Below are 57671 nucleotides of genomic sequence, written 5' to 3' on the forward strand. Positions count from 1 at the left end.
GGCGTAGTCGAGATGGTCATAGTGATCGTGCGAGATAATCAGCAGATCGATATCCGGCATCTCTTGCGCATGCCACGGATAGTCGCCGGGGAAGGCCTTATTAAGAAACGAAAACGGCGCGGCATAGTTGCTGAACACCGGATCAATCAGAATGCGTTTGCCCGCCAGCTGTAGGTACCAGGAGGAGTGTCCCAGCCAGACCATAGTGTCCTGCCCTAACGGCAGGCTGGCGAGATCGGTTTTCACCAGCGGTAGCGGCTGGGCCGGTCTGGCATTTTCCCGTTTGGTGACTAAAAAATCCCACCATGCAGCCAGCATATTTTTTTGCCCGGTAAACCCGGGCGTGGGCAGTTGATTGTGAAACTGGCCGTCATGATAGTGCGGCGACTGTTCGACCAGGCTGAGCTGTTCGCCCTGCGGTGCCTGACCAAATCCGGCATTTAACACAAACGGCAAAGTTGTTGCTGACGCTAATAACATGATGGCGACCACGCTTAAGATGACACGGTTCATATCCTGACCTGGCGAAATCCTCCTTCCTGGAGGTTTTTGTTATAAGACTTGATTATGAGTGAGTAAGCACTCATTATTAGGAAGAAGCTGAAAGTCGTCAAGACGATTTTCAAATTTTGACAGTCGGCGTTGCAGTGCCCATGCCAGGCATGCTTAGATCAGGTTTTTATAACGTGTGAGGTAAAGTGTAGTGGCTCGTCCTAAGAGTGAAGATAAAAAGCAAGCGTTACTGGAGGCCGCAACCGCCGCCTTTGCCCAATCGGGAATCGCCGCCTCAACCTCCGCCATCGCCCGCAGCGCCGGGGTTGCTGAGGGGACGCTGTTTCGCTATTTTGCCACCAAGGACGATCTGCTCAACGAGCTTTACCTCTCTATCAAATCGGGGTTAGTTCAGGTGATGGTGTCTAGTCTTGTCCCAAACGAAACCCGCCCGAAAGAGAATGCGCGTAATATCTGGAACAGCTATATCGACTGGGGCATGCGCAAGCCGATGGAGCATAAAGCCATCCGCCGCATGGCTCTCAGCGAAAGAATTACCGATGAAACGCGTACTCGGGTCAAAGAAATGTTCCCCGAGTTAAACGAAATATGCCAACTTTCGGTAAAACCCATTTTTCTTAGCGATGCGTATCGTACGTTTGGTGATGCGCTATTTTTGTCACTGGCAGAAACCACTATCGAGTACGCCAGCAACGATCCGCAGCGTGCCAGGGAACTCATTGCATTAGGCTTTGAGGCAATGTGGCAGGCGCTGCATGAGGAAACTATCTGATGGACCACCGCTCGCTGCATGACCACGCGCATCGTATCGCGCTGGAGCTGCCCTTCACCGAACACTGCTGGCCGTTTGGCCCGGAATACGATGTGTTTAAAGTCGGCGGGCGAATTTTTATGCTGAGCATGACGATACGCGGCCGTGCGCTGATCAACCTGAAGTGCGATCCGCAAAAATCGCTGCTGCATCAAGAGATTTACCGCAGCATCGAGCCCGGTTACCACATGAACAAAAAGCACTGGATCACCGTAGTTCCCGGCGAGGATATCAGCGAGGGCCTGCTGGCGGATCTGATTGATGATTCGTGGAACCTGGTAGTCGATAAGCTCAGCAAAAAAGAGCAGCAGCGCCTGCGCCCAGCGTGATTTTCAGCGCAGCGCGATAAGTGTTATCGCATTTTTGCCCCTTATCATTTCCCCAACATCGCTGTACTCTTCCTGCACGAAACGCACCCGCAAGGGGTTGTAAACAGTGAGGAAGAGTATGGATATCGTATCGGTTGCCTTAAAGCGCTACTCCACCAAGGCATTTGACGCTACTAAAAAGCTGACTGCTGAACAGGCGGAAAACCTGAAAACGCTGTTGCAGTACAGCCCGTCAAGCACCAACTCCCAGCCGTGGCACTTTATCGTCGCCAGCAGCGATGAAGGTAAAGCCCGCGTCGCTAAAGCGGCGAGCGGCACCTACGTCTTTAACGAACGTAAAATTCTCGACGCGTCCCACGTGGTCGTTTTCTGCGCGAAAACCGCAATGGATGATGCCTGGCTTGAGCGCGTGGTGAACCAGGAAGAGGCCGATGGCCGCTTTGCTAATGCCGACGCCAAAGCCGCGAACCACAAAGGTCGCACCTTCTTTGCCGATCTGCACCGCAAAGACCTGCACGATGACGACCAGTGGATGGCGAAGCAGGTTTACCTGAACGTCGGCAATTTCCTGCTTGGCGTTGCGGCAATGGGTCTGGATGCGGTGCCGATTGAAGGCGTTGATTTCGCGATTCTTGATGACGAGTTCGACCTGAAGGCCCAGGGCTACACCAGCCTGGTGGTAGTGCCTGTCGGCCATCACAGCGTTGAAGATTTCAACGCCGCCCTGCCGAAATCCCGCCTGCCGCAGGCGACGACGATCACCGAGATTTAATTCTCTGGTTTTCTTTTACGCCAGGATAATCCCCGGATTGCGACTGTCGTCTTATCCGGGCTACAAAACACCTACTGTACTAACCCGTAGCCCGGGCAAGGCGCGTCAAGCGCCGCCCCCGGGTTTTGCAGCCGGGATACCCCCACCTTAACTACCGCTCCCCAGCGTGCCAGATACGCTCCGCATAGCGGCCAATCACCGCCAGCGAAACGGCAAGGATCAGGAAGAACACCACCTTGTGCATCCCGTCCCAGAAAAACTCGAAGAAGCGGGTATAGAGGTTGATGGCCAGGAACGTCAGGCCGAAACCGCGCAGCATGCCATCATCGGTTTTCAGGCTGATATAAATACAGATCCCTGCCGCTACGGCGAACAGCAATCCCCACGGCAGCAGCTGTCTTTGCACCATCCTGGACCAGCTATCGATATCGTAATTGCCGAAAATAGACAGGATCCACAGGGCGATAAACAGATACGTCAGACCCATCGCTTTGCTGACGGTAAACAGCTGGCGCTCGCGTAAATATTTCTGCGCGCCATAACAGAGTGCGAGCAGCGCGCCGCCGAACAGTACAAAGCGAATCGGATAGCTCATGCCCAGCCAGTAGGCTCCCCACCCCGACGCATAGCCCGTTTCTGCACCAAACCAGTTACCCAAAGACAGCAGAAAAAATAGCCACACCAGTCCAGAGCGGGCAAAGAAGCCAATCGCGCCGTAAATCACGCATCCGGCCAGGAACAGCGGCGCGATATGGCCGCTGCCGGTATCCAGGCGCTCACCCAGTTGCCATAGCGCCACGGCGGTAAAGACCACACCAAGAAACAGAATCGCTTCTGTACTGTAGTGCCACTGGGTTTCCCGCCGCTGGCGACGAAATCCCCAACCGTAGCAGGCCGCCGAGAGCAGCGTGGGCAGTATTATCCGCGTCAGCGCCGAGCTGCTGAACAGGCTAAGTAGATACTCAATCAGGTCGCTGTCGGCAAACAGGCTGCCCAGCGCCACCAGCACGCAGGCCAGCGCAGTCCAGAAAGCGTAGCGGCTCAGACGCTGCCAGTCGAAGGGGGAAACGTGCAGCGTTTGTGCTAATCGCTGGCTATCCTCCGGTGTTAACTCACCGCTGTTCTGCCAGGCGTCCAGCGTGCGCTGAATGATGCGTTGCTCTTTACGGGTAATATTCATAGGCATTCCTTGAGACTGGTGACAAACCTGTTTTAGCTATTGTGCTCGTATCTCTGCCGGGTGGCGGCTTGCGCCTTACCCGACCTACGAAAAACCGCAATATCAACCTGTTATGCAATTCTCTGCAGGCCCGCGCAAGCGCAGCGCCGCCGGGCAGTACCCGAAAATTGCACTTTGTCAGCAATCTGTTTCCTTGTGGTTAATGTTTATCCAGCCACGCCAGCGCCTGCTCGCCCGCATCATCCATCGGTAAATAGACCAGCAGGCGTGAGCCATTGCGCGGGGCCGAGTACCAGTACATCTGCTGCAAGCTAAAGCGTCCAAGCTGCGGATGGTTAAAGTTTTTCACCTGATTCTCCACTCCGCGCACTTCATAGCGCTGATACCACAGCGCCTCAAACTCCGCCGAAGCGGCGAAAAAGCGCGCCAGTTTATTCTCCCACAGCGGGTCGCCACGGTGCTCCGCCATCGCCGCGCGAAAGTAAGAGACAAACGTCGCCAGCACATCACGATTTTCGATCCGGCTGCGCCAGGTTTCATTGGTCAGATACAGATAAATGCAGTTGCGATCCTCTTCCGGGATCGTGGCGAAGTCGATACCCATCAGCCGACAAAAGCTGTCGTTCCACGCCACAATATCGAAGCTCGGCTTCTGAATACTGGCGGGCTGCGGCATCAGGCTATCGAGCATCCGCCTGGTCCCGGGGCTGATACCTTCACATACCGTGATCTGAGTGGCCTCCGGCGGAGTCAGCCCGGCCAGAACAAACAGATGCCGGGTCTCCAGCGGGCTGCACTGGAGCGCATTCGCCACCCCCACCAGCACCGCCTCAGACGGATTCACTTCCCGCCCCTGCTCCAGCCAGGTGTACCAGGTGACGCCAACGTCCGCCAGCATCGCCACCTCTTCGCGACGCAAGCCCGGCGTGCGTCGCCGCCCGACGCGCGGCAGCCCCAGACGCTGCGGGTCGAGGCTTTCGCGCCGGGCGCGCAGAAACGCACCGAGCTGTTTACGACCGTCATCTGGCGCCGTGACCGCCGATTCTCGTTGCGGCATCGTCGTCATAAATCCTCCAGCATGGTAGTACCAATACCAGTATAAGCAGGAACTGGTACCCGTTTAAATTATCGATGATGCTACGGCTATCCGCTGAATGACGCAATGGAGAGATCCGATGAATTCGTCTGCTGTTTCACCCGGCCGCGCCGGTTTATTCCTGCTGTTGACCGGCCAAATGCTGCCGTTGATCGACACCTCGATCACCAACGTCGCGCTGGATTCGATCACCCAATCGTTGAACGCCAGCGCCACCCAACTGGAGCTGATTGTCGCGCTGTACGGCGTCGCCTTTGCCGTCTGTCTGGCGATGGGCAGCAAACTTGGCGATAACTATGGCCGCCGCCGTCTGTTTATGTGGGGCGTAGCGATTTTTGGTGTCGCCTCCCTGCTGTGCGGGATGGCAAATTCCATTCATACCCTGCTGGCGGCACGCACCTTACAGGGTGCCGGTGCGGCGCTGATCGTGCCGCAGATCCTCGCCACTTTGCATATCACCCTCAAAGGCACCGCCCACGCTCGGGCCATCAGCCTGTACGGCGGCATTGGCGGTATCGCGTTTATCGTAGGTCAGATGGGCGGTGGTTGGCTGGTATCGGCGGACATCGCCGGTTTAGGCTGGCGAAATGCGTTCTTTATCAACGTGCCGATCTGCCTGCTGGTGCTGGCTTTTAGCCCGCGCTACGTCCCCGAGACCCGGCGCGAAGCGCATTCGCGTATCGACTGGCAGGGCACTTTCAGCCTTGCGCTGATCCTCTGCTGCCTGTTGTTCCCAATGGCGCTGGGGCCGGAACTGCACTGGCCGTGGGCGCTCCAGCTAATGTTAGTCGCCGTGCTGCCGCTGCTGCTGTGGATGCGAGCCAGCGCGCTGGGCAAACAGCAGCGCGGCGAACAACCGTTATTGCCGCCCCGCCTGCTGAAGCTCACCAGCATTCGCTTTGGTATGGCCATTGCCCTGCTCTTTTTCAGCGCCTGGTCCGGGTTTATGTTCTGTATGGCGCTGACCATGCAGGCAGGTTTGGGTATGGCGCCGTGGCAGTCCGGCAACAGCTTTATCGCCCTCGGCGTGGCCTATTTCATCTCTGCGCTGTACGCGCCGAAGTTGATTGCCCGTTACAGCATGGGGCGCATCCTGCTGATTGGCCTGTCGGTGCAGATTGTCGGCCTGCTGCTGCTGAGCGCCACGTTTTATCACCTTGGAACGCAAACCTCTACTCTGGCTCTGGTGCCGTCCACGGCGCTTATCGGCTATGGCCAGGCGTTGATCGTCAATAGCTTTTACCGCATCGGAATGCGCGATATCAGCGCCTGCGACGCCGGGGCCGGGAGCGCGATTCTCAGCACCCTGCAACAGGCAACGCTGGGCCTTGGCCCGGCGATCCTCGGTTCGCTATTCTTAACCCTTGCCCATCGCGGCGGCGGGGACTATCCATTAGCGTTAATCGATTTTCTGGCGGTTGAGGTGGTGATGATGCTGATATTAGGCGCCATCGCGCTATGCCTGCGCCATCATCTGAACGTGCATCCGGCGGTAGCGGCTTCATAATTCACATCTGCGTAACCTGCGATTTGCATAATAGTCATCCAGCGGTCATCATAACCGCTGGATGTAAAGGAGACGTTATGCAGGAATTAATATCGCAAATCGCCGCGTTAGGCATCGAAATAACCCCCACCAGCTCACTCATTATTATCTTCGGCATTATTCTTCTGACGGCAGTTGTCGTTCACCTTATTCTGCACAAAGTGGTGCTGCGTACTTTCGAAAAACGGGCGCAGGCCAGTAGCCATTTGTGGCTGCAAATCATCACGCAGAACAAACTGTTTCACCGCCTGGCCTTTACCCTGCAAGGGATTATCGTCAACGTACAGGCGGTTTTATGGCTGCAAAAAGGCAGCGAGGCTGCGGAAATACTCACCACCTGCGCGCAGCTGTGGGTGATGATATACGCGATGCTGTCCTTCTTCTCACTGCTGGATGTAGTGTTCAATTTATCGCAGAAATTCGCCACCGCCTCTCAGCTTCCGCTTAAGGGGATATTCCAGGGAATAAAGCTGGTTTGCGCGATTATTGTCGGCATTCTGGTTATTTCATTATTGATAGGCCAATCCCCGGCGATTCTGATTAGCGGCCTCGGCGCGATGGCTGCGGTATTAATGCTGGTATTCAAAGACCCGATTCTTGGCCTGGTGGCCGGTATTCAGCTCTCCGCCAACGATATGCTCAAGCTCGGCGACTGGCTGGAAATGCCGAAATACGGCGCTGACGGGGCGGTAATCGACATCGGCCTGACCACGGTGAAGGTGCGCAATTGGGATAACACTATCACCACCATTCCAACTTGGTCGCTGGTGTCCGACTCGTTTAAAAACTGGAGCGGCATGTCCGCTTCCGGCGGTCGACGCATAAAGCGCAGCCTGAATATCGATACCACCAGCATTCATTTTCTCGATGAACAAGAGCAGCAGCGCCTGATTCAGGCCAAACTGTTGAAGCCGTATATGGATTCACGTCACCAGGAAATTAGCGCCTGGAACCAGCAAAATGCGACCGACCAATCGGTGCTGAACCAGCGCAAAATGACCAATATCGGCACCTTCCGCGCTTATTTGCAGGAGTATTTACGCAACCATCCGCGCATCCGTAAGGATATGACCCTGATGGTGCGCCAGCTGGCCCCGGACGCCAGCGGCCTGCCGATTGAGATTTACTGCTTCACCAACACCGTGGTGTGGGCGGAATATGAGAGTATCCAGGCGGATATTTTCGATCACGTGTTTGCAGTCGTTGACGAGTTCGGCCTGCGGATTCACCAGTCCCCCACCGGCAACGATATTCGTTCGCTGGCGGGCGCGGTATCTCAGTAAGGTTCTCAAGCACTGGCTCGGGATATCACGCGCCAGTGCATCATCACCCGCTCAACGGCGGCGTCAGGATTATCGATTCTCTTCATTAATAGCGTCACCGCCGTGCGGCCTATTTCGCGCGATGGCTGTTCTACGGTTGTCAGCTGTGGTGATACGACTTCCGCCAGCTCGGTGCCATCAAACCCAATCAGCGCAATATCTTCCGGCACCCGCAGTCCGGCCTGAGCGATAGCTCGCAGCGCGCCCGCCGCCAATGAGTCAGAAACGGCAAATACCGCATCGGGCTTTTCGTCCAACGCCAACAGCTGTTCCATCGCCTTTTTACCGGCAGCGGCGCTAAGATCGCTGGCGTAGGTCACCTGCTGATAATTCAGTTCGCGAACGTGCAGCACGCTTTTATAGCCGCGCTCGCGCAGGCGCGCGTAACGATAGCTGAGATCGTGGTTGATGAGGGCAATTCGTCGACGCCCGCTGTCGACAAGCCGGGAAACCGCCCCCTGCGCCGCATCAACATCGTTAATACCGACGCAGGAGATGCTGCCGGTATCAGCATATTCCGCGCACTGGACCCACGGCGCATCGCCAATCATGGTGGTGAGTTCCGGCAGGCTGGAGAGCGCGTTCATGGTAATAATGCCGTCAACCATTTTTCCGGAAAGCAGTTGCAGGCCAGAGGTAGAACGCGCCAGGTCTGACCCGGAGTTACACAGCAGGATCCGGTAGCCGTTCTTTTCAGCCTCTTCTTCAATCCCCTTGACCACTTCAGCGCAAAAGGGATTCGCAATGTTAGAGACCATCACCAGAATCATGTAGCTACGAGCCGTTCGCAGCTGACGGGCCAGCAGATTAGGCTGATAGTTACTCTCTTTAATGGCCTGAAGTACGCGCTCGCGATTCTTCTCTTTGACGGTATCGCTGTTATTCAGCACTCGCGATACCGTCGCCACCGAGACGCCCGCCAGGCGAGCGATTTTCTGAATTGACATAGAGACTGCATTTCCTGCAATGGACGTTATATTTCGCAGGCTATCATAATTCTCTGGTTCCTGTGGTCAATTACCCTTTCACCGCCGCCGGAAACGTCTCCACAAGCCATTCAACAAATACGCGCAGCCGGGACGTAACGTGTCGATTCTGCGCATAAACAATGTGAAATGGATAAGAGGCCGGACGCCATTTGCTAAGTATTTCCACCAGTGTTCCGTTCGCCAGCTCATTTCTCAACGAGTAGGAGAAGGTCTGCACAATACCCAGCCCAGCCTCCGCTGCCGCAATATGGGCATTGCTCTCATTTATACCAAGGTGATATTCCGTTTTGATCTCCTGAGTGATGTCGTTGTCCTCAAAGCGAAATGGAAAGGCTCTTCCGCTGGCGGGAGACAAATAGCTGACAAGCCGGTGTCCGTTCTTCAATTCATCAGGATAAGCGGGAATACCGTAGAGCTTGAGGTAGCCCGGCGTGGCGCAGGTAATTATCGTCGCTTCACCGATTTTTCGGGCAATAAGCGTCGAGTCATCCAGCGGCCCTCCTCTTATCGCACAGTCAATGTTGCCGCTGATAAGGTCCATGGGGCTGTCAGCTACCGCCAGATCAATGCGAATATCCGGATAGGTCGCCATAAAGCCAGCCAGCAGAGGGATCAGAACATCGCGGGCGGTTGATCCTCCTACCGAGACGCGCAGATGGCCCTTTGGCTTGTTGCGAGAAGCTCTAAATGAGGCGTCAATCTCGTCCAGATCCTTAAGAATACGTACCGCTTTTTCATAGTACTCGCGCCCTTCCGGCGTGACGGTAATGCGTCGGGTTGTACGTTGCAGCAAGCAAACGCCAAGATGAGATTCAAGCTGTTGAATCGCTTTACTGAGGGTGGCATTGGGCATATTCAACGAGTCTGCGGCCCGGGTAAAGCTGTTTGCTTCGACAACGCGCGTAAAGACTTTGAGGGCTGAAAACCGATCCATTATTCGCTTTTTCCTGATAGCAGTCGGCGATTATTCATAGGTGTGAAGAGTGTTTTTCACATTACTACGTTTTTTGCACCCGTAGCTGACGGTACAGTGACAACCGTACTTAGCCGCCAGGTTATCACTGTAAGTCGATGACTCAATTGGCATATTCATACTTTAGTTAAGGAAGTGCATCATGAGTAAAAAACTTTCGGCAAAAATCGCGTTAGTCACCGGCGGCAGCTCGGGTATCGGCCTTGCGTCTGCACAGGAGCTGGCAAATCAAGGTGCGACGGTGTACATCACCGGCCGCCGCCAGGAGGAGCTTGACGCTGCGGTAGCGTTAATCGGTCCCGCAGCCAGAGGGATCCGTGCCGATGCCTCTATTTTAAGCGATCTGGATGGCGTGTTTTCGACCATTGCCAGCGAATCTGGCCGACTGGACGTGCTTTTTGCCAATGCGGGCGGCGGCGACATGATGCCGCTGGGCGCCATAACAGAAGAGCACTTCGATCGTATTTTCGGCACCAACGTGCGCGGCGTGTTGTTTACCGTTCAGAAGGCCTTGCCGCTATTGACGCAGGGTGCTTCCGTCATCCTTACCGGCTCTACGGCGGCGGTCAAAGGAACTGCGAATTTCAGCGTGTACAGCGCCAGCAAGGCCGCCGTGCGTAATCTGGCCCGTTCATGGGCGCTGGACCTGAAGGATCGCGGTATCCGCGTTAATGTGGTCAGTCCGGGGCCAGTGCGTACACCGGGCCTGGGAGGGCTTGTCGCGCAAGAGCAGCGCCAGGGACTCTTTGATATGCTGGCCGCCGACGTACCGCTGGGGCGCATTGGCGAGCCGGAGGAAGTAGGGAAAACTGTCGCGTTCCTGGCTTCTGACGACGCGAGCTTTATTAACGCATCTGAAATCTACGTTGATGGCGGGCTGGCGCAGATCTAAAAAATACGATACCTGAAGACCCCTGGATAAATGGGTCTTCAGGTGCTACCGTGCTGTTTTTCCTGTACTCAAATTATCCAGAGTGCATATTCTAAATAATTAGGGATGATGTCATCAATGAAACTAAAAATAGCGATTATTGCATTCAGCTGTTCTCTGGCCGCTCTCTCCGGCTGCACCTCCTCAAAATCTTCGCCGGAGCGCCATGCTTACTATTTTGTCTCACACCGCACCGATTTTGTCGGCGGTAATTTCGCGACTAACCGTCAGGAAAATTACCGTTTAAATCTGCCAAACTTTACCGAGATATATGCTCAGGGCCAGAAAGATAAAGCGTCAGGCATGAGCGAAAACGATGCCCGCCGCACCGCTGATTCCATCAAGCAGCAGGCAGCGCAAGGCACAAAGACGCAACACTCTTTCAACGGCAACGCTAACGATAAGTGGGACAACGCAATGGAGGATAAAGACGCCGTGCTGTTCGGCAACGAGCTGTCCGGAGCGTATCTCGATGGCTATCTTGGCGTGAAGTAATTCAGCCGGTGCGCGAAATGCGCACCGCAGTCTCTCTCATGACCTTACCACCTTCACCCAGCGCTGCTGCTGATGGCTTTTCACTATCGCATCAACGATGTACATCACGTCCGCGCCCTCATAAAACGACGCAAAGCGCCGCGACCGCTCTTCCGGCATTTTTCCGGCACGAACCGCCTGATAAAAGCTCAGCATCATATTTTTAAACGCATCGGGCCAGCCTTCGATATGCCCGCCGGGAAAATGAGCGCTGGCGGCGACCTCACCCAGCATCAGGCTTGGGTCGTCGCTCAGCAGTTGGTTTGGCCGATGGCGATGCCCCATCCATAGACGCTGTGGCACTTCCTGATCCCAGGCCAGAGAGCATTGACTGCCGTTGATCTCTACCGTCAGACCATTTTTTCTCCCGGCGCTCACCTGCGAGACGGTGAAGCAGCCTTTGCTGCCATCATCAAAACGGAACAGTACCGACCCCATATCTTCAGTATCGACGGGACGTTCTTCATAACGCACATCGTCACTATACTGGCTAAAAGTGGCATCCCCTGCGACGGGCGCTTTGCGCGTCGGCCAGACGATAGACAGATCAGCCATCACCTCTACGATGCGTCGGCCGGTCATAAACTGCACCGTATCGCACCAGTGGGAGCCGATATCCGCCACTGCCCGCGATGCGCCGCCCTGCGCCGAATCGACCCGCCAGTTATAGTCAGTTTCCAGCAGCATCCAGTCCTGGAGATAGCTGCCGTGTACGCCAAACAGCCTCCCGACATCGCCATTGCGCATCATCGCCGCCGCCTGCTGCACCATGGCAAACTGGCGATAGACAAAGCTGACCCCGTGGACCACCCCGGCATTTTCCGCCAGCGCCACCAGCTCACGCGCCTCTTCCGGCGTCATGCATAGCGGCTTTTCAGAAAAGACGTGCAGCCCGGCGGCCAAAATCTGCCGGTTAATCTGTGCGTGCAGGTGGTTCGGCGTGCAGTTATGCACCACCTGTAGACCCGGATGCGCCAGCATTGCCTCCACGCTATCGTAGGCGTTAGCTACGTTAAGCTGTCGCGCTTTTTGCTGGGCCAGCTCCAGGCTGCCGTCGCACAGCGCGACCACCTCAATATCGCCCACTCTGCGTAGCGCTTCCAGATGTGCCGGGCCAATAAACCCGGAGCCAATAATGCCAACCTGAATCATCCTCAATCCTCCCCGCCCGCAGCAAAATCATCAAACGCCCGCCCGGAAACCGGGATGATATGACGACGGATAAACTCGCTGCCTTCGCGCGCGCCAACCTCTGCGTCCTTCAGGCAGCATTCCCACTCCAGCACCGCCCAGCCGTCAAAATCGTATTCGGTAAGCTTGCTGAAAATCGTTTTGAAATCGATCTGCCCGTCGCCCAGCGAACGAAAACGCCCTGCCCGCTGCTGCCAGTTTTGATAGCCGCCGTAGACCCCACTGCGCCCACTGCGGCGGAATTCCGCGTCTTTGACGTGAAACGCTTTTATTCGTGAGTGATAGATATCGATGTACGCCAGATAGTCTATCTGCTGGAGGTGCAGGTGGCTGGGGTCGTAGAGCATATTGCAGCGCGGGTGGTTATCAAGGCGTTGCAGGAAACGCTCAAAAGTCACGCCATCATGCAGGTCTTCGCCGGGATGAATTTCGTAGCATAAATCCACGCCCTGCTCGTCGAATACATCAAGCAGAGGCCGCCAGCGCCGGGCCAGTTCGTCAAAAGCTTCATCCAGCAGCGGCTGGTTATGCGGCGGCCACGGATAAAAATAAGGCCACGCCAGCGCTCCGGAAAAGGTGGCGTGCGCTTTTAGCCCCAAACGCGCGGAAGCCACCGCTGCCTGACGTACTTTCTCCACCGCCCACTGCTGGCGCGCCTGCGGGTTACCGCGCAGCGCGGCGGGAGCAAAAGCGTCAAAGGCCTCGTCATAAGCCGGATGCACGGCCACCAGTTGCCCTTCGAGGTGTGTTGAAAGCTCGCTGATCGCCAGGCCATATTCTGCCAGTATGCCGCTCACTTCATCGCAGTAGGTTTGGCTTGCCGCCGCCTGCTCGACATCGAAAATTGCCGGATGGTTGCAGGGGATTTGCAACGCCTGATATCCCAAACCAGCGGCCCACTGCGCTATCCCCTCCAGAGTATTAAACGGTGCCTGCGCGCCGATAAACTGCGCCAGAAAAATGCCCGGTCCCTTGATCGTTTTCATACCACCTCCTAAAAAATTAATGCTGCTCTTTATCTTTGTACTGGAAAGAGAAAAGGAAAATCAGTGCGATAACCGCCGCGGCCACCGCCGGGATCCACCAGAACGTGACCCACGCCTGCGGTACCGTTTGTCCCGCGACCAGTTGGTTATATAGCGCGCCGGAAATCTGCGAGCCCAGTAGCATCCCGATGCCGTAGGTGAACATCACGATCATGCTCTGTGCCTGACCTTTGACCTTCTCGCCCGCCACGCGGTCGGTATAGATAAAGCCAACCACGAAGAAAAAGTCGTAGCACACGCCGTGCAGCAGGATGCCAAGATAGAGCAGGAAGCGCCCCTCTTCGCTGACGCCCAGCGCAAAGAAGGCGTAGCGTACGAACCACGCAGCCATGCCGATCAGCAGCATATATTTGACGCCCAGGCGGCGGAACAGCAGCGGGATCACCAGCATAAAGAAGATTTCTGACATCTGACCGAAGGACATGGCGGTGCTGACGTCCGCGACCCCGGCATCCGCCAGATAAGAGGCGGTATAGGCGTAGTAGGTGCCCAGCGGAATAGAGATCAGCGTCGCGCACAAGGAGAAAATCAGGAAGTGGCGCGTTTTCAGCAGCGCGAAAGCGTCAGCGCACAACAGGTCACGAAACTGCACCGGGGTCCCTTTCGCCGGGGCCGGCGTGTGCGGCAGCGTCAGACTATAAACCGCCAGTACCACTGAACACAGCGCCGCGAGGGTGAAAATCCCGGTGGTATCGGAAATACCGGTCACGCCGATGCAGATGCCGGCGATAATCCAGCCGATAGTACCGAAAACGCGGACCACCGGAAAAGTCTTGTCGACGTTCGCCAGGCTGTGGAACGCAATATTGTTAGTCAGCGCCAGCGTCGGCATATAGCACAGGGTGTAGCCGAACAGCAGGCCAATCAGCAGCGCGCCGTTTTGCGCCACCAGCGCCTGCGGCACAAACCACAGAATCACCGCCCCGGCCAGATGCATGACCGCCATCACCTTCTGCGAAGCAAAAAAGCGATCGACCAGCATTCCCAGCACAAACGGTGAGAGAATCGACGCAATCGGCCCGGCGGAGAAAGCATCGCCAATCAGCAATGACATCTCGTAACGAGTCATCACCAGGCCCAGCGTAACCGACCAACTCCCCCAAATAAAGAACTGCATAAACATCATTAACGACAGCCGCGGCACCAGAAAACGGTGCGTTACGCGGGCACTTTCACGACCTTCGGTTGTTGTTGTCATGTTGACCGCCTTTAAAAAGTAATCGATTACAAAATAGATTCAAATGAAAAGTAATCGATTACAAAAAGAAGATCGCGGGAAAAATGCGCTAAGCGCGAAGAAGATCACAATAAAATATGATTATGCCCCGCCGGACGGCGGGGCTGTCACGCACTACGCCGGGCGGCGCAGGGTTTTAAAGGCCACAAACAGGAACAGGATCCACACCGGCAGCAGAATCGCCGACAGACGCATACCGTCGATCGTGCACATCAGCACCAGGATCAGGCCCAGGAAGGCGATGCAAAAATAGTTACTGCCAGGCGACAGCAGCGCTTTAAACTTCGACTCACGCCCCTTGCGCCGCTGGGCAGCACGGAATTTCAGGTGCGCCAGGCAGATCATAATCCAGTTCAGCAGCAGCGTCGCCACCACCAGCGCCATCAACAAGCCGAGCGCGCTCTGCGGCAGGAGGTAGTTAAGCAGCACCACCAGCGAGGTGATAATCCCGGAAAGCATCAGGGAGTTGACCGGTACGCCGCGCTTGCTGACGCGAGCGAGAAACTTCGGCGCGTTGCCCTGCACCGACAGGCCGAACAGCATCCGGCTGTTGGAGTAAACGCCGCTGTTATAGACCGACAGCGAAGCCACCAGAATCACGAAGTTCAGCGCTGAAGCCGCCACATTACTGTCGAGATTATGGAAAATCATCACGAACGGACTACTGTCAGATTTGATTTCCACCCACGGATAAAGAGCTAGCAGAACCACCAGCGAACCGATATAAAACAGCAAAATACGGTACACCACCTGGTTAACCGCTTTCGGAATGCTCTTCTCAGGATTGTGCGCTTCGGCGGCGGTAATGCCGATAAGCTCCAGCCCGCCGAAGGAGAACATGATCACCGCCAGCGACATAATCAGGCCATGCCAGCCGGTGGCAAAGAAGCCGCCGTATTTCCACAGATTATCGATTCCCGCTTTGCTGCCGCCGTGGCCGCCAAACAGCATCCACAGGCCAAAGCCAATCATGCCGATAATCGCCAGCACTTTAATCAGCGCGAACCAGAACTCCGCTTCGCCGTACAGGCGAACGTTAACGAGGTTAACCGCGTTGATAATAATGAAGAAGACGGCGGCCCAAATCCACGTCGGCACGTCCGGTAGCCAGTACTGCATGTAGATCCCGGCAGCGGTCAGCTCTGCCATCCCCACCAGCACGAACATCACCCAGTAGTTCCAGCCGGAAAGAAAGCCTGCGAACGGGCCCCAGTATTTATAGGCAAAGTGGGCAAAGGAGCCAGAAACCGGCTCTTCGACGACCATTTCGCCAAGCTGGCGCATAATCAGAAAAGCAACGATCCCGGCGACGGCGTAGCCGAGCAGTACGGCCGGTCCCGCCATTTGAATCGCTGGTCCAATGCCGAGAAACAGGCCGGTACCGATGGCGCCGCCAAGGGCGATAAGTTGGATATGTCGGTTCTGTAAACCGCGGTGAAGCGTCGGACCGCTTTCCTCTACGGCATCCGACGACGTTGACGCGTCTTTCACGTCGATCCCCTGTGTGTTTATATGAAGGGGCACCTTGTAACACTTATCCCCGTCATACTTCAAGCCGCAGATGCCCTGGCTTTATACGTTCATTGATTTATCACAAGGGGCGAGCTGCCCTGCCCGCCCCAGCGTTTTGCTTAGAACTCGTAGCCGACCGAAACCTTGAACGTCCGCGGCTCACCGCGGAACAAATAGGTTCCACTGTCATCAGCACCGGACCAGTAGTTCTCATCCGTCACGTTATCCACCCCCGCCCGTACCGTCATCTGGTTCTGATTCTCGTTAAGCGCCAGACGATAGCGCACGCCGAGATCCAGGGTGGTGTAGCTATCAATCTTCTTGGTATTCGCCTGATCGGCATACTGCGAACCGGAGTGATTGAGGCGCGCGGTGGCAGTCAGGCCGTCGATAGGCTTAATGTCATACTCTGCGCCAAGCACCGCGTAGAACCCCGGCACACCAATAGCTTCCTTACCATCGTTGATGCCATATTTGGTTTTCGACAGCTCGGCATCCAGCCAGGTGGCGCTGGCGTTAAGACGCAGACCGTACAGCGGTTCGCCGAAGACATTGAACTCAACGCCGCGGTTACGCTGCTCGCCGTTAAGGCCATAATAACCTTGGCTATCAAGGACCGCTGACGGCATTTTAATTTCAAACAGCGCCAGCGAGCCGCCAATACGGCCGAAATCCGCCTTCACCCCCACTTCGTTTTGTTTGGAGTGAATAATCCCGACAGTTGCACCATAGTTTTTGGCCGAATTTGGCGCCCGGCCTCCGGGTTGCAGAGCCTCAGTAGGTTAGCATATAAAGAAATCACGTCCCACGGTTTGTAGACCAGCCCGTAAGTGGGCATCCAGCGGCTGTCATCAAATTTGTCGTCGGTTTGTAATCCGGTGGTTTTGTTGTAGTTACGCACCACCACTTTTTGATGGCGCGCGCCAGCGGTAAACAGCAGCGTATCGTCCAGAACGCCCAGGGTATCGCTCAGCAGCCAGCCCTGCGAACGGGTACGCCCGCTGGTGAGCGGATCGTAATAATTACCATCGGATGAAGAAGTGGCTGGAGGCGCAACCTGCTGAGTATCATAGATATTCACCAGCGGGTTAACCTTAGACATTCTCCACGCCGTTTTATCGTTTTGGGTTTTCGCCGAATAGCCGACGTTCACTTTGTGCGAGACAAAACCGGTAGCGAACTCGCCGCGAATGCCGGCCATGCCGCTGGCGGTATCAATATAGCGGTTGGTATCCAGACGACCCGCCGTGGCGTTGCCTTCTCGATCAATAAGCTTCGAAGCGCTATACAGGCCAATTTCATGGGCGTGCTGAGCGCCCAGCGACGCATAGGCAGTCCATTTATCGACAATGTCGTACTCCATTCTCAGCATACCGAACTCATTTTCGATATCGCTGTAAGCCCATTTTTGCGTGTAGTTATGGGTATTGCCCGGCAGACGCGGAATAAAATCAACGGCTGAAATATTGATCCCCATCGGGCCGCCGTGGAACGTTTTCTTCTGATAGCCAAAATCAAAAGAGCTGCGCAAGCGCTCGCCGCGATAGTCGAGGCCAATAGCGGCCAGAGTGGTTCTGCGCTTGTCATTCTCGACCGCCGCCTCGCCTTCACGATGTACCAGGTTCACCCGCGCGCCGAACTGGTTATCGTCACCAAAGCGACGGCCTAAATCCAGCGAACCGCCGACCTGAGAATCAGAGGTATAGTCCACGCCAACGTTGGCGGTCGGGGTATCTTCCGCACGCTTCGGCTCCAGGTTAATCATCCCGCCGACGCCGGAGCTGGCGGCACCATTGAGCAGGGCGTTCGCGCCTTTAAAAATCTCAACCCGTTCAAGCATGGCGGTATCCATCACCTGACGCGGCACCACGCCGGACAGGCCGCTCAGGGTCATATCATCGCCGTCGAATTTGAGGCCGCGAATGCGGTAGGTCTCGGCATAGTTACCGTAGCCCTGCACCGGCTGAACCCCGGCATCGTTGCTCACCACGTCGGTAATGGTTTTCGCCTGCTGATCCTGAATCAGCTTCGAGGTATAGCCGATGATGCTAAACGGAACGTCCATCGCGTTTTGCTCGCCGAGCATCCCGAGACGACCACCGTTCGCTACCTGCCCATCCAGATAGGCAGGAACGACCAGATCGCCGCCAGATTTAAAATCATTGTCGGAAGCCGCCCGGACGACCATGGTTTCTTCGGTTTTTTTACGTTCGGCGTCGCTTTCCGCCGCCGTTGCCGAGTGAGTGATAGCGCCAATAGTTAACGCCAGCAGCGTTTTCCGTAGCGGGAAAGCCGGATAGTGAGATATACGCATAATGAGTCCCATAGGTGAGGAAAGTAAAACAAAGGGCCCGTTACCGGGCCCGAATTTCTTATTTCGCGGTCAGGTCAATGCGGACAACGCTGTCCGGCCCTTTCGTCGAATGATCTTTATTAAACGGCTGCTTAACGGTGACAAACAGCGTCTGGCCGTCAGCGGAAATAAGCAGGCTGTTAGGGTTAGCCGGAATATCCCACGACTTTTTCAGCGCGTAGCTGGTGCCATCGAGGCTGATAACCTTGCCGGATTCGCGCTGGGAGATATAAATCTCGTTGCGCTTAGGATTGAACTGCACCGCCAGCGAGTCGCCCACGTCCAGTTGCTTAATCACCTTGCCGCTGTGAATATCGAGTACCAGGGTGGTTTTAGCTTTGGAGTTATCAGTGACGAACAGACGACCGGTGGCGCTATCTTCAGCAATGTTCAGCAGCAGCGCCGGTTTATCGCCCAGCGGCTTCCAGCGGTGTTCGATACGGTTATTGCGCGGGTTAATCACCAGGATTTCACCGCCGCCGTTTGCCGCGTACAGCCGTTCGGTTTGTGCGGAATAGTGCAGGCCGGTCATCCATTTACCGGTATTTTTAATCCGCGTTTTCAGCTTCAGGGTGTCGGCATCGACCACCCAGATTTGCGCCGGATCGGCGACTGCGCCAACGTAAAGGGTGTTATTGAGCAGCAGGATTTGACGCGCACCGTACGGGAAACCTTCTTTATTGCGTTCGCTAAACAGCAGGCGTTTTTGGACTTTGCCGTTGGCCGTGTCGATAGCGCTAATGCCGCCATCCAGCGAGTTGGTGACAAACAGCGTACTGCCGTCAGGGCTGAGCTGTACGGCAAAGTTTTTCAGATCGGTGTGGGTCATGCCGATAGTTTTCAGGGTTGCCGGATCCAGCTTATAGACCGCGCCGCCCTGCACTCTTTAAAGCCTTCAGCGCTGGCAACGTACAGTGCATCGCCTTTCGGGCTGAGCGCCATTTCATACAAGCCTTTCGCCAGCTCGCGTTTCAGCGGTTGTACGGCAGTTTCCGCTTTTTGTTCGGCAACAGGTTGAGAAGCAGGAGAGGTGTGAGTGGCGGCGCAGCCGCTTAAGACCGCAGAGATAGCCAGCGCCAACGCCGGGAGAGTGTATTTCATAAGATCAATCCTGAACAAAATCAATGATCCGATGGTGACTCCGCCGCCGATATTCTCTTTTTCGGTCTTGCGTTAGCGAGCCCCACCCTACGCCTTCGAAGTTTCCCTGTGAGCACGCCACTAATGCAGGTTATTCCCTGACAAGCCCGCAAACAAAAAGAAGAATGAGAACTATACGCATTATCCTATCGTAATCAAGCCTGTCTTTTTCCGAATGGAAAAACGTTTCATTTTTCGGTGAAAGGTATTCAGAGCAGTGGTATTGGCTGAGGGTGAGGAAAAATGGAATACAAAACGCTGATGGAAAAGCGCCGGAACTCGACAGGTTCCGGCGTCGAAAACTATGCGCTGGCGGTATCCAGACGCGCCAGCTGTTCAGCGTGGAGGTTCAACGCAGCGGCACGGGCAAAGCTCTCCACCTGAGCGATACTGGTGGCGCTGGCAATCGGGGCCGTTACGCCTTCACGACTCATTAGCCAGGCCAGCGCGACTTCGGCAGGTTTCGCATTCTGTTGTTCCGCCACCTCAACCAGAGTATCGACGATACGCAGCCCGCGCGGATTGAGGTATTTTCCGATGCCGCCGCCGCGCTGGCTTTGCGCCAGATCGGACTGCTGACGGTATTTACCGGTCAGGAAGCCGGATGCCAGGCTGTAGTAGGTCACCACACCGATATCGCGGCTGATGCACAGGTCGCAGAGCGCGCCTTCAAAGGCCGAACGATGATAAAGATTGTATTCCGGTTGCAGCACCTGCCAGGCCGGTAGACCGCTTTTGCGCGAGACTTCCAGGGCGCTCGAAAGCTGCTGTGCATCGAGGTTAGAGGCCCCCATCGCGCGGATTTTTCCCGCCAGCTGTAAGGCATGGAACGCGTCGAGGGTTTCGGCAACCGGGGTTTCCGGGTCCGGCCAGTGGGAAAAGTAGAGGTCGATATAATCGGTGTTCAGGCGGCGCAGCGAATCTTCCACCGCCTGCTGGATCCAGGCTTTTTTCAGTCCTTTATGGCCGGGAAGGCCTAAATCGGAACCAACTTTAGTGAAAATTTTCACCTTATCGCGCATGCCTGGCCGCGCCTGCAGCCAGCGACCGATAATGGCTTCGGACTCGCCGCCCTGGTTACCGTCCGCCCAGCGGGAGTAAACATCCGCCGTATCAATAGCATCAAAGCCGTGGTCTACAAACGCATCAAGAATGGCAAAACTGGTTTTTTCATCGATGGTCCAGCCAAAAACGTTGCCGCCAAACACCAGCGGGGCGATGGAAAATCCGGTTTTGCCCAAGGGACGTGTCATCATGCCGTTCACTCCTTATTTACCCGTCATACTTCACGCAACGCGAATTATATAGGGTAACGCTTATATTCTGTGTCCTTTCAGGAAATACCAAAGGTCAGAAATGATAGTAAGAAAAGGAAGCTTGAAGCGGGCTTTCCGTGCCCGCTGAATGCATAACAACATTATGTCCCGGAATAGACATCAAAGCTAAAATATTTCCCTGCTAGCTTTTTATAGGTGCCGTCGGCGAGAATTTTGGCAATCGCGCCGTTAATTTCCTGACGCAGGGCTTCATCGTCTTTACGCAGACCAATCGCCGCCCCGGCGCCAAACAGCTTGTCGTCCTGCAAATGCCCGCCAACGAAGGCGAAATCTTTTCCCTGCGGCTGCTGCAGGAAGCTGTAGTCGGCCATCATCCCGGAAAGCACCGCGCCATCAATACGCCCGGACTCCAGATCCTGTACCACGCGATCCGCCCCCTGATAGGCGACGATATTGATTCCCGCCGTGCGCCAGTGCTGATTGACGTACGTTTCCTGCGCCGAGCCCTGCTCTACGCCAATGGTTTTGCCCTTCAACTGCTCGACGGTATTCCCGGCCAGCGTGTTTTTACGCGCCACGAGGAACACCGGGCCGTTATACAGCTTATCGCTAAAGCCAATCTGCTCTTTACGCTTCTCGGTCATATACATTCCGGAAAGGATCGCGTCGAACTTGCGCGCCTTCAGCGCCGGAATAATGCCGTCGAAGTTGCTTTCCACCCACACGCACTTCGCCTGGAGCTGCTCGCAAATCGCGTTCCCGAGGTCAATATCAAAACCCGCCAGCTTACCCTGTGGGTCTTTCCATTCAAACGGCGCGAAAGTCGGGTCAACGCCAAAGCGAATTTCCTTATTTTCTGCGGCCAGGGCTGAAGTTGAGGCCATCAGCGCGACCCACAGCAGAAGAGATTTTTTCATTATTTACGGACTCCAGAGATCAACGGCAGTGTGTTTCAACTAACCGGGCGAACAGCGTCGCGCCGGTGGAAATAATGTCATCATTAAAGTCGTAGCCGGGGTTATGCACCATGCAGCTGCCCTTCCCGCCTTTTTCGCCATTGCCCAGCAGGAAGTAGCAGCCGGGACGCTCCCGCAGCATAAAGGCGAAATCTTCGCTGGCGTTCATTGGAGGTATCGATTCCAGAACACCCTCTTCGCCAAACACCTCCAGTGCCAGCGCTTTAGCGAACTCAGTTTCCTCAACGCTGTTGGTCAGCACCGGATAGGAGTCAAAAACATCGACTTCGCTGCTGGCGCCGTAGCTTTTGGCGGTATACTCGGTGAGCTCCTTGATACGTTTGATTAGCAGATCGCGGATTTCCGGTTTCATCGCCCGCACGCTCAGTTCCATCACCACGTTTTCGGGAATTACGTTAGAAGCGATACCGGCCTGGAAAGTCCCCACGCTGACCACTGCGGTTTCGCCCGGCGGTACGTTACGCGCAACAATACTTTGTAGATTCATCACCAGCGCCGCGCCGGTCACGATCGGATCGACGGTGCGCTCAGGGTGTGCGCCATGCCCGCCATAGCCGGTAATGGTGATTTTGACCGTATCCGCCGAGGCCATAAAATTGCCGGCATAGAAGCCGAGTTTCCCCACCGGCAGGCCCGGCATATTGTGCAGACCGAAGATGCGCTCGCAGGGGAAGCGCTCAAACAGGCCGTCTTTAATCATTAAATCCGCGCCGCCAATCGCTTCTTCCGCAGGCTGGAATATCAGGTGTACCGTGCCGTTAAACTGACAGGCCGGAGAGGCGATATATTTCGCCGCCGCCAGCAGAATCGTGGTGTGACCGTCGTGGCCGCAGGCGTGCATTTTTCCGGCAACGGTGCTGGCCCAGGGAAGATCGGTCGCTTCGAAAATCGGCAGTGCGTCCATATCGGCGCGCAGGCCAATGGTGCGCGGAGAGTCGCCCTTGCGCAACGTCCCCACAAGGCCGGTTTTTGCCAGCTCACGAGTTACCGTATAGCCCCACTCGGTCAGTTTCCCGGCCACCAGCTCACTGGTATTAAACTCTTCGAGGCTTAATTCCGGATTGGCATGTAAATAATGACGGATCGCAATCATCTCATCTTCAGTGGCTTTAATTTCAGGAATAACAAAATCGGTCATGCCGGTCTCCGGGATATAAAAATAGATGCTCAGTTTTAATAACTTAACTTGGTAGAGGTTTAATGCAAGCAGCATTTCTTATTACAGAGGCAGGTGGCATCTCATTTATTCATATTGATTTACCTACGAAATTTCTTTCTTTATACCTCAGAGCAAAACAGAGTTATTTCTAATCATCTGGTTATTATTGCTTTATAAGATCAATAATAATAAACCAAATGGAACAATGCAGATAAAGAATCGATAAAATACCTAAATTCCAATATTTTATTCTTTCATAAGATCATCTCCTGTCTGGAAAAAATCGTTATCACGGTCACACAATATTGCTTTTCTTTTTACTTTGTTTCCATTGTTAACTATGTTGGGTTCACTTGCTTAGTCACCAACGTATATCGAGGTTTGAAGATGAAACAACCCCATAATAGAGTTGCCCAGGGAGTCTGGCTGGCGATGGCCGGGCTGCTGGCGTTATCGGCCCCGCTGGCAGTAAACGCCGCGACCGCCATCAGTGAAATGGCCGGTAAGGTTCTGCCGTATCAGGAAAAACCGCGCGTCTTCGTGCTGACCGATATCGGCAACGAGCCTGACGATCAGATGTCGTTAACCCGTTTTTTGCTCTATGCCAACGAAATGAGTGTCGAAGGGCTGGTGGCGACAACCTCCACCTGACAGCGGGAGAAAGTGCATACCGATATGATCGATCTGGTACTCGGTCATTACGGCGAAGTGCAGCCTAACCTGCTTAAGCACGCCACCGGGTTCCCAACGGAAGACCAGCTTAAAGCCGTCGTCGCGCCGGGGCTTGCCAGCTACGGCATGGCAGCGACCGGTGAAGGGAAAAATACCGCCGGTTCCGACCTGCTGGTCAAGGCCATTGAAAAAAGCACCGACGCTAACCACCCACTGTTTATCAACCTGTGGGGCGGCGCGAATACTCTGGCGCAAGCGCTGAAAGACCTGGCGCAAAAACATCCTGCCAGCACCGTTCAGACGCTGACGCGCAACCTGGTGGTCTACTCGATTTCCGATCAGGACGACGCTGGTTTTTGGGTGCGCGAGCACTATCCGGATATCACTTATATCGTCGATCCCTCCAGCCAGAACGGCGAAGATTATGCTCGCGCCACCTGGACCGGCATCAGTGGCGATCAGTACTATCGCAACGCACCGGGGGCAGATTTCACCACCGTGTCCCAACACTGGCTGGATGAAAATATCCGCAACATCGGACCGATGGGCAAAGGCTACCTGCAATACCTGTTTATTATGGAAGGCGATACCCCGGCGTTTCTCGGCCTGATCCGCAACGGCCTGAATAGTGAGCAGAATCCGGGTTGGGGCGGCTGGGGCGGGCGCTATATCGTGCGCCAGCCGCAGCATGAAACGCGCGCCATCTGGAGCAGCGGCGGCGATTTCTATCCCGGCAACCCCAACGCCGCCGATACGGTTACCGGCATCGACGGCAAGCGCTATACCTCAAATCAGGCCACCATCTGGCGCTGGCGTGAGGCATTCCAGCACGATTTTGCCGCCCGCATGGCGTGGGGAGTGAAAGATTACGCCTCCGCTAACCATAATCCACAAGTGGTGGTAAACGGTCAGCAGGGACAGCAAGTGGTGTATCTGGATGCTAAAGCGGGCGACGTGCTCACATTAAGCGCCGCAGGGAGTAAAGATCCCGATGGCAATCAGCTCAGCTATAGCTGGTACCGCTACCCGGAGGCCGGTTCCGCCAGCTCTCAGCCGGTGGCGGTAAACGATGTGCAAGGACGTCGCGGCGAGGATAATTTGCAGGCCCCCGCAATCCTCGAACTGAGCGATAACGGTAAACCAACGGTTGAAGTTAAAGCGCTGCGAAAAGGCACGGAACATATCATTCTGGCGGTGACCGATAACGGCAAACCGTCTCTCACCTCTTATCGACGGATTATTGTTTCGGTCAAATAATCCATCCGGGGCGGCACGCATTGCCGCCCGATGAACGGAATGCAGCGCAATGGTATGATGAACGCTAAAGCAACCCTGCGGGCAGAGGCGAGACGGCGTGGATTACAAACAGCAGATCCTCAATATATTGCATAGCGAAGCGGAATCCCGGGCGGAGATGACCAAACGCCTTGGCGTCACCAAAGCCTATATCACCAAGCTGACGGCACGCCTGCTCGATGAACAATTGATTGAGGAGCGGGAAGTCAAAGATCCGACTTTTGGTCGCCCGCAGCAGCTGTTAGCAGTGAAAAGCGCGAAAGCCTGGAGCGCCAATATCATGCTGCGTAAAGGCAGTTTTCAGGGCACGCTCAATGATTACAATACCCAGTTGCCGCCGTTAGCGGATCTGCATTTTTCCCTACCGGAGACAATGACCCCGGACCAGTTGGTAGCCTTTGTCGCCGATGGTATCGCACGACTATGCGAGCAAGCCAAACTGCCGCGAAGCTCGCTCAGCGTAGCCAGCATCGCGCTACAGGGCGGGATCGAGCATTTCACCGGAGTTGTGCGCTATTGTCCGCTATTTCAGGAACATAATGTCAATCTCCCCGCCCTGCTTGAGCAGAAGCTAAACCTGCCAACCCGCATCTACAATATTGCCCACTGCACTAACTATCTGCTGGCGAAAAGCTCGCCCGGGCAGTCATACGTCGCGTTTATGCCCGGATTTGGCAGCCTCGGCTACGGTTATTGCACCCACGGCGAGCCGGGACTGGGCGAAAACGGCTTCTATCCGGAAATTGTGCATCTCCCCTGGCCCGGAGGGCTGGAACCGGCATTTAACGTCGAGGCGAATAATATATCCGCAGGCATCCTTACCACCGCGCAGGCGCTCTATTTTGCGATTTGCTGTACCGCACCGATTCATAATATTAAGCGAGTTATCGCGACCGGTGAGTTATTCGAAGATTACGGTGAGGATATTTTGCCGCTCGCACAGAAAATGCTTGATGAAAATACCAATTCACATATTCGTGAAATACATATCCGCCATTATAAAACCGGACACAATTATGGCTGGAAGGGATTAGTACAGCTCAGTTCGGACAGTATCACCGGGCTGCTGGTGTAATGTGATTTTCCCCGGTGGCGCGCGACTGTCCCTCAGACAATGCGGAACCTGTAGCCCGGATAAGGCGTTTACGCCGCGATCCGGGGTTTACAGGCTTGAACTTGCGAGGTGCGCGGGTTTTGTAGCCCGGACAGGTGCGCAGCACCGCCTCCGGGGATAAGATCAACGTTAGTGGTTCAGCGCGCCGTTAATCAGGATCGACGTAATAATCCCGGTCGCAGCGGCAATCAGCACATAGTTACCGTCAATATACGACCAGTGTTGCCCACGCGGTGGTGACGGTAACCCCCGATCGTGCCAGTCGTTTACCCGATAGTCATTGCCGCGAAACCGTTCCGGAGCCGGCTGGCCTTTACGGAAATCATGGCCACTCCACGCGAAGTGATCCTGCTCGTGGCGCTCCTGATGGCGATTATCGGACGAATGATTACCACCGCGATCCGGGCCACGATCGCCACCGTTCCCCTGATGATTATTACCTTGCGGCCCATTGCCCGGCGCCTGCTGTCGGTTACCGTCCGGACCGCCGCGGCCGGAATCGTTCTGCCAGACCTGCTGCTGACCGCGATTGTTACCGCCAGGGCCATCAGCCCATGAAACGGATGTAAAAGCACAAGATAAAATAATCGCCAGTGAAAGAATCTTTTTCATAGTACACCTCCTGATATATTTCCTTTTTACCGGGAAAATGTGGAGGAATAGTGAGTAATAATATAACCAGGATTATTCCTGGCTTATTGGGTACATGAGCTTATAAATAGCATTCAGCCACACAAATAAAGCGCGCTAAATAACAAAAAGGCCGCTTTCGCGGCCCTTTTTTAAAGAATTGTCAGTGATTATTCAGTGACTTTATTTTTTAACTCTTCAGCACCTTGCTTGGTTTTATCCCAACCTTCTTTGCTGACCTCTTTGGTCTTATTCCAGCCTTTTTCGCTGCCTTCTTTGGTCGCGTTCCAGCCTTTCTCGGTGCCTTCTTTGGTTTTATTCCAGGTTTTCTGCGCGCCTTCGCTGACTTCGCTACCTACGCTGTCGCTTTTCCCTTCCGCCGCGTGTTTGGCTTTGAGCTGCTGCTCTTCGCCCTGGTGCTGAGCCTCATGCAGTTTTTCCTTCGCGGTGTTCGCCCCTTCGTGGGCTGCCGCGACGGTATCATCAGTTGCGTGTGTTGTTGCAGCAAAAACAGGAGCTGCTACCAGAATCGCAGATAACGCAATCATTGCTTTTTTCATAATGTCCTCTCTCTAACGAACTTAATGTTACGAGTCGCATTTAGCATGGCACAAGATTTTGCCGTTTGGCTTTAGGGATTGTTCTTAAAACTAATTTCAGAATTTTCAATCGACTTTTCACCTGATGGAAAAGAGTATTTTCTCTGTATCAGTAAATTCTAACCAGACTTTCCCGGAGGCGGCACTCGACGCGCCTGTCCGGTCTACTGTCCTTCAGACGATTGAAAACCCGTTGCACGATCAATCTGGACGCCTATTTTTCACCAACAGATTCTCGTTTTTACGCCCTGGCTCGCACTTTTCTGTATGTGACGTTCCCCTCATTCTGTTGCTATGTTTTAATAAGCTAAACCGGTTTAATTAAGTTTAGCTATGGAGAATTTTCAGCATGAATGCAAAAGTTTGGGTTCTGGGCGACGCGGTAGTCGACCTGCTGCCGGAAAGCGAGGGCCGCCTGCTGCAGTGTCCCGGCGGCGCGCCGGCTAACGTGGCGGTGGGTATCGCTCGCCTAGGCGGCAACAGCGGCTTTGTTGGGCGCGTCGGCGACGATCCGTTTGGCCGCTTTATGCGCCATACCCTGCAACAGGAGCAGGTCGACATTAGCCATATGCGCCTCGATGGCCAGCACCGCACCTCCACCGTAGTCGTCGACCTTGACGACGAGGGCGAGCGAACCTTTACCTTTATGGTGCGCCCCAGCGCGGATCTGTTCCTGGCAGAAGAAGACCTACCGGCGTTTGCCGCTAACCAGTGGCTGCACGTCTGCTCTATTGCCCTTAGCGCTGAACCCAGCCGCAGCACCACCTTCGCGGCGATGGAGAAGATCAAACTTGCCGGCGGCCGGGTGAGCTTTGACCCCAATATCCGCCCGGACCTCTGGCAGGATCAGGACCTGCTGCACGCCTGCCTCGATCGCGCCCTGCGGCTGGCAAACGTGGTGAAACTCTCCGAAGAAGAGCTGGTATTTATCAGTGGTAGTGATGATTTAGCACTGGGAATCGCCAACGTCGTCGAGCGATATCAACCTGAGCTTCTGCTTGTGACTCAGGGCAAAGCGGGCGTACTCGCCGCATTCCAGCAACAGTTCATCCACTTCAACGCCAAACCTGTCGTGAGCGTAGATACCACCGGCGCGGGCGATGCTTTTGTTGCCGGACTGCTTGCTAGCCTTGCCGCCAATGGAATGCCGACGGATATTGGCGAGCTGGAACCCACGCTCACCCTGGCACAAACCTGTGGCGCGCTGGCGACAACGGCGAAAGGCGCGATGACCGCGTTGCCTTATCAGCACGATCTTAATCGCCAGTTTTGATCCTTTAGGCCGCCCAGCGCGGCCCACTTTGTTGCATCCATCACAATTATTAAACCGGTTTAGCAAATTCCATTTCAAAATGTTAAAGGTCGTGTTTAACATAGCACCTAAACCGGTTTAGCAAACATACATCATTTTCAATTTTCTCTTTGGGATGCAACCAGCATGTATAGAAAAAGCACACTCGCGGTTCTTATCGCTTTGCTAACCGGCGCCGCCTCAGCCCATGCGCAAACGGATCTCAGCAGTATTGAAGCCCGTTTAATCGCGATGGAAAAACGCCTGCAGGATGCGGAAAACAGAGCGCAAACGGCAGAAAACCGCGCCGAGTCGGCGGAGAAAAAAGTCCAGCAACTCACGACACAGCAGCAAAAAACCCAGGACAGCACCCAGGAAGTGGCTCAGCGTACCGCCAAACTGGAGAAGAAAGCCGATGAGAAAAGCGGCTTTGAGTTCCACGGCTACGCCCGCTCCGGCCTGTTGATGAACGACGCGGCATCCAGCAGCAAAAGCGGCCCCTACCTGACGCCAGCCGGGGAAACCGGTGGTGCCATCGGTCGCTTAGGCAACGAAGCCGACACCTACGTCGAGCTGAATCTCGAACATAAACAGACGCTGGATAACGGCGCGACCACCCGCTTTAAAGCGATGCTGGCCGATGGACAAAAAACCTATAACGACTGGTCGGCCGACTCCAGCGACCTGAATATTCGTCAGGCGTTCGCTGAACTTGGCAGCTTACCGAGCTTCGAAGGGCCATTTAAAGGCTCCACGCTATGGGCAGGTAAACGCTTTGACCGCGACAACTTTGATATCCACTGGCTCGATTCCGACGTGGTGTTCCTCGCGGGCACCGGCGGCGGTATCTACGACGTGAAGTGGAACAACAGCATTCGCAGCAACTTCTCCCTTTACGGGCGTAACTTCGGCGATCTGGAAGACATTGATAACAATGTGCAGAACTACATTCTGAGCATGAACCACTTTATCGGCCCGGTGCAGGTGATGGTCAGCGGCCTGCGGGCGAAAGATAACGACGACCGTAAAGATGCCAACGGTGATGCCATTCAGACCGACGCTGCCAATAACGGCGTACATGCGCTGGTTGGCCTGCATAACGACAGTTTCTACGGCCTGCGTGAAGGCAGCAGCAAAACTGCCCTGCTCTATGGTCACGGCCTGGGCGCGGAAGTTAAAGGCATCGGTTCCGACGGCGCGCTGCTCTCGGACGCCAATACCTGGCGTTTCGCCACCTACGGCACCACGCCGCTTAGCGAACGCTGGCACATCGCCCCGGCGGTGTTGGCGCAAAGCAGCAAAGACCGCTATGTCAAAGGCGATAGCTACGAGTGGGTCACCTTCAACATGCGCCTGATCCAGGAGATCACCCAGAACTTCGCCCTCGCTTACGAAGGCAGCTACCAATACATGGATCTGCATCCCGAAGGCTACAAAGATCGCAACGCGGTGAACGGTAGTTTCTATAAACTCACCTTCGCCCCGACGTTTAAAGTCGGCGACATCGGCGATTTCTTCAACCGTCCCGAGTTGCGCCTGTTCGCAACCTGGATGGACTGGAGCAAAAAACTGGATAACTACGCCAGCGACGACGCCTTTGGCAGCAGCGGTTTCAACGCAGGCGGCGAGTGGAATTTTGGTATTCAGATGGAAACCTGGTTCTGACGGTTAGTACCTGACGACAGATATCTCCGGGGCGACAAGCCCCGGACACAATAACGACGCAGAGACTGCGCCCCCGTAAACACGGGGCGACAATACGAAAATTATTACGCATTCAGAGGGTATTATGGATTTTGAACAGATTTCCCGCTCGCTGCTTCCGCTTCTGGGAGGCAAGGAAAATATCGCCAGCGCCGCGCACTGCGCCACGCGTCTGCGCCTGGTGCTGGTCGATGATTCGCTGGCCGATCAGCAGTCCATCGGCAAAATTGAAGGGGTTAAAGGCTGTTTCCGTAACGCCGGGCAGATGCAGATTATTTTCGGCACTGGCGTGGTGAATAAAGTCTACGCAGCCTTTATTCAGGCGGCAGGGATTGGTGAATCCAGCAAATCGGAAGCCGCCGACATCGCAGCGAAAAAGCTTAATCCTTTCCAGCGCATCGCTCGCCTGTTATCAAACATCTTCGTGCCGATTATCCCGGCTATCGTCGCCTCCGGCCTGTTGATGGGCCTGCTGGGGATGGTCAAAACCTACGGTTGGGTCGACCCGAGCAACGCCATCTACATCATTCTGGATATGTGCAGCTCGGCGGCATTTATTATTCTGCCGATCCTGATTGGCTTCACCGCCGCCCGTGAGTTTGGCGGTAACCCTTATCTCGGCGCGACGCTCGGCGGCATACTGACCCACCCGGCTCTCACCAACGCCTGGGGCGTGGCTGCCGGTTTCCACAGCATGAACTTCTTCGGCCTTGAGATTGCGATGATCGGCTACCAGGGCACGGTGTTCCCGGTGCTGCTGGCGGTGTGGTTTATGAGCATCGTTGAGAAGCAGCTGCGTCGCGTAATCCCCGACGCGCTGGATCTGATCCTCACGCCGTTCCTGACGGTGATTATTTCCGGCTTTATCGCTCTGCTGATTATCGGCCCGGCCGGTCGCGCCCTCGGCGACGGAATTTCGTTTATCCTTAGCACCCTGATTACTCACGCCGGTTGGCTGGCCGGACTGCTGTTTGGCGGCCTCTACTCGGTTATCGTCATTACCGGGATTCACCACAGCTTCCACGCCATCGAAGCCGGGCTGCTGGGCAATCCGTCCATCGGCGTCAACTTCCTGCTGCCGATTTGGGCGATGGCCAACGTCGCTCAGGGCGGTGCTTGTCTGGCGGTATGGTTTAAAACCAAAGACGCCAAAATTAAAGCCATTACCCTACCGTCGGCGTTTTCCGCCATGCTGGGCATCACTGAAGCGGCGATTTTTGGTATTAACCTACGCTTTGTGAAACCGTTTATCGCGGCGCTTATCGGTGGCGCAGCGGGCGGCGCGTGGGTGGTATCCATGCATGTCTACATGACTGCGGTAGGTCTGACGGCTATCCCCGGCATGGCTATCGTGCAGGCCAGCTCGCTGCTGAACTATATTATCGGGATGGTTATCGCCTTTGGCGTTGCCTTCGTCGTCTCCCTGGTACTGAAATACAACACGGACGCTGAATAATGTCACTTCCATCACGCCTGCCTGCGATTTTGCAGGCCGTTATGCAGGGCCAGCCCCGCGCGCTGGCCGATAACCACTATCCCCGCTGGCACCATGCGCCGGTAACCGGGCTAATGAACGACCCCAACGGCTTTGTTGAGTTTACCGGGCGCTATCATCTGTTTTATCAGTGGAATCCGCTCGCCTGCGATCATAAGTTCAAATGCTGGGCGCACTGGAGTTCTGCCGATCTGCTGCACTGGCAACATGAACCGATCGCCCTGATGCCGGACGAAGAATACGACCGCAACGGCTGCTACTCCGGCAGCGCGGTGGATAACCACGGAACCCTCACCCTGTGCTACACCGGCAACGTCAAATTCGATGATGGTAGCCGAACCGCCTGGCAGTGCCTGGCGACGGAAAACGCCGACGGCACTTTCACTAAGCTCGGCCCGGTATTACCGCTGCCGGAGGGCTATACCGGCCACGTGCGCGACCCAAAAGTCTGGCAGCATGAAGGCCGCTGGTACATGGTGCTGGGCGCACAAGATCGGCAAAAGCGCGGCAAGGTACTGCTGTTTAGCTCCGCAAATCTTCATGAGTGGACGAGCGAGGGCGAGATCGCCGGTTACGACATCAATGACCTGCACGACGCGGGCTATATGTGGGAGTGCCCGGACCTGTTCCCGCTCGGCGACCAGCATATTCTAATTTGCTGCCCGCAGGGCATCCCCCGCGAGGAAACGCGCTTTCTTAACACCTACCCGGCAGTGTGGATGGCGGGTGATTTCGACTACGGCCGCGCCGCTTTCAAACACGGCGAACTTCACGAGCTGGACGCCGGATTCGAGTTTTACGCCCCGCAAACCATGCAGACCAGCGATGGCCGCCGCCTGCTGGTCGGCTGGATGGGCGTGCCGGACGGCGAAGAGATGCGCCAGCCGACGCTGGCTAACGGCTGGATCCATCAGATGACCTGCCTGCGCGAACTGGAATTTGTCGACGGCAAGCTCTATCAGCGCCCGCTGCGTGAACTCACCGCCCTGCGCGGCGAAGCGCACGGCTGGCAGGACAGCCCTCTGCCGCTGACGCCGATGGAAATCAGCCTCGAAACCGCAAGCGATGACGCGTTAAGCGTCGATTTCGGCGGCACATTGACGCTTGAGCGCGATACCCACGGGATCCGTCTGGCGCGACGCAGTCTTGCCAGCGATGAAACGCACTATCGCTACTGGTGCGGCGAGGTGCGCTCGCTACGAATTTTTATCGACCAGTCGAGCGTGGAAATTTTCATCAATGACGGCGAAGGGATGATGAGCAGTCGCTACTTCCCGACTTATCCGGCGCTGCTGACTTTCACGGGCAGCAAGCCGGGCGCATTCTGTTACTGGTCGCTGCGCACATGCATGATAGAATAAGCGTTTTGCTTTCAGGCTCATGGCGTCGTGATGAAAACCAAACGCGTTACCATTAAAGATATCGCCGAACTGGCGGGCGTTTCCAAAGCGACCGCCAGCCTGGTGCTGAACGGGCGTGGCAAAGAGCTGCGCGTGGCGCAAGAAACGCGCGAGCGCGTGCAGGCGATTGCCCGCGAGCAGCACTATCAGCCGAGCATTCATGCCCGCTCGCTGCGCGATAACCGTAGCCACACCATCGGACTGGTGGTGCCGGAAATCACCAACTATGGTTTTGCGGTCTTTTCCCATGAGCTTGAGATGTTGTGCCGCGAGGCGGGCGTCCAGTTGCTTATTTCTTGTACCGACGAAAACCCCGGTCAGGAGAGCATGGTGGTGAACAATATGATTGCCCGTCAGGTCGACGGGCTGATCGTTGCATCCTGCATGCATAATGATGCCGATTATCTGAAGCTCAGCGAACAGCTGCCGGTGGTGCTTTTTGACCGCTGTCCTAATGAAAGCGGCCTGCCGCTGGTGATGACCGATTCAATTATCCCGACGGCAGAGCTGATTTCTCGTATCGCGCCGTCGCATAGCGATGAGTTCTGGTTTTTAGGCGGTCAGCCTCGCCTGTCGCCATCACGCGACCGTCTGGCGGGATTCACTCAGGGCCTGGCCCAGGCGGGTATCGAACTGCGTCCGGAATGGGTGATCAACGGCAACTATCATCCCAGCTCCGGCTATGAGATGTTCGCCGCCCTCTGCGCCCGTCTCGGTCGGCCACCAAAGGCGCTGTTTACTGCAGCCTGCGGGCTACTGGAAGGGGTACTGCGCTACATGAGCCAGCACCATTTGCTGGATTCAGACATCCATCTGGCGAGCTTCGACGATCACTATCTCTACGATTCGCTGTCGCTGCGTATTGATACCGTGCAGCAGGACAACCGCCAGCTGGCCTGGCACTGCTACGACCTGATAAGCCAGTTGATTGACGGCAACACGCCCGAGCCGCTACAGCGCTACCTGCCCGCAACGCTGCAGTTTCGTCATCGTTGAAATAACGCGGCATCGGATACCCGTTTTAGACACCGTGCCCGGATTTTTGCCGGGTGGCGGCTAGCGCCTTACCCGGCCTACAAAACCCATCATATCATCAGGCTATGAGTTCTCCGTAAGCCCGCGTAAGCGAAGCGCTGCCGGGTGGCGGCTGACGCCTTACCCGCCCTGGGAAACCCATCATATCATCAGGCTATGAGTTCTCCGTAGGCCCGCGCAAGCGAAGCGCCGCCGGGCAATTCAGGAAAAGCGCACTTTGTCAGCTATCTGCGACGACTTTCGTCGTCTCATTTATGGAACATACCCAGTATTTACGCCCTATTAATAGAACACACTCACGCATCCAGCCCGCTGATTCGCACCAGGTGCACGGTGAGCCATAGCAGCTCGTTGCCGCCGAGGGTGATATCGAGCTGGGCCTTAACGTAATCGCGGATCAGCAGCGCGCAGCGGTAGGCTTCCGGATACTCCTTAATCACCTGCACCAGCAGAAAACTGTCCCGCGCGCCGTCCAGCTCCCCCTCTTGCAGACGCTGGAGGAAGAACTGCATATGGACCAGAAAGCGCGAGTAGTTAATCGATTCGGTGTCTATCTGCTGCTTAAAATGGTACTGCACAAGATTAAAAATATCCTTCAGCATTTTCACCGACTGCATGGTCTGCGCCACGTCGTCGCCCTCGCTCTGGCCGTTCACCAGATGAAACGCGATATTCCCGGCTTCCTCTTCCGGTAGTTCAATCCCGTACTGCTGGCGAATTATCGTCACCGCTTCGCTGGCGACGCGGAACTGCTGCGGATAAAAACGCCTGACTTCCGGCAGCAGGCGGTTTTGAATGGCGATCCCTTTGCGACTGCGTTCAATAGCAAACGTCAGGTGGTCGGCGAGGGTAAAGAAAATCTGCTCGCGAACCTTACTGGCAAGCTGCATATTGGCGCGGGAAATAATCATCGCCGCCATTTCGATGACCTCATCCGGAATGGTGGAGAGCGCTTCAAGATAACCGCTGCGCACGCCGAGCGTCTGGGTCACAAACAGCTTCTCTATCATCTGCGGGGCAATCTCATCCCCCGGTCGGCTGTTGAAGCCAATGCCTTTCCCCATGACGATAACCTCCCGGTTATCGTCATCCATGGAGAGCACCAGACTATTATTGAGCACCTTCTGAACAATCATCACTGAGACTCGTCGTGGTTACCGTTTTGCGTAATGACATCCTTATACCACCAGAAGCTGCGTTTGCGGATCCTTTGCAGACTCTTCAGGTCGTCCTCGCCGCGATCAACGTAGATAAAACCGTAGCGCTTGGCATAGCCCTGATGCGTGCTGACCACGTCAATCGCCGCCCACGGGCAGTAGCCCATCAGCTCGACGCCATCGGCAATCGCCAGGCGCATTTGTTCAATATGCGCCTGTAAGAACGCGATACGATAATCATCATTCACCGTCCCGTCATGCTCCAGCTTATCCGGCGCGCCCATGCCGTTTTCGCTGATCAGAATCGGCAGGCCGTAGCGCTCGCACACTTTACGCAGCGTCAGGCGTAGCCCCACCGGGTCGACCACCCAGCCGTAAGGCGTTTTGCCCACCCACGGATTTTCCGCTGGCCGATAAACCCCCTCTTCGCCCAGCATAATTTGCTGATCGCCCGCGCGCGGGGCAACGTCCGCGCCGTCGCCCCGACTGGCGGCAATCGTCGCGGTGGAGTAGTAGTTAATGGCGATAAAATCCGGCCGCCCCTGCTGCAAAATCAACGCATCTTCTGGCTGCATTTCCGGCGCTAGGCCGCGATCCTGTAAATACGCCCACGCCAGGGCGTTGTAGCGGCCATGCACCGCCACATCCAAAAAGCTCCAGCAGCGCAGCGTTTCCCAGTTATGCGCGGCGATGGCATCTTCCGGCTTGCAGCTTTCGGCATACATCGAAGTGGTATTAATCGCCGGGCCGATGCGCAGCCCGGGAAACTCGCGGTGGCACAGGGCGAAGATCTGCGCCTGGGCCAGCATCATATGGTGATTCTGCTGATACAGCGCTTTCTTGTCCGGCAGCTCACGATCCGCAGGCACGCCAATCGCGCCGGGGTGCAGGATCATGGTGTTCTGCTCGTTAATCGTCAGCCACAGCGGGACTTTATCGGCAAACTCGCTGAACAGCAGCCGGGCATAGCGCACAAACGCCTCCCCGGTTTTGCGGTTTAGCCAGCCGCCTTTTAGCTCCAGCGCCCAGGGCAGGTCGAAGTGGTACAGAGTGACAATCGGCGTAATGCCGTGGCGCGTCAGGGCGTCAATCAGGCGATGATAAAAGGCCAGCCCGGCTGAATTCACCGCGCCGTCGCCGTCCGGGATGACCCGCGACCAGGCCACCGAAAAGCGATAGGCCTTCAGCCCCATTTGCGCCATCAGCGCGACGTCCTCTTCTACGCGATGATAGTGGTCGCTGGCGATACGAAAGTCCGCCGTTCCCGGCGGGTGGCTGAGCATATCGACCACCGACGGTCCTTTACCGTCTTCATTCCACGCGCCCTCGACCTGATAGGCTGAGGTGGACGCCCCCCACAAAAAACCGTCCGGGAACTGCGCTTTGTTTTGATAAATCATGCCTGCGCCTCCTTAGTGGATTGCACCATCAGCTGTTCGCCGTAATCGACCTGCGCGGCGGCGGTCAGGCGCAGTGAATGCTGCTCGTCACCGTTGACCACAATCACCGGAGTAATCAGGTCATACCCGGCCTGTTCGATAGCGGGAATATCAAAGCGGATCAGCTCTTGCCCGGCTTCCACCTTATCGCCCACTTTCAGCACGGAGCTAAAGTGCTGGCCGTTAAGATTAACCGTGTCGATACCAATATGGATAAGCAGCTCAAGCCCACTTTCGCTTTGCAGACCCACCGCGTGACACGATGGCAGGAACATCATCACCGTGCCGCTAAACGGCGCGCGCAGTACCCCTTCCTGTGGACGAATCGCCAGGCCCTCACCCAGCAAACCGCCGGAAAAAACATCATCATTCACTTCACTCAATGCCACCACCTGACCGCGCAGCGGGCTGAGCACTTCAATCTCACCCTCCATTTTCGGGCTAACGACAGGCTGCGGCGCCTCGCTGACCTCTTCTTGATCCTCAGGCGTATCTTTAAAGGCGATAAACCAGGTCAGGGTAAAGGTCACCACGATAGAAATCGCGCAGGTCACCAGCGCATGGACGATGTTCATCGGGTTTTCGCCGATAAACGCCGGCAGCGCCGCGAGGCCTGGCGAGACAAACGCGTAGCGCACCAGCCCGCTCACCCCGGCATAAACCCCGGCGCAGCCGCCGCCGATCATCGCGGCAATCAGCACGCGGCGAAACTTAAGCAGCACCCCGTACAGCGCCGGTTCGGTGATCCCCAGCAGCGCGGTAAAGCCCGATGACGAAGCCAACTGGCGCAGGTTGCTATTTTTGGTTTTCAGCGCCACGCACAGCGTCGCCGCGCCCATCGCCACGTTTGACGCCAGCATCCCCGGTCCGTTAATCATCTCGTAACCGCTTTTACTCAGCTGTCCGGTGGCGATTGGCGTCATCGCCCAGGCGGTGCCGGTAATAATCAGGAAGGGTTGCAGGGTTCCCATCAGCATCGGGATCAACCAGCTGGCGTGGCGGTCGATTGCGCCCGCGCCTGTGGCGACCAGATCGTTAAGCAAAATGCCCGCCGGGCCGACAACCACCAGCGCCAGCGGCGCGGTGATCAACAGAATCAGCATCGGCTTAACGAAGAATTTGATAATCGAGGGTGAGACCTTTTCGGCAAAGCGCTCTACCCACGACATCAGCCACACCGTCAGAATAATCGGCAGCACCGATCCGGCGTAATCGGAAAGCAGAACGTTGATGCCGGCAAAATCGACCGCTTTACCGGCAGCCATCATCTGGCCGATGCCCGGGTGCAGCAGCACGCCCGCAAGGGTCATCGCCAGAATGGGGTTACATTCGAACTTCAGAGACGCCCCGTAGGCCAGCAGCACCGGCAGGAAGAAGAACGCAGCATCGGCAATAATGTTGAGCAACTGATACGTCGAACTGGTTTCGCTAATCACGCCGGTTAGCTTGAGAATGGCCAGCAGCGCCTTGATCATCCCCGCGCCGGTAATCGCCGGGATCACCGGGGTGAAGGTGGTCGAAATAACGCTGATAATGCGTGCGAAAATGCCGGTCGGTTTGGCGTTTTTGTCGCCGCTTGCCGGACTTTTCTTCTCCGGTAGCGCCTTATTAAGCAGGCGATAAACCTGCTGCACCTCATTGCCAATCACAATCTGGAACTGGCCGCCCTTCTCCACCACGCTTATCACGCCGGGGATAGTGCCAATCTGCGCATCGTTAACCTTTGCGCGGTCGTTGAACTCCATACGCAAGCGGGTCGCGCAATGGGTGAGCATTCGGATATTCTCCGCACCGCCCACCGCGTGGAGGATTTTGTCTGCTGTTTCGTTATAGTTCATAGTGTTCCCTGGTGTTGAGGCAAAAAAAAAGACCAAAACGGAGACGCTCCCCTTAACGGGAGAGCATTCCTATTTTGGTCTTGCCTGCTTTCGCAGTAGCACGCCATCATAAAAATGGGTTATTTCGGCGGATTATCTAAGCGGCTTTGCTGTATTTCAATCACCAGCGGGTAAAAATGTGATCTTGATTGAGTAAATTCTTAAGTAAATATCAACCGAGAGCCTGCTGACGCAGCCAGCTCTGCAATAGCTTAGCGTTAGGCGTCATATCGCTATCCTGACGTACGCAGAGGTAGTAATCCCGGCCATCATCTATCGCCGAATCGAAGATTTTCACCAGCTCGCCGCTCTTCAGATAGGGGGCGATCAGCGGCTCGCGCATCAGAGCGCAGCCCAGTCCGGCCTGTACGCCCGCAAGAGTCAGCAGGCCATCCTCAAATAATGGCCCCGTCGAGCGCGGTGGACGCTTTACCCCCTGCTGCACAAACCACTGGTTCCAGGTCGCGCGCTCCTCGTCGTGCAGCAGCGGCATCTGCAATAGCTGCTCCGGGGTATCAATATGCCCATGCAGGCGCAAAAAGGCCTGGCTGCATACCGGCACCATTCTGCCGGAAATCAGCTTTTCGCTCTGATAACCCACCCAGTGGCCGTTGCCAAAGCGGATCGACATATCGGAGGCGTCGCTAAGGTAGTTACGGTGGTTGGCGTAAACCACGTTGATTTCAGTGTTCGGATTGGCATGCACGAACGACGGCAGACGGGGAATAAACCAGCCCATGCCAAACAGCGGGATCAGGCTGATCGTCACCTGCTGGGTTTGCACCTGATCGACCAGATGCTCAGTGGCCTGGCGCAGCACGTTAAACGCCGCGCGGATCGAGCGATAATACTCCCGCCCCTGCTGGCTGAGGGTCAGCCGCCGCCCCTGGCGTTCGGTGAGCGGGATCTGCAAATAACCTTCCAGTACCTTCAGCTGATGGCTTACCGCCGAGGGTGAAATCGCCAGCTCCTGCGCCGCCAGGGTCACGCTGCCCAGCCGCGCAATCGCCTCAAAAGCGCGCACCGCCCGCAGCGGCGGATCGTTGACTAAAGTGCTCTCCGACCAGCTAACCGGCCCTTCTGATTGTTCTGTTTTTTTCATATGTTGATTTTCTTAGCGCATTACCAGATCCAGCACATTCTTTAATTATATTAAAAATCATAAAGATAGTTAACCACACTTTTATAATAAGAAAGAATATATGCGTATTTTACAATTTAATTCATTTGTTGGATGGTAGCTGTTATTTGAGCATCTTGTCGGAAGAATCAGTTGGACACACTCATACAACAAATTATCAACGGGGTCATGCTCGGCAGCATATACGCCCTGATTGCGCTGGGCTACACCATGGTGTACGGCATCCTGCGCATTATTAACTTTGCCCACGGCGATATTCTGATGGTCGGCGCGCTGACCACGCTCTCCGGGATGAACGCGCTTAATACCCACTTTCCCGGCCTGCCGCCGCTGGCGCAGCTGGGGCTGGCGCTGCTGCTGGCCATGGCGGTGTGCGCCCTGCTGGCGATGGCGGTCGAGCGTTTTGCCTACCGTCGCCTACGCAACGCGCCGCGCCTGGCGCCGTTGATCTCCGGGATCGGCGTTTCAGTTCTGCTGCAAACCGTGGCGATGATCGTCTGGTCGCGCAATCCGCTGATGTTTCCGCAGATCCTGCCGATGGACCCGATCGCCGTGACCCACGGCAGCGAAGCGCATCCTCCGGCTCTCGTGACCGTCACCGGCATGGTCACCGTCGCGCTGGCCCTGGTGGTGATGCTCGGCCTGTGGCTGCTGGTGGAGTTCACCCGCTTAGGACGCGGCATGCGTGCGGTGGCGGAAAACCCACGTATCGCCACGCTGATGGGCGTCAACCCTAACGCCATTATCGCCCTCACTTTCGCCATTGGCGGCGTATTCGCCGCGCTGGCTGGCGTGATGATGGCCAGCAACTACGGCAATGCCAGCTTCTCAATGGGATTTCTGCCCGGCATTAAAGCCTTTACCGCCGCGGTGCTCGGCGGCATCGGTAATATTCGCGGCGCGATGATCGGCGGCCTGCTGCTGGGGCTTATCGAATCACTCGGCGCGGGCTATCTCGGCGACCTGACCAACGGCGTCTTCGGCAGCAACTATCAGGATATCTTCGCCTTTATGGTGCTGATTCTGGTGCTGGTTTTCCGCCCTGCCGGTTTACTCGGCGAACGCGTCGCGCATCGGGCCTAGGAGATAACAATGACAACAGCACAACTCGACACGCCCATCGTCTCCCGCCGCTACTGGTCCGGGATGACCCTGTTCGTCTGCGCGCTGCTGGTAGCACCGATGGTCGCCAGCCAGCTTGGCGGCAACTACTGGGTACGGGTTATCGACTTCGCCCTGCTCTATATCATGCTGGCGCTGGGGCTGAATATCGTGGTCGGCTACACCGGCCTGCTGGATATGGGGTTTATCGCCTTCTACGCCGTCGGCGCGTATCTGGCGGCGCTGCTGGCCTCGCCGCACCTGCTGGATGTGTTCCCGATTTTAAATAGCTGGTTCCCGGACGGCCTGCACACCTCGTGGCTGGTAATTATTCCGCTTGCCGCGCTGGTGGCGGCGGGCTGCGGTATCGTGCTGGGCGCGCCGACGCTGAAGCTGCGCGGCGACTACCTGGCGATTGTCACTCTTGGCTTCGGCGAAATTATCCGCATCCTGATGCGCAACCTCGACCGTCCGGTCAACATCACTAACGGCGCAAAAGGCATCTCCGGTGTCGACACCCTGAGCCTGTTCGGCCTCAAGTTTAGCGGCGTCTATCACTGGTTCGGTTTTAAAGTCCCGGCGCTGTGGTTGTGGTACTACCTGCTAATGCTGGTCATCGTGGCGATTATTTTTGTCTGCCTGCGTCTACAGCATTCGCGCATCGGTCGCGCCTGGCACGCCATCCGCGAGGATGAAGACGTCGCCCGGGCGATGGGGATCAATCTGCGTAACTACAAGCTGCTGGCTTTCGCTATCGGTGCTTCTTTTGGCGGCGTGGCGGGCGCGCTGTTCGGCGCATTTCAGGGCTTCGTTTCGCCGGAATCCTTCACGCTTCAGGAGTCGATTGCGGTGCTGGCGATGGTGGTACTTGGCGGGATGGGGCATATCCCCGGGGTGATCCTCGGCGCGGTGCTGCTGACCGCGCTGCCGGAGCTGCTGCGTAGCCAGGCCGCGCCGGTACAGCAGGCGCTGTTTGGCGAAGTGCTGATTGACCCGGAAATATTGCGCCAGCTGTTTTACGGCCTGGCGCTGGTTGGGGTGATGCTACTGCGTCCTCAGGGCATCTGGCCCGCACGTCATAAAGGAGCAAAAGCATGAGCCTGCTAAGCGTGCGCTATATGACGAAACGCTTCGGCGGCCTGACGGCAGTCGACAACGTGTCGCTCACCATCAACGAGGGTGAAATCTACGGCCTGATCGGCCCCAACGGCGCGGGAAAAACCACCTGTTTTAACCTGATTACCGGGCTTTACCCGGCGGACAGCGGCGAATTCGCTATCGGCGGGGAAGCCTATTTCCCGAAGAATATTGAGAAAGTCACCGCCGCAGGCATCGCCCGCACCTTCCAGAACGTGCGGTTGTTTAACGAAATGTCGGTGCTGGAAAACGTGATGGTGGGCCGCCACGTGCGCACCCGCAACGGTCTATGGGCCACGCTCTCCCGCCATAAACGCGCTCGCGCCGAAGAGGCGCAGACCCGCGAGCTGGCGTGGCACTGGCTGGACTATACCGGCATCGCGCAGTTCGCCCACTATCGCGCCTGCGACCTCGCCTACGGCCACCAGCGGCGTCTGGAGATTGCCCGCGCGCTGGCTACCGACCCGCGTCTGTTGGCGCTGGATGAACCGGCTGCCGGGATGAACGCCGCTGAGAAAATGGCCCTTGGCGAACTACTGCTGCGCATTCGCGATGACGGCAAAACGCTGCTGATGATTGAGCACGACGTCAAGCTGGTGATGGGGATCTGCGATCGCCTGATGGTGCTGGATTATGGCAAAACGTTAACCAGCGGCACGCCGGAAACCGTACGCCGCGATCCGGCGGTGATCGCCGCCTGGCTGGGAGGCAATGTCCATGTCTGATTTATTAACCGTCAACCAATTGGGCGTCCATTACGGCGGCATCCAGGCGGTGCGCGACGTCTCTTTCAGCGTGAAAGAGGGTGAACAGACCACGCTGATTGGCGCCAACGGGGCGGGCAAAAGCTCAACCGTCCGCGCCATTACCGGGCTGGAACCCTTTAGCGGCGACATTCTGTTTAACGGCAAGCCGATACGCAAACGCCGGGCCGAATCCCTGCTGCGTGAAGGGCTGGTGATGGTGCCGGAAGGCCGCGGCATCTTCGCGCGCATGACGGTGCTGGAAAACCTGCAAATGGGCGCGTGGCTGCGTCGCGACGCGGCGGCGGTCAAACAGGAGATGCACGCCATTTTCGAAAACTTTCCGCGTCTTGGCGAACGTCAGCATCAGCTGGCGGGGCTGCTCTCCGGCGGCGAACAGCAGCTGCTGGCGCTTAACCGCGCCCTGCTCAGCCAGCCGCGTCTGCTGATCCTCGACGAACCCTCGATGGGTCTGGCGCCGCTAATGGTCGAAAACATTTTTCGCGTCATCGCCACCCTGCGTCAGCGCGGCGTCGCGCTGCTGCTGATTGAGCAGAACGCACGCCTGGCTCTTGAGGCCACCGACAGCGCATGGGTGATGGACAGCGGCAGCATCGTCGAGCGCGGTCCGTCGCAGACGCTGCTGGCCGATGACCGTATTGCACAGATTTATTTGGGCGAAATGCCCGTTTAACACACCAACCAGCATCAGGGAAAAACAATGAAAACAGTAAAAATCAGTGCGCTCAGCGCCGCTATTCTGCTCAGTGGTTTTGCCTCATCCGCCGCGTGGTCTGCGGCCAGCGAAACCGTCATTATCGGCCTGGCAGGCCCGCTGACCGGCCCTTCCGCACGTATCGGCAAGGACCTGGAAAACGGCGCGCAGCTGGCGATTGACGATATCAACAAGCAGCACCCGACCATCGGCGGCAAGGTGGTAACCTTCAAGCTGCAATCGGAAGACGATCAGTCGGACCCACGCACCGCCGTTGCCGTCGCCCAGCGTCTGGTCGATAGCGGCGTCGCGGGCGTGGTCGGTCACTGGAATACCGGCACCAGCATTCCTGCCGCGCGGGTTTACCACGATGCGGGCATTGCCCAGGTTGCGCCGGTCGCCACCGGGCACGCCTATACCAAACAGGGCTTCGACACCAGCTTTCGCGTGATGGGCCACGATGATGACGGCGGCCAGTTTGCCGGTCAGTACGCAGTGCAAACCCTGAAGGCCAAACGCATTGCGGTTATCGATGACCGTACCGCCTTCGGTCAGGGGCTGGCGGATGAGTTTATTAAGTCGCTGGAAGCGCAGGGAATCAAAATCGTTGACCGCCAGTACGTCGATGACAAAACCGTCGATTTCAGCGCGGTGCTGACCGCGATCCGCAGCAAAAACGCCGACCTGATTTTCTTCGGCGGCGTCGATAGCCAGGCCGCTCCGCTGGCTCGCCGCATTAAACAGCTGGGCATGAACTCCCCCCTGATGGGCGCGGGCGGCTTCGTTAGCCAGACATTCCTCCAGTTGGCGCAGAAAGAGGGCGACGGCGTGGTGGCGCTGGAGCCGGGACTGCCGGTCGAACAGATGCCGGGCGGTAAGGCCTTTGAGCAGGCTTACCAGTCGCGCTATCACACCCATATCGAGCTGCATGCGCCGTTCGCCTATGACGCCACCCGCGTGCTGGTTGCAGCGATGGAAAAAGCCGACTCCGTCGACCCGGCCGACTATCTGCCCGCACTGCGCGCCATTAGCTATTCCGGGGTCACCGGACAAATCGCCTTTGATAAAGAGGGCAACCTGAAATCGCCAACCTTTACCGTCTACAAAGTCGTCGACGGAAAATGGCAGCCGCAAACCGTACTCGGCGGCGCACAAACGAAGTAACGCAGTGAGGCAATGTGATGAGTGATAATAATGAGCTGGGCATTCTCGCCCGCCGCAAAATTGAAGCAGAAATAATCAAGCCGATTTACGACATCCTGGTGCGCGAGATAGGTAAAGCTCGCGCCCAGGCCGTTATCGGCGAAGCGATTGAAAACGCCGCCATTGAGGCGGGAAAAGCATTTGCCAGCCAGGAGCCGAACGGCGCGGATATCCAGAGCTTTGTCGCCCTGCAGTATCTGTGGGAGAAAGATAACGCCCTGGAGGTCAAGGTGCTGGACGCCGACGACCAGCAGTATAACTACAACGTCAACCGCTGCCGCTACGCCGAGATGTACCACGAAATGGGACTGGGCGAAATTGGCCACCTGCTCTCCTGCGCCCGCGACGACAAGTTTATCGTCGGCTACGCCCCGGACGTGGAGCTGACCCGCACCACCACCATTATGCAGGGTGGAAAGTGCTGCGACTTCCGCTATCGCGTGAAAAAGGACCAGCCATGATAACCGTCAACGGCGAACGTCTGTGGTCGACGCTCAACGAGATGGCCCTTATCGGCGCGACGCCGGCGGGCGGCGTAACCCGGCTGACGCTGAGCGACGAGGACCGCCAGGCGCGCGACCTGCTGCGCCAGTGGGCGCAGGAAGCCGGTTTTTCCTGCGAAGTCGATAGCATGGGCAATATGTTTATCCGCCGCGCCGGTAAAAATTCGCAGCTTGCTCCGGTGCTGACCGGTTCGCACGTCGACTCTCAGCCGCTCGGCGGCCGCTATGACGGGATTTACGGCGTGCTGGCCGGACTGGAGGCGTTGCGCACGCTAAACGATCTCGGCGTTGAGACCGAACGCGATATCGTGCTGGTGAACTGGACCAATGAAGAAGGGGCACGCTTTGCCCCGGCAATGCTGGCATCCGGCGTCTGGGCCGGACAGTTTAGCGAAGCCTATGCGCTCGCCCGTGAAGATCGCGACGGCATCAGCGTCGGCGAGGCGCTGGAGGCTATCGGCTATCGCGGCGAACGCCCGACTGCCGCCTTCCCGCTGCACGCCTGCTACGAAGTGCATATCGAACAGGGGCCGATTCTGGAAGAAGAAGGCGTTGATATCAGCCTCGTCCACGCGGCAATGGGTCAGCGCTGGTTCAACGTCACGCTGGAGGGTTTTTCCGCCCACGCCGGAACCACGCCGATGGGCAGCCGCCGCGATGCGTTGACTGCTTTCGCCGAGCTGGCGCTGGCGGTTGAGCAAATCGGCATCGCGCACAACCCCGACGGCCGGGCGACGATTGGCATGGCGCAGGTGATCCCGGGATCACGTAACGTGGTGCCGGGCCGCGTGATGTGCAGCGTCGAGTTTCGTCATCCGCAAACCGCAGCGCTGGAAGCCATGGAGCAAGCTCTGCATGGCGCAGCTGGCGTGCTGGCAGAGCGCGGCGTGGCGGCAAACGTCGAGCGTATTTTCGATTACGCGCCGATTGCCTTTGACGCCGGGTGCCTGGCGCGCAGCCAGCGAGCGGCAGAGGCATTGGGCTACAGCGCCAGGACCATGGTTTCTGGTGCCGGTCACGATACCTGCTATATCAGTAAGGTCGCGCCCGCCAGCATGATTTTCATCCCCTGCGAGAAAGGGATTAGCCATAACGAGGCGGAGAATATTCTGCCCGCGTGGGCGGAGAAAGGGGCCAACGTGCTGCTCAACAGTTTGCGCCTTGCTGCCGATGAGCAGGAGCCGGGTAGCGCGTAAACGAGCAACCAGCCCGCAGCAATTCACGCTGCGGGCTATCTTTGAGTTAATGCTTCTTGCGGTTACGCCGCATATCGATGGTCACCGCCGCGACGATAATGATGCCTTTGATAATATCCTGCACGTAGGCGTCGACGCCGACAAAGGTAAACCCGCTTTTAATCAGGCCGAGGATCATCGCGCCGATTAAGGTCCCGGTAATGCGCCCCACCCCGCCCATCAGGCTGCTGCCGCCAATGACCGCTGCGGCAATCGCATCCAGCTCATAGGACATTCCCATGCTCGACTGCCCGCTGCTGACGCGCGCCGCCAGCACCACACCCGCGAGGCCGGAGAGCGCCCCGGCGATGGTATAGACGATCACCAGGTACTTATTCACGTTAATACCGGAGACCTTTGCCGACGTCATATTGCCGCCGATGGCGTACACGTATTTGCCATAGCGGGTATGTTTCAGGGCAATGTGAAATACCGCGGCGACGACGAAGAAAATAATCACCGGCATCGCCCCCTGGCCGATAGCGGTAAAGCTGTCGGATAAGAAGCTAATCGGGTTGCCCTGGGTGTAATACTGCGCGAGGCCGCGCGCCGACACCATCATCCCCAGCGTGGCGATAAACGGCGGAATACCGGTGCGGGTGACGAGAAACCCGTTGGTTAATCCGCACAGCAGGCCGACGCCAATCCCGGCACCAATCGGAATAACCGCAGGCATATTGACCAGCGACGGGAACATCGGCGTCAGGCTGTCGGAGGTTTGCGCGAGGCTTGCCGCCACCACGGCGGCAAGGGCAATGACCGAACCTGAAGAGAGGTCAATCCCGGTGGTAATAATGACCTGGGTCACCCCCACCGCGATAATGCCGATAATCGCCACTTGCAGAACAATTAATATCAGGCGGTTGGTATTCATTAAAAAGGACTGGTCGCGCACGTACCAACCGGCAATTTCAAAAGTCAGGGCAATCACCAGCATGACGATAAATATTCCGGTATCTTTCGGCAGCCGGTGGCGTAATTGCCCAAAGAAGGAGGGCTTATCATTGACCGGGGTCGCCGTTATTTTCATATTGCTCATTCTCTGTGCCTCAATGGGATGCCAACGACAAAATGGTTTCCTGGTCGGCGTCTTCTTTATCAAGGATGCCGGTAATACGCCCTTCATGCATCACCATCACCCGGTCGCTCATGCCGAGAATTTCAGGTAATTCAGAAGAGACCATAATCACCGCCACGCCACGGTTCGCCAGTTCGCTAATCAGATGATAAATTTCCGCTTTCGCCCCCACGTCGATTCCGCGCGTTGGCTCATCGAGAATCAGTATTTTCGGCTGGGCTAAAAGCCAGCGGGCAATCAGCACTTTTTGCTGATTACCGCCGCTGAGGTTATTAATAATCTGATCCATCGTTGGAGTTTTAATATTCAGGCGGCGGATCTGCTCCATGCAGTCTTCGGCCATTTTGAGATGCTGAACAAAGCCGGTTTTACCGATATATTCCGGCATTTTGACGATGCTCATATTCTCCAGTACCGATAACACCAGAAACAGACCGGACTTTTTGCGGTCTTCGGTGAGCAGCGCCATACCTTTTTCGATGGCCGTTGACGGCGAATCGATATTAACTGGCATACCGTCTATCAGCACTTCGCCACTATCGGCTTGTTCCATGCCAAACAGGCTCTCCATCACTTCGCTACGCCCGGCCCCCACCAGCCCGGCCACGCCAAGGATTTCACCACGGCGCACGCTAAAGTTGATATCGTGAAAAACCCCTTTACGCGTCAAATTGCGCACCGTCAGGACATCTTCGCCAATGGTGTTATTAAACTTGGGAAAGAGCTGGGTAAGCTCCCGGCCAACCATCTGAGTAATTAGCGACTGGCGGGTAAACTCGGTGGTATTTTGACTGCCAACCCAGGTACCATCGCGAAATACGCTGATTTCATCGGTAATCGCGAATATCTCGTCCATCTTATGGCTGATGTAAATAATGGCTTTTCCCTGCTGGCGCAAATCGCGAATAATCGTAAACAGGTGCGCCACTTCGCTCTCAGTTAATGCCGAGGTTGGCTCATCCATAATCACAATATCCGCATTCCAGGAAACCGCTTTGGCAATTTCCACCATCTGCTGGGCGGCGATACTTAACTCCCCCACCAGCCGGTCAGCGGATAAACGGATATTCAGTTTATTCAGCAGTTCCTGAGTCTGGCGGGTAAGCTGGCGATGATCGACAAAGCCATATTTCATCGGCTCACGGCCCAGCCAGATATTTTCCGCCACCGTCATATGCGGCACCAGATTAAGCTCCTGGTGGATCATCGAGATCCCGGAGCGCAGCGCGTCCATCGTATCCTGAAACTGGACCGGCTCTCCTTTGACGCGGATCGCGCCTTTATCGGGGCGGTAGATCCCGATAAGGCATTTCATTAACGTCGATTTCCCGGCGCCGTTTTCGCCCATTAGCGCGTGCACCGTCCCCGGGCGCACGCGTAATGAGACATTGTCGAGCGCCTTCACGCCAGGGAAGAATTTGCTGATACCTTCGGCTTCAAGTGCAAAAGCGTTCATACGTCCACCTCCAAACCACTGAGCAATTATTTCTGGTTGCGGTTCACAAACTCAGCCATGTTGTCTTTGGTGATCAGTTGGTAAGGAACGTCGATGATCTTTTCCACTTTCTCGCCGTTCGCCAGCTTCACCGCGGCGTCGACTGCACCTTCGCCCTGCCCTTTAGCATCCTGGAAAATGGTGGCGATCATCTTGCCGTTTTTGAGCATTTGCAGCGCATCGGGCGTGCCGTCCACCCCAGCGATAAGAATGTGGTTCGGGTTTTTACCCAGCGCCTGCAGCGCACCGATGGCCATTTCATCGTTGTTGGACGCGATGGCCTGAATATCATCGCCGCTGGTCATCCAGTTGCTGACCACGTCAACGGCGTCGTTACGCATAAATTTGGCGGTCTGTTTTTGCACAATTTTGATATCCGGGTACTTGGCTACCACCTCTTCGACGCCTTTGGTGCGGTCGCGAGTCGATTCATTCGCTAGGTCGCCGAGCAGAATGGCGACGTTGCCTTTACCGTTCATCGCCTTGGCTAACGCTTCCATCTGTAAGCGCCCCGCCAACACGGAATCAGAGCCGACATAGGCCATTTTGTCGGTCAGCTGCGCCTGCGGGCGGCGGTTCACAAAGACCAGCGGAATCCCCGCTTTGGTGGCCTGGTCCATAATCGGCTTCACCGCGTTGGTGTCGACCGGGTTGACGATAATCACATCGACACCCTGGCCAATAAAATTTTGCACCTGCTGTAGCTGCTGCGAGACGTCACCTTTGGCGTCCTCTACCTGCGATTTAACGCCATCTTTTTGCATCTCTTTTTGCATAGCGGTGCGCAGAATCGTCAGGAAGTTGTCATCAAATAGCGCTATGGAAACACCGACCGAAATATCTTTCGCCATCACGACCGCTGGCAGCATGCAGGCTATCAAAGAGGCAACAACCGTTTTCTTGATATTCATAGTTGATCCTTTATTTACAGGTACATCGGTTAGGTAAGATAAAATGAAAAATTAGTTTCATTAATTGTGCATTAAGCGCCTGCTTTTTCAGCTTTTCGAAAAAACGGACCGCGCGCTGGCGCATTTTTCACTGTTGATCGGAATCACAAAATTCAGTTGTTTTAGAATGTGTTTTTAAAACATCAGTCCATTTATTACGGAAGAAACATTCCAGACTATTTATTTCATTAACAACGTATATGAAACTTTTATAAGTAAATAACTGAAATGAAAATTTTAAAACCGCGCGTTAACAGAACTTTGACACACATCTAACATTGATGCATAAATGCGCAAAAAATGAGAGGCAGGCGACGATTTGGGGCGCTGTGAGACAAGCCTTGCGGGGAGTTCAAAAAGAAGAATAAGAGCGCTCAGTCGACGTTTTCAGCGCTATAGAGGATAAATTCGACCCTACCATCGCTAAAAACATCCGGTTGATAGCCGGTCTCAAGATGGCGCAGAGCCAGCTCCACCGCCAGCTGGGCGTGCTGGCGAGGGTTTTGATCGAGCGTCAAGGCCATTCCACCCTGCGCCAACTGCTCACGGGTGGTGCTGTATCGTTCATGGGTAATCCAGCAGCATTCGCCATAGCGACGATGGCGGGCCAGAGCCTGCGCCACCTGCGTATTGCCAAGGCCGGTATTGTAGATGCCGACGACATCGCGATTGCGGTTCAGGGCTTTCTCCAGCAGGCGGTCGATTTGCTGTCGGTTATCCTCCCCCGCCAGTACCTCGCCCAGTTGTAGATGAGGAAAACGCTGGCTGATCACATCGCGAAAGCCCTGAATACGCGAGCGATGGGCGCTGAAGTCCTGGCGACCGCTAAGCATCAGCACTTCGCCGGAACGATGGGCCATCAGTCCCATCATCATGCCTGCGGTGCGCCCCGCCTGCTGCTGATTAATCCCCACGTGACAGAGCCTCTGCGCTTGCGGAAGGTCGGTGACCAGCGTAATCACCGGCACGTTTACCTCCCGGCACTGACGCAGCGCCTCGTAGACCCGCGGATGTTCGTTGCCAAAAACAATGATCGCATGGCGCTTTTTACTGCTGCGGATAATGCTTTTCGCCAGTTTTTCTGGCTCTGATTCCGCCACCAGCGTGCGGTGCAGCGTAAGACGACGATAGCCAAGACTATCCGCCACGTCGGCGAAATCCTGCGTCAGGCGGGAGAAAAAAAGCGAATCATTAGCGCTGAGGATCACTTCGATTTGCCACGGTAGGCGACGCTCTTGTGGCAAAATCCGCTTCAGCCCGGCTTCACGAGCCGCCTGCAACACTCTGCGGGTGGTTTCCGGCGATACGCCACCGCGTTCGTTCAGCACCCGGTCAACGGTCGCCACGCCAACGCCAATCTGCTTAGCCAGTTCCTCCAGCGAAATGCTTTTCATCGCTCCCCTCACCATGATGGAAATCCATCAAAACGCCCGTGTCGGTCAGTGTAGCAAACGGATTACTTTGGCAGCGGTAAATCCCTTTTGCTGGAGAAGAAAAATGACCTGCATTCGTTTTGCACTGTTAGGCAGCGGTTTTATCGGCCAGGTTCACGCCGCCAGCCTTGCTCGCCATGAACATACCGTTCTGGCTATGGTGGCTGATGCCGATCCCGAGCGGGCGAAAGCGCTGGCCTTCCGTTACGGCGCGCGAGCGGTCACCGTCGCTGACGCCATCAATAGCGATGCGATTGATGCGGTGCTGATCGCCAGCTCAACCCCATCACACGCGGAGCTGCTGGAGACCGCGGCGCGCGCCGGGAAAGCCGTCTACTGCGAAAAACCCATCGATCTTTCACTGGCTCGCGCACGTGAGGTTGTCAATAAAGTGCTGCCGCTCAAAGTGCCGGTAACCGTGGGGTTTAACCGCCGCTTCGACGCCAGCCACCAGCAGCTGCGCCGCCAGGTTGAGGCCGGAGCTATCGGCAAAATCGAGCTGGTACAGATGGTGTGCCGGGCATCGGTTATGCCGCCGCTGGAGTATCTGCGCAGCTCCGGTGGCCAGATGCGCGACCAGGCGATTCACTTTTTTGACCTGCTGCGTTTTCTTACCGGCGATGAAGTGACGACCGTCGCCGCCATGGGGGGCGCGCTGGCGATGCCGGAGATCGCCGGATTCGATGATGTCGACACCTCCATTCTGCTGCTGAGAATGCGCGGCGGCGGGCTGGCACAGCTGGACAATACCCGGCGTACCGGCCACGGCTACGATGAACGCGTTAGCCTGCTCGGAGCGGATGGCGTGGTAGAGTCCGGCAGTCAGACATCACGCGGCGTGACGCTGTGGCAAGGAGATCGCTGCATTCAGCCCGGTCTGTATCCGGACTGGTTCAGCCGTGTCCAGGGTTCGTATTATCAGCATCTGGATGCTTTTGTCCGGTCGCTGCGTGGAGAAAACGTACCGGATCTGCCGGGGCTGCTGGACGGTTTGCAGGCGCAGGCTATCGCTGAAGCCGCCGTTATTTCATTGCAACATGGGCAATTTGTTAACGTTGAACAACTGGCGTAAACAAAGCCCCGTATGCTCGCAAGCGTATGGGGCCGTCCCGCGCTATCGCCGCTCTTCGTTAAACACGACGCCAATCTGCCGACGCACTTCGTCCATCACGCGGAGATTGTTCAGCACCTGGCCTAGAGGACGAATCGGCGAATTCGTTAATCCCTGCCCGACGCACCAGGCAAAATGCTCGGCCTGATAAAACAGCTGGTCATAGCGATTACGCGGCTCTTCCCAGCGCAGCATATTGCCGCCCTGGCTGGCGGCGAGGGTAAAATTCCCCGGCGCGTAAAACTGTCCATCAAGGGTCAGGGTCGCATCGCGCCCGGCCACCACCGCGCCGCCCGGCGTATTGCTGAATAAAGTCGTGTTCAGCAATCCTTGTAAGCCGTTCTCCCAGTTGAAAAGCATTGAAATTTGACCATTAACACCGCCCTGAGCGGGACGGCCACGGGCAACAATATCCTGCGGCACGCCGCCAATCATCACGCTAAATGAGGTCAGATAGCTGCCAAGATCCATCATCGGGCCGCCGGCGAGGTCGGCATTAAAAATGCGATGATCCGGCGTAAAGAACTCCCCGTGATCGGCGAGCAGCGTGTGCAGTTCGCCCAATACGCCGTCATCCAGCAGTTGGCGAATCACGTCATATTTCGGCGCGTAGTCGCACCACATCGCCTCCATCGCCAACTTGCCCCGCTTTGCCGCTTCGGCTTGTAGCGCGGCCCCTTCCCGCCGGTTCAGCGCAAAGGGTTTCTCAATCAGCACATGTTTACCCGCTTTTAGCACCCGCAGCCCATCGGGGAAATGATGGTTGTGCGGTGTGGCGATATAAACCGCATCAATATCCGGACGCGCCAGCATCTCATCCACCTGAGCGTAAGCCTGAGGGATCGCCCACTGTGCAGCAAAACTGTCGGCCTTTTGTTGCGTGCGCGAGGCCACGGCGACAACCTGCTGACGGCTGTGCTCTTTTAATGATTTAACAAAGCGTTCAGCAATCCAGCCAGGACCAATAATCCCCCAGCGCAGAACAGGGACAGATTGCGCGGCGTGATGGCGCGGTTTCGGTAACTGAGACGGGAACATAGCGGCTCCTTGTTTTTATGGGGTATACGCAGAGGACACTATAAGCAGGCGCTGGTGATGCTTCCAATTAGTAGAACATGTGTTTTTCAATAAACGTCCCGATGACTTTTTCGTGGATCTCTACTGAACGCGAGAAGCAGATTGTTTTACGAGCCAAGCGCTTAATGCGGGTGCGCAGCGTCAGGTTATTGCGCTCAATCCGTTGGGTGAATATTTTTCCGGTCAGATGCTTATCCTTCGGCACCTCCCGGCCATAGCTGCCCCAGTCGTCGCTGGTGATCATGCCGATGTTGAATGGCGTAAGCAGTGCCAGTAGTTCCCGGCAGGTTTCATCGGTACGGGGACCAAAAGTGTAGGCCAGTACACCCCCTGTTTTGGTGTTATACGCGTACCAGAGCCAGTGTTGCCGGGCTTTACTGCCAACGAAACTCCATTGCTCATCAAGTTCGCAGATAAGCGCCACATCAGCATGAGCAACGGGCGAAGACGTTATTCGCTTTGGCGTGAGTTTTTTAAAGTCCGGATGACGGTGTTAATGCCAATTTTCAGTGTTCTGGCGGTATCGCGAACCCCGGCGCCATTGAAGGCCATTTCAGTGATCAGCTCTTTAATGCCCGGCTTACGGGCCTCATAAGTGTAAGTGAGCTGAAAAACGCGGTGGCAGTCACGGCAGCGAAATCTGTCATGGCCTTTAGGGTTCTGACCATGGCGGTAGACCTGTGCAGACTGACAACGAGGACAATGAATGTTAACGCTGGCCATGAAAGAACCTCAAAAGCCCGCATTATACATCAGATTCAACTAATTAGAGGCATCACCCAGGCGCTAAGGGTGAGGAATAACGAATTAATGATGGAATTCCATCATCGAATTACCACTTGTCAAAATACAAGATGTCGCGGATAGTCCGGGCAGCTAATCACTATCAAGGAGCCAGAGATGATTAAATGTTCGTGGCGTAAAACCGCCCTGATTGCCGCCGCCTTGCCTTTATTGCTCTGTAGCAGTTCATTATGGGCCAATGCCGATGCTATTCAGCAGAAGCTGACTGATTTAGAAAAAAGCTCCGGCGGCAGGTTGGGCGTAGCGCTGATTAATACTACAGATAATTCTCAAATCTTATATCGCGGAGATGAACGTTTTGCCATGTGCAGCACCGGTAAAGTGATGGCCGCTGCCGCAGTGTTAAAGCAAAGCGAAGTCGATAATCAAGTATTGAATAAAAGGCTGGAGATTAAGAAATCAGATTTGGTGGTCTGGAGTCCGGTGACCGAAAAACATCTGCAGAGCGGAATGACGCTGGCGGAATTAAGCGCCGCAACCCTGCAATATAGCGACAACACCGCGATGAATAAGATGATTGGTTATCTTGGCGGACCAGACAAAGTGACCGCATTCGCCCGCAGCATTGGCGATGTCACTTTTCGTCTTGATCGTACGGAGCCTGCGCTAAACACCGCGATCCCGGGTGATGAACGCGATACCACCACGCCACTGGCGATGGCCGAAAGCCTGCACAAGCTGACGCTGGGTAATGCGCTGGGTGAACAGCAGCGCGCACAGTTAGTGACATGGTTGAAAGGCAACACCACCGGCGGGCAGAGCATTCGTGCGGGCCTGCCTGCAAGCTGGGTCGTGGGAGATAAAACCGGAGCCGGTGATTACGGCACGACCAATGATATCGCCGTTATCTGGCCGGAAAATCATGCCCCGCTGGTGTTAGTCACTTATTTCACCCAACCACAGCAGGATGCGAAAAGCCGCAAAGAGGTATTAGCCGCAGCGGCAAAAATTGTGACCGAAGGGCTGTAGCCCGGACAGGCGCGTCATGCGCCGCCTCCGGGGATAACACCCTCACCCCAGCCCTTATGTCTTGACCTTCTCCGTTCCGGCGGAGAAGATCCCCGACTGATCATCGGGAGGTTACCGGTGAGCATCACCCAGCCCTGGAGCCCCTGAGCCCGCGGGAGAGATTATGCCCCGGTAACCTGTTTCCCTGTCGCCTCAAGACCGAACGGTATCCTGTGCCCTGAGCACCCACATATAAGGATGGTCCGGCGATAATATTCATAAGGTTACGGAGTACCATGATGAATCTTGTCCCTGTCGGCGTTGATATCGCCAAACTCAAATTCGACGTTGCTGTCCAGCTGCCAAACCAGAAGTACAAAACCAAAAAATTCGCCAATACCCCAGCCGGATGCCGCGAATTTCTGAACTGGCTGGCGCGTTTTGGTCACTGTCACGTCTGCATGGAGGCAACAGGTTGCTACAGCACTGAACTGGCCACCCTGCTGGCCGATAATGGCTGCTGCGTCAGCCTTGAAAACCCGGCACGTATCCATGCGTTCGCAAACACTGAACTGACCCGCAATAAAACGGACAAAAGCGACGCGGCGCTGATAGCGCGCTACTGCGCTCTGTATCAGCCGGCCCCCTGGCATCCTGCGCCGCTGAGCGAACGACAACTGACGGCTCTGGTACGCCACCTGCGTAACCTGGAAGAGATGCGTCAGATGGAGGTGAACCGCCTTGAGGCGGCAGATGAAGTCATCGTTCCTTCCCTGAATGAACACGTTACGATGCTGGATGAGCTGATTGAAGAAACCCTCAATAAAATCAACCGGCATATCGATGATAACCCGGACCTGAAGCGGGACCGGGAGCTACTGAAAAGTATCCCCGGAATAGGAGACATGCTGAGTGTGAGCCTGCTGGCGTTCGCAGGAAATCTGCGACGGTTCAGCAACAGCAAGGCACTGGTGGCGTATGCTGGTTTGAATCCTCGTCGTTGTGAGTCAGGGATGTGGAAAGGGAAAAGCAGGCTGTCGAAAGTGGGCCATGCAGAGCTGCGTAGCGCACTGTATATGCCAGCGGTAGTGGCAGGAAGATGCAATAAGGTGGTGAAAAACCTGATGGAAAGGCTTGCAGCCCGGGGTAAGACAGGGAAAGAGCGAGTGTGTGCAGGAATGAGGAAATTACTGCAGCTGGCTTATGGTGTGGTGAAATCCGGGCATGAATTTAACGCTGAAATACCACTTGCCGGATAACCGGCAAGACGGTATCTCTCCCTCAAAAGGGAGAGGGAGCAGGCCGTACCCGCGATTTATTTCGGTGTCTGACTTCCCTGGTGGCGCTGCGGCTTCCCGGCTACGGGTTCACCACCATCTGCGGTCAGGTAGCCCGGACAGGCGCGTCACGCGCCGCCTCCGGGGATAACACCCTCACCCCAGCCCTGCGAGTTGAAATATTAATTCGTGATTTTAAACGTCAGTGCATAGGTGCTGGTTTTACCTTCATCACGCGCCCCCCCCATCTGATAAACCCGCACGGTATATTTACCACCAGCAGTAAGACGTTGCTCAAAAACATCGCCGCTCATTGATCCGTTATAAATCACCTCGTTAGCCGGTGTGATCACGTTAAAATAAGGATGCGGCCATTGGCTCTTCATGCTGATATGCATCATCTGACCCGCTTTTGCCATCAGCGTAAAATCATGACTATCATCACCGGTCACGGTACTTTTTATTATTGTGCCGTTGCTGCCTTTATCAAAACGAACGGCATTACTGTTTATTTTATCACTCGCTATTAATGATACTGACGTTAATAAACAACTAACACAGATCATGCCACCAACAATTAACTTTAAATTTTTCATTTAATTAACACCTTATGTTTTTTATGCGCGCTGTTATAGCACATAAGGTGTCAGGAGTAAGCTGCTTCGAAATATTGTCCACCGTTTTTACGGTTTAAAATCCAGCGCGGCATTTTTTAAATTTTGATATGTCCGTTCATTCGGAAAGGGTGGAAACTTCGTACGTAATACAGCATCGTACATCACCGCACAAAACTCTGAACGCTCGCCTTCTACCTTCAAACCTGTCAGCTCTGCTCGACGGTTTAAAGACATACGCAAAGTACAGACGTCACCGCGATATTTTTCCCAATCAGGGATGTGCTCCCTAATAGCCTGTTGCAAGGCAAAAAAATAACCACTTAGATTTTCGCTATTTGCATCATCAGGCGGAAGAGTCAGGGTATCCGACTGCGCAGCGCGCTGATTCATCTCCTGAATAAGCTGCGTTTGAGAGGGAGTCTTTGTCTGCGTCCCCTGACAGCCGGAAAGCAGCCATACGCCAGCCACCAGAGCGAGTAGATATGTTACTTTTTTCATGATGTATC

General features: G+C 55.9%; 52 protein-coding genes and 2 pseudogenes (1 of these 54 cut by a window edge). 25 read left to right on the plus strand and 29 right to left on the minus strand.

From position 1 onward, the window contains the following. Positions 1–513 carry the 5' portion of an MBL fold metallo-hydrolase gene (locus AC07P6_RS22445; RefSeq protein ID WP_478314747.1) on the minus strand. It extends 594 nt beyond the left edge of the window, so the window shows 513 of its 1107 coding nt (coding positions 1–513); it begins with the start codon at positions 511–513; its stop codon lies off the left edge, out of view. 190 nt (positions 514–703) lie between these two features. On the opposite strand from AC07P6_RS22445, the gene AC07P6_RS22450 reads away from it, so the two are divergent. From AC07P6_RS22450 to nfsB, 3 genes are all read left to right on the plus strand, one after another. Continuing rightward, entirely contained in the window at positions 704–1285 is a 582-nt protein-coding gene (locus tag AC07P6_RS22450) for a TetR/AcrR family transcriptional regulator (protein ID WP_182207187.1), read from the plus strand. After that, the gene (locus AC07P6_RS22455; protein WP_181483156.1) at positions 1285–1653 is read left to right on the plus strand and encodes an MmcQ/YjbR family DNA-binding protein; all 369 of its coding nucleotides are present in this window, start codon (positions 1285–1287) and stop codon (positions 1651–1653) included. The genes AC07P6_RS22450 and AC07P6_RS22455 overlap by 1 nt, the downstream gene beginning before the upstream one ends. A gap of 118 nt (positions 1654–1771) precedes the next feature. After that, positions 1772–2425: an oxygen-insensitive NAD(P)H nitroreductase gene (nfsB, locus tag AC07P6_RS22460; protein WP_478314749.1), complete on the plus strand. Its 654-nt coding sequence runs from the start codon at positions 1772–1774 to the stop codon at positions 2423–2425. 151 nt (positions 2426–2576) lie between these two features. Here the strand turns inward: nfsB and AC07P6_RS22465 are convergent, their stop codons facing one another. After that, complete coding sequence (locus tag AC07P6_RS22465) at positions 2577–3605, minus strand: DUF2157 domain-containing protein (protein ID WP_478314751.1); 1029 nt, start codon at positions 3603–3605, stop codon at positions 2577–2579. A 199-nt stretch (positions 3606–3804) separates the two neighbouring features. After that, positions 3805–4671 carry a helix-turn-helix transcriptional regulator gene (locus AC07P6_RS22470; protein WP_478314753.1) on the minus strand — a complete coding sequence of 289 codons (867 nt, stop codon included), beginning with the start codon at positions 4669–4671 and terminating at the stop codon, positions 3805–3807. A 109-nt stretch (positions 4672–4780) separates the two neighbouring features. On the opposite strand from AC07P6_RS22470, the gene AC07P6_RS22475 reads away from it, so the two are divergent. Beyond that, on the plus strand, positions 4781–6208 hold the full coding sequence (locus AC07P6_RS22475) for an MFS transporter (RefSeq protein ID WP_434659872.1): 1428 nt from the start codon (positions 4781–4783) through the stop codon (positions 6206–6208). 77 nt (positions 6209–6285) lie between these two features. Continuing rightward, positions 6286–7530 carry a mechanosensitive ion channel family protein gene (locus AC07P6_RS22480; protein ID WP_181483161.1) on the plus strand — a complete coding sequence of 415 codons (1245 nt, stop codon included), beginning with the start codon at positions 6286–6288 and terminating at the stop codon, positions 7528–7530. A 5-nt stretch (positions 7531–7535) separates the two neighbouring features. On the opposite strand, the gene AC07P6_RS22485 is transcribed toward AC07P6_RS22480, so the two are convergent. Then, a complete protein-coding gene (locus AC07P6_RS22485) occupies positions 7536–8516 on the minus strand; it encodes a LacI family DNA-binding transcriptional regulator (protein ID WP_181483162.1) in 981 nt (326 codons plus the stop codon). A gap of 70 nt (positions 8517–8586) precedes the next feature. Next, on the minus strand, positions 8587–9492 hold the full coding sequence (locus AC07P6_RS22490) for a LysR family transcriptional regulator (protein WP_181483163.1): 906 nt from the start codon (positions 9490–9492) through the stop codon (positions 8587–8589). 181 nt (positions 9493–9673) lie between these two features. Here AC07P6_RS22490 and AC07P6_RS22495 point away from each other — a divergent pair, with 181 nt between their 5' ends. Together AC07P6_RS22495 and AC07P6_RS22500 are read left to right on the plus strand one after the other, a co-directional pair. Then, positions 9674–10423, plus strand: coding sequence for an SDR family NAD(P)-dependent oxidoreductase (locus AC07P6_RS22495; RefSeq protein WP_110273205.1), 750 nt, complete (start codon positions 9674–9676; stop codon positions 10421–10423). 117 nt (positions 10424–10540) lie between these two features. Beyond that, entirely contained in the window at positions 10541–10957 is a 417-nt protein-coding gene (locus AC07P6_RS22500) for an Exc2 family lipoprotein (protein ID WP_110273204.1), read from the plus strand. Between the two features lie 36 nt (positions 10958–10993). On the opposite strand, the gene AC07P6_RS22505 is transcribed toward AC07P6_RS22500, so the two are convergent. From AC07P6_RS22505 to AC07P6_RS22550, 10 genes and pseudogenes are all read right to left on the minus strand, one after another. Beyond that, positions 10994–12148 (minus strand): Gfo/Idh/MocA family protein, encoded by a 1155-nt coding sequence (locus AC07P6_RS22505; RefSeq protein ID WP_478314756.1) that lies wholly within the window; start codon positions 12146–12148, stop codon positions 10994–10996. Positions 12149–12150: 2 nt separating this feature from the next. After that, positions 12151–13173, minus strand: a complete 1023-nt coding sequence (locus tag AC07P6_RS22510) for a sugar phosphate isomerase/epimerase family protein (protein ID WP_478314758.1) — start codon at positions 13171–13173, stop codon at positions 12151–12153. A 16-nt stretch (positions 13174–13189) separates the two neighbouring features. Further along, positions 13190–14431, minus strand: a complete 1242-nt coding sequence (locus AC07P6_RS22515; RefSeq protein WP_478314760.1) for an MFS transporter — start codon at positions 14429–14431, stop codon at positions 13190–13192. 153 nt (positions 14432–14584) lie between these two features. After that, positions 14585–15961: a phenylalanine transporter gene (pheP, locus tag AC07P6_RS22520; protein ID WP_478314762.1), complete on the minus strand. Its 1377-nt coding sequence runs from the start codon at positions 15959–15961 to the stop codon at positions 14585–14587. 140 nt (positions 15962–16101) lie between these two features. After that, positions 16102–16752 (minus strand): TonB-dependent receptor, encoded by a 651-nt coding sequence (locus tag AC07P6_RS22525; RefSeq protein ID WP_478317066.1) that lies wholly within the window; start codon positions 16750–16752, stop codon positions 16102–16104. Beyond that, positions 16662–18296: a TonB-dependent receptor gene (locus tag AC07P6_RS22530; RefSeq protein WP_478314764.1), complete on the minus strand. Its 1635-nt coding sequence runs from the start codon at positions 18294–18296 to the stop codon at positions 16662–16664. The genes AC07P6_RS22525 and AC07P6_RS22530 overlap by 91 nt, the downstream gene beginning before the upstream one ends. Before the next feature lie 58 nt (positions 18297–18354). Continuing rightward, positions 18355–19436, minus strand: a pseudogene (locus AC07P6_RS22535) (YncE family protein). Positions 19437–19777: 341 nt separating this feature from the next. Next, positions 19778–20731 (minus strand): aldo/keto reductase, encoded by a 954-nt coding sequence (locus AC07P6_RS22540; RefSeq protein ID WP_434659878.1) that lies wholly within the window; start codon positions 20729–20731, stop codon positions 19778–19780. A gap of 161 nt (positions 20732–20892) precedes the next feature. Next, positions 20893–21669 (minus strand): ABC transporter substrate-binding protein, encoded by a 777-nt coding sequence (locus AC07P6_RS22545; RefSeq protein WP_110273196.1) that lies wholly within the window; start codon positions 21667–21669, stop codon positions 20893–20895. A gap of 19 nt (positions 21670–21688) precedes the next feature. Further along, positions 21689–22867, minus strand: coding sequence for a M20 aminoacylase family protein (locus AC07P6_RS22550; RefSeq protein WP_478314765.1), 1179 nt, complete (start codon positions 22865–22867; stop codon positions 21689–21691). 597 nt (positions 22868–23464) lie between these two features. Between AC07P6_RS22550 and AC07P6_RS22555 the strand changes: the two are divergent. From AC07P6_RS22555 to AC07P6_RS22565, 3 genes and pseudogenes are all read left to right on the plus strand, one after another. Then, a pseudogene (locus tag AC07P6_RS22555) lies at positions 23465–24169 on the plus strand (DUF1593 domain-containing protein); the annotation flags it as partial. Between the two features lie 237 nt (positions 24170–24406). Further along, entirely contained in the window at positions 24407–24817 is a 411-nt protein-coding gene (locus AC07P6_RS22560; protein ID WP_478317067.1) for a hypothetical protein, read from the plus strand. 97 nt (positions 24818–24914) lie between these two features. Continuing rightward, positions 24915–25931, plus strand: coding sequence for an ROK family protein (locus AC07P6_RS22565; protein WP_478314766.1), 1017 nt, complete (start codon positions 24915–24917; stop codon positions 25929–25931). Positions 25932–26099: 168 nt separating this feature from the next. On the opposite strand, the gene AC07P6_RS22570 is transcribed toward AC07P6_RS22565, so the two are convergent. Both AC07P6_RS22570 and AC07P6_RS22575 read right to left on the minus strand, forming a co-directional pair. Next, positions 26100–26582, minus strand: coding sequence for an RcnB family protein (locus AC07P6_RS22570; protein WP_304256806.1), 483 nt, complete (start codon positions 26580–26582; stop codon positions 26100–26102). Between the two features lie 188 nt (positions 26583–26770). Beyond that, positions 26771–27160, minus strand: coding sequence for a hypothetical protein (locus tag AC07P6_RS22575; RefSeq protein ID WP_304256804.1), 390 nt, complete (start codon positions 27158–27160; stop codon positions 26771–26773). Between the two features lie 388 nt (positions 27161–27548). On the opposite strand from AC07P6_RS22575, the gene AC07P6_RS22580 reads away from it, so the two are divergent. The 5 genes from AC07P6_RS22580 (at position 27549) to AC07P6_RS22600 (ending at position 34085) form a co-directional block, all read left to right on the plus strand. Continuing rightward, positions 27549–28472 (plus strand): aminoimidazole riboside kinase, encoded by a 924-nt coding sequence (locus AC07P6_RS22580; RefSeq protein WP_478314767.1) that lies wholly within the window; start codon positions 27549–27551, stop codon positions 28470–28472. A gap of 165 nt (positions 28473–28637) precedes the next feature. Further along, the gene (locus AC07P6_RS22585; RefSeq protein WP_478314768.1) at positions 28638–30155 is read left to right on the plus strand and encodes a carbohydrate porin; all 1518 of its coding nucleotides are present in this window, start codon (positions 28638–28640) and stop codon (positions 30153–30155) included. A 124-nt stretch (positions 30156–30279) separates the two neighbouring features. Then, positions 30280–31650, plus strand: a complete 1371-nt coding sequence (locus tag AC07P6_RS22590) for a sucrose-specific PTS transporter subunit IIBC (RefSeq protein WP_478314769.1) — start codon at positions 30280–30282, stop codon at positions 31648–31650. Next, complete coding sequence (locus AC07P6_RS22595) at positions 31650–33050, plus strand: sucrose-6-phosphate hydrolase (protein ID WP_478314770.1); 1401 nt, start codon at positions 31650–31652, stop codon at positions 33048–33050. The genes AC07P6_RS22590 and AC07P6_RS22595 overlap by 1 nt, the downstream gene beginning before the upstream one ends. 30 nt (positions 33051–33080) lie before the next feature. After that, positions 33081–34085: a LacI family DNA-binding transcriptional regulator gene (locus AC07P6_RS22600; RefSeq protein ID WP_478314771.1), complete on the plus strand. Its 1005-nt coding sequence runs from the start codon at positions 33081–33083 to the stop codon at positions 34083–34085. A 335-nt stretch (positions 34086–34420) separates the two neighbouring features. On the opposite strand, the gene licT is transcribed toward AC07P6_RS22600, so the two are convergent. The 4 genes from licT to AC07P6_RS22620 all read right to left on the minus strand — a co-directional run bounded on the left by licT (position 34421) and on the right by AC07P6_RS22620 (position 39699). Next, entirely contained in the window at positions 34421–35260 is an 840-nt protein-coding gene (gene licT / locus AC07P6_RS22605) for a BglG family transcription antiterminator LicT (protein ID WP_182237090.1), read from the minus strand. Next, positions 35260–36681, minus strand: coding sequence for a glycoside hydrolase family 1 protein (locus AC07P6_RS22610; RefSeq protein ID WP_478314772.1), 1422 nt, complete (start codon positions 36679–36681; stop codon positions 35260–35262). Before AC07P6_RS22610 ends, licT begins: the two co-directional genes overlap by 1 nt. Beyond that, complete coding sequence (locus AC07P6_RS22615; protein ID WP_478314773.1) at positions 36678–38558, minus strand: beta-glucoside-specific PTS transporter subunit IIABC; 1881 nt, start codon at positions 38556–38558, stop codon at positions 36678–36680. Before AC07P6_RS22615 ends, AC07P6_RS22610 begins: the two co-directional genes overlap by 4 nt. Positions 38559–38769: 211 nt before the next feature. Then, positions 38770–39699 (minus strand): LysR substrate-binding domain-containing protein, encoded by a 930-nt coding sequence (locus AC07P6_RS22620; RefSeq protein WP_478314774.1) that lies wholly within the window; start codon positions 39697–39699, stop codon positions 38770–38772. 207 nt (positions 39700–39906) lie between these two features. Between AC07P6_RS22620 and AC07P6_RS22625 the strand changes: the two genes are divergently transcribed. From AC07P6_RS22625 to AC07P6_RS22655, 7 genes are read left to right on the plus strand one after another with little or no spacing between them, the layout of a single operon-like run. Further along, on the plus strand, positions 39907–40821 hold the full coding sequence (locus AC07P6_RS22625; protein WP_478317069.1) for a branched-chain amino acid ABC transporter permease: 915 nt from the start codon (positions 39907–39909) through the stop codon (positions 40819–40821). Between the two features lie 9 nt (positions 40822–40830). Continuing rightward, positions 40831–41937: a branched-chain amino acid ABC transporter permease gene (locus AC07P6_RS22630; RefSeq protein WP_478314775.1), complete on the plus strand. Its 1107-nt coding sequence runs from the start codon at positions 40831–40833 to the stop codon at positions 41935–41937. Beyond that, on the plus strand, positions 41934–42701 hold the full coding sequence (locus AC07P6_RS22635; RefSeq protein ID WP_478314776.1) for an ABC transporter ATP-binding protein: 768 nt from the start codon (positions 41934–41936) through the stop codon (positions 42699–42701). Before AC07P6_RS22630 ends, AC07P6_RS22635 begins: the two co-directional genes overlap by 4 nt. After that, positions 42694–43413, plus strand: coding sequence for an ABC transporter ATP-binding protein (locus tag AC07P6_RS22640; RefSeq protein ID WP_478314777.1), 720 nt, complete (start codon positions 42694–42696; stop codon positions 43411–43413). The genes AC07P6_RS22635 and AC07P6_RS22640 overlap by 8 nt, the downstream gene beginning before the upstream one ends. Before the next feature lie 27 nt (positions 43414–43440). Then, the gene (locus AC07P6_RS22645) at positions 43441–44598 is read left to right on the plus strand and encodes a branched-chain amino acid ABC transporter substrate-binding protein (protein WP_478314778.1); all 1158 of its coding nucleotides are present in this window, start codon (positions 43441–43443) and stop codon (positions 44596–44598) included. Between the two features lie 17 nt (positions 44599–44615). Beyond that, entirely contained in the window at positions 44616–45098 is a 483-nt protein-coding gene (locus tag AC07P6_RS22650; RefSeq protein ID WP_139538534.1) for an L-2-amino-thiazoline-4-carboxylic acid hydrolase, read from the plus strand. Beyond that, positions 45095–46336, plus strand: a complete 1242-nt coding sequence (locus AC07P6_RS22655; RefSeq protein ID WP_478314779.1) for a Zn-dependent hydrolase — start codon at positions 45095–45097, stop codon at positions 46334–46336. The genes AC07P6_RS22650 and AC07P6_RS22655 overlap by 4 nt, the downstream gene beginning before the upstream one ends. A 46-nt stretch (positions 46337–46382) precedes the next feature. Here the strand turns inward: AC07P6_RS22655 and AC07P6_RS22660 are convergent, their stop codons facing one another. The 4 genes from AC07P6_RS22660 to AC07P6_RS22675 form a co-directional block, all read right to left on the minus strand. Then, positions 46383–47405, minus strand: coding sequence for an ABC transporter permease (locus AC07P6_RS22660; RefSeq protein ID WP_180349565.1), 1023 nt, complete (start codon positions 47403–47405; stop codon positions 46383–46385). 19 nt (positions 47406–47424) lie between these two features. Continuing rightward, complete coding sequence (locus tag AC07P6_RS22665; RefSeq protein ID WP_181483190.1) at positions 47425–48909, minus strand: sugar ABC transporter ATP-binding protein; 1485 nt, start codon at positions 48907–48909, stop codon at positions 47425–47427. Between the two features lie 26 nt (positions 48910–48935). Continuing rightward, positions 48936–49859 carry a sugar ABC transporter substrate-binding protein gene (locus tag AC07P6_RS22670; protein WP_478314780.1) on the minus strand — a complete coding sequence of 308 codons (924 nt, stop codon included), beginning with the start codon at positions 49857–49859 and terminating at the stop codon, positions 48936–48938. Between the two features lie 413 nt (positions 49860–50272). Next, positions 50273–51292, minus strand: coding sequence for a LacI family DNA-binding transcriptional regulator (locus AC07P6_RS22675; protein WP_478314781.1), 1020 nt, complete (start codon positions 51290–51292; stop codon positions 50273–50275). Positions 51293–51395: 103 nt separating this feature from the next. On the opposite strand from AC07P6_RS22675, the gene AC07P6_RS22680 reads away from it, so the two are divergent. Beyond that, entirely contained in the window at positions 51396–52403 is a 1008-nt protein-coding gene (locus tag AC07P6_RS22680) for a Gfo/Idh/MocA family oxidoreductase (protein WP_478314782.1), read from the plus strand. A gap of 42 nt (positions 52404–52445) precedes the next feature. On the opposite strand, the gene AC07P6_RS22685 is transcribed toward AC07P6_RS22680, so the two are convergent. Both AC07P6_RS22685 and AC07P6_RS22690 read right to left on the minus strand, forming a co-directional pair. Further along, the gene (locus AC07P6_RS22685; protein ID WP_478314783.1) at positions 52446–53480 is read right to left on the minus strand and encodes a Gfo/Idh/MocA family protein; all 1035 of its coding nucleotides are present in this window, start codon (positions 53478–53480) and stop codon (positions 52446–52448) included. A gap of 67 nt (positions 53481–53547) precedes the next feature. After that, positions 53548–54242 (minus strand): IS1-like element IS1N family transposase gene (locus AC07P6_RS22690; RefSeq protein WP_087786203.1). Its coding sequence is split into 2 segments (ribosomal slippage): positions 53548–53996 and positions 53996–54242, totalling 696 coding nucleotides; the frame shifts between segments, so codons are not numbered across the junction. Positions 54243–54419: 177 nt separating this feature from the next. Between AC07P6_RS22690 and AC07P6_RS22695 the strand changes: the two genes are divergently transcribed. Together AC07P6_RS22695 and AC07P6_RS22700 are read left to right on the plus strand one after the other, a co-directional pair. Beyond that, positions 54420–55292, plus strand: a complete 873-nt coding sequence (locus AC07P6_RS22695) for an extended-spectrum class A beta-lactamase OXY-8-7 (protein ID WP_304256778.1) — start codon at positions 54420–54422, stop codon at positions 55290–55292. A 275-nt stretch (positions 55293–55567) separates the two neighbouring features. Next, positions 55568–56530: an IS110 family RNA-guided transposase gene (locus AC07P6_RS22700; protein ID WP_304255689.1), complete on the plus strand. Its 963-nt coding sequence runs from the start codon at positions 55568–55570 to the stop codon at positions 56528–56530. A gap of 200 nt (positions 56531–56730) precedes the next feature. Here AC07P6_RS22700 and AC07P6_RS22705 read toward each other — a convergent pair whose 3' ends face one another. Next, positions 56731–57144 (minus strand): DNA breaking-rejoining protein, encoded by a 414-nt coding sequence (locus tag AC07P6_RS22705; RefSeq protein WP_478314784.1) that lies wholly within the window; start codon positions 57142–57144, stop codon positions 56731–56733. 87 nt (positions 57145–57231) lie between these two features. Further along, positions 57232–57663, minus strand: a complete 432-nt coding sequence (locus tag AC07P6_RS22710; protein WP_478314785.1) for a cell envelope integrity TolA C-terminal domain-containing protein — start codon at positions 57661–57663, stop codon at positions 57232–57234. Positions 57664–57671 lie beyond the last annotated feature (8 nt).

This window comes from Klebsiella sp. GFKo11 (genome assembly GCF_056490265.1).

Bases quoted from the DNA above. Each gene is read 5' to 3' on its own strand.
- AC07P6_RS22455 (WP_181483156.1), top strand. From the start codon at position 1,285: ATGGACCACCGCTCGCTGCATGACCACGCGCATCGTATCGCGCTGGAG.
- nfsB (WP_478314749.1), top strand. From the start codon at position 1,772: ATGGATATCGTATCGGTTGCCTTAAAGCGCTACTCCACCAAGGCATTT.
- AC07P6_RS22465 (WP_478314751.1), bottom strand. From the start codon at position 3,605: ATGAATATTACCCGTAAAGAGCAACGCATCATTCAGCGCACGCTGGAC.
- AC07P6_RS22470 (WP_478314753.1), bottom strand. From the start codon at position 4,671: ATGACGACGATGCCGCAACGAGAATCGGCGGTCACGGCGCCAGATGAC.
- AC07P6_RS22475 (WP_434659872.1), top strand. From the start codon at position 4,781: ATGAATTCGTCTGCTGTTTCACCCGGCCGCGCCGGTTTATTCCTGCTG.
- AC07P6_RS22480 (WP_181483161.1), top strand. From the start codon at position 6,286: ATGCAGGAATTAATATCGCAAATCGCCGCGTTAGGCATCGAAATAACC.
- AC07P6_RS22485 (WP_181483162.1), bottom strand. From the start codon at position 8,516: ATGTCAATTCAGAAAATCGCTCGCCTGGCGGGCGTCTCGGTGGCGACG.
- AC07P6_RS22490 (WP_181483163.1), bottom strand. From the start codon at position 9,492: ATGGATCGGTTTTCAGCCCTCAAAGTCTTTACGCGCGTTGTCGAAGCA.
- AC07P6_RS22495 (WP_110273205.1), top strand. From the start codon at position 9,674: ATGAGTAAAAAACTTTCGGCAAAAATCGCGTTAGTCACCGGCGGCAGC.
- AC07P6_RS22500 (WP_110273204.1), top strand. From the start codon at position 10,541: ATGAAACTAAAAATAGCGATTATTGCATTCAGCTGTTCTCTGGCCGCT.
- AC07P6_RS22505 (WP_478314756.1), bottom strand. From the start codon at position 12,148: ATGATTCAGGTTGGCATTATTGGCTCCGGGTTTATTGGCCCGGCACAT.
- AC07P6_RS22510 (WP_478314758.1), bottom strand. From the start codon at position 13,173: ATGAAAACGATCAAGGGACCGGGCATTTTTCTGGCGCAGTTTATCGGC.
- AC07P6_RS22515 (WP_478314760.1), bottom strand. From the start codon at position 14,431: ATGACAACAACAACCGAAGGTCGTGAAAGTGCCCGCGTAACGCACCGT.
- AC07P6_RS22530 (WP_478314764.1), bottom strand. From the start codon at position 18,296: ATGCGTATATCTCACTATCCGGCTTTCCCGCTACGGAAAACGCTGCTG.
- AC07P6_RS22540 (WP_434659878.1), bottom strand. From the start codon at position 20,731: ATGATGACACGTCCCTTGGGCAAAACCGGATTTTCCATCGCCCCGCTG.
- AC07P6_RS22545 (WP_110273196.1), bottom strand. From the start codon at position 21,669: ATGAAAAAATCTCTTCTGCTGTGGGTCGCGCTGATGGCCTCAACTTCA.
- AC07P6_RS22550 (WP_478314765.1), bottom strand. From the start codon at position 22,867: ATGACCGATTTTGTTATTCCTGAAATTAAAGCCACTGAAGATGAGATG.
- AC07P6_RS22560 (WP_478317067.1), top strand. From the start codon at position 24,407: ATGGCGTGGGGAGTGAAAGATTACGCCTCCGCTAACCATAATCCACAA.
- AC07P6_RS22570 (WP_304256806.1), bottom strand. From the start codon at position 26,582: ATGAAAAAGATTCTTTCACTGGCGATTATTTTATCTTGTGCTTTTACA.
- AC07P6_RS22575 (WP_304256804.1), bottom strand. From the start codon at position 27,160: ATGAAAAAAGCAATGATTGCGTTATCTGCGATTCTGGTAGCAGCTCCT.
- AC07P6_RS22580 (WP_478314767.1), top strand. From the start codon at position 27,549: ATGAATGCAAAAGTTTGGGTTCTGGGCGACGCGGTAGTCGACCTGCTG.
- AC07P6_RS22585 (WP_478314768.1), top strand. From the start codon at position 28,638: ATGTATAGAAAAAGCACACTCGCGGTTCTTATCGCTTTGCTAACCGGC.
- AC07P6_RS22590 (WP_478314769.1), top strand. From the start codon at position 30,280: ATGGATTTTGAACAGATTTCCCGCTCGCTGCTTCCGCTTCTGGGAGGC.
- AC07P6_RS22595 (WP_478314770.1), top strand. From the start codon at position 31,650: ATGTCACTTCCATCACGCCTGCCTGCGATTTTGCAGGCCGTTATGCAG.
- AC07P6_RS22600 (WP_478314771.1), top strand. From the start codon at position 33,081: ATGAAAACCAAACGCGTTACCATTAAAGATATCGCCGAACTGGCGGGC.
- licT (WP_182237090.1), bottom strand. From the start codon at position 35,260: ATGATTGTTCAGAAGGTGCTCAATAATAGTCTGGTGCTCTCCATGGAT.
- AC07P6_RS22610 (WP_478314772.1), bottom strand. From the start codon at position 36,681: ATGATTTATCAAAACAAAGCGCAGTTCCCGGACGGTTTTTTGTGGGGG.
- AC07P6_RS22615 (WP_478314773.1), bottom strand. From the start codon at position 38,558: ATGAACTATAACGAAACAGCAGACAAAATCCTCCACGCGGTGGGCGGT.
- AC07P6_RS22620 (WP_478314774.1), bottom strand. From the start codon at position 39,699: ATGAAAAAAACAGAACAATCAGAAGGGCCGGTTAGCTGGTCGGAGAGC.
- AC07P6_RS22625 (WP_478317069.1), top strand. From the start codon at position 39,907: ATGCTCGGCAGCATATACGCCCTGATTGCGCTGGGCTACACCATGGTG.
- AC07P6_RS22630 (WP_478314775.1), top strand. From the start codon at position 40,831: ATGACAACAGCACAACTCGACACGCCCATCGTCTCCCGCCGCTACTGG.
- AC07P6_RS22635 (WP_478314776.1), top strand. From the start codon at position 41,934: ATGAGCCTGCTAAGCGTGCGCTATATGACGAAACGCTTCGGCGGCCTG.
- AC07P6_RS22640 (WP_478314777.1), top strand. From the start codon at position 42,694: ATGTCTGATTTATTAACCGTCAACCAATTGGGCGTCCATTACGGCGGC.
- AC07P6_RS22645 (WP_478314778.1), top strand. From the start codon at position 43,441: ATGAAAACAGTAAAAATCAGTGCGCTCAGCGCCGCTATTCTGCTCAGT.
- AC07P6_RS22650 (WP_139538534.1), top strand. From the start codon at position 44,616: ATGAGTGATAATAATGAGCTGGGCATTCTCGCCCGCCGCAAAATTGAA.
- AC07P6_RS22655 (WP_478314779.1), top strand. From the start codon at position 45,095: ATGATAACCGTCAACGGCGAACGTCTGTGGTCGACGCTCAACGAGATG.
- AC07P6_RS22660 (WP_180349565.1), bottom strand. From the start codon at position 47,405: ATGAAAATAACGGCGACCCCGGTCAATGATAAGCCCTCCTTCTTTGGG.
- AC07P6_RS22665 (WP_181483190.1), bottom strand. From the start codon at position 48,909: ATGAACGCTTTTGCACTTGAAGCCGAAGGTATCAGCAAATTCTTCCCT.
- AC07P6_RS22670 (WP_478314780.1), bottom strand. From the start codon at position 49,859: ATGAATATCAAGAAAACGGTTGTTGCCTCTTTGATAGCCTGCATGCTG.
- AC07P6_RS22675 (WP_478314781.1), bottom strand. From the start codon at position 51,292: ATGAAAAGCATTTCGCTGGAGGAACTGGCTAAGCAGATTGGCGTTGGC.
- AC07P6_RS22680 (WP_478314782.1), top strand. From the start codon at position 51,396: ATGACCTGCATTCGTTTTGCACTGTTAGGCAGCGGTTTTATCGGCCAG.
- AC07P6_RS22685 (WP_478314783.1), bottom strand. From the start codon at position 53,480: ATGTTCCCGTCTCAGTTACCGAAACCGCGCCATCACGCCGCGCAATCT.
- AC07P6_RS22695 (WP_304256778.1), top strand. From the start codon at position 54,420: ATGATTAAATGTTCGTGGCGTAAAACCGCCCTGATTGCCGCCGCCTTG.
- AC07P6_RS22700 (WP_304255689.1), top strand. From the start codon at position 55,568: ATGATGAATCTTGTCCCTGTCGGCGTTGATATCGCCAAACTCAAATTC.
- AC07P6_RS22705 (WP_478314784.1), bottom strand. From the start codon at position 57,144: ATGAAAAATTTAAAGTTAATTGTTGGTGGCATGATCTGTGTTAGTTGT.
- AC07P6_RS22710 (WP_478314785.1), bottom strand. From the start codon at position 57,663: ATGAAAAAAGTAACATATCTACTCGCTCTGGTGGCTGGCGTATGGCTG.